We start from the raw sequence: 57671 nt of genomic DNA on the forward strand, positions 1-57671 counted from the left end.
CTAAAAAAGTTCATTGGTGGAAAGATCACTATATCGCGGTATTTCCGATTTTAGCTATTACCTTTTGCCTTTTGTTTCCGGTTAACGGAGCTTATGTCCCGGATGACTATCGAATGGATTTACGAAGAATTCCTTATATTTTAGGAACGTTATATGGAGGCTGGCCGCTAGGAAGCTTGCTTTTCGTCTTTATTTTACTGCTGCGCTTGCTAATTGGCGGGTACGATGTAGGGTTTTTATCAACATTAATTGCTCTTCCGATTTTATCCATTCCTTTATTTTTCATAACAAAATACTTTTTACATTTCTCATTAAAAAATAGAATTATCGTGAGCACCTGTCTTAGTGTAATTGGTTCTTTATTAGCTATGCTTGTATCTATTTTTGTTTTACACGTAACAAGCATTCCTATTAGCGTGTGGGTTCAGTTCGCTGTTTTAGATGTGGCAGGCATGTTTGTGATTACCATACTGTGGGAAGCGATACGGGCAAATTTATTAGTGCTGCAGCGCCTAATGAAAGCAGAAAAGCTAGAAATTGTCAGTCATTTAGCTGCCAGCATCTCTCATGAGGTGCGAAATCCTCTAACTGCAAGCAGAGGATTTATGCAAATGCTGCAAGAAGATGAAAAAGAACCTGCTAAAAAACGCTACATTTCGATTGCTATTAATGAACTAGACCGCGCAAAAGAAATCATTGATGATTACTTGCTATTTGCCAATTCCGCTCCAGAACGAAATGAAAAAATGAATATGTCAGAAGAAATTCATCACGTCACCCATATTATGACGCCTCTTGCCAATATGAACGGAGTCGCGATTGATTTTACATTCGATGAAGAAGTGAAGTTCTTCGTAATGGGAGAAAGAAGAAAGCTTCAGCAGTGTCTAATCAACTTATTTAAAAATAGTATTGAAGCCATGCAAAACGGAGGCACGTTAACTATTAAAGTAGGAAAAGAAGGCGGAGTTGTGATCGTTGATATTATGGATACAGGCTGCGGTATGACGCAAGAACAAATCAACCGGTTAGGTGAACCGTATTTTACAACAAAAGAAAAAGGTACGGGGCTTGGAACGATGGTATCTTTCAGTATTATCCATTATATGAAGGGAAAAGTAAGTGTGTCTAGCGTAAAAGGAAAAGAAACGTGCTTTTCACTTCAATTTCCTCTTTGTGAGTAAAGAGCAGCTTTAGGGCTGCTTTTTTTATATGCAAAAATTTTAAAAATAGATAAAAGTAAACTGATTATTAAAAAAGTATTGAATTTAAGAAATGAAAGCGTTACAATCTATTTAAAGTTATCCGAAACGTTTTGGAGGAATTTTGATTGACAACGATTAAAGATATAGCGCGAGTTGCCGGCGTATCTGTAACAACGGTGTCTCGGGCTTTAAATGGTTATTCAGATGTAAATGAAAAAACAAGGCAAAAGATTGCAGCCGTAGCAAGAGAGCTGGACTATAGCCCCAATACGTTAGCTCGAGGATTGGTTATGCAAAAGTCAAAGACAATTGGACTACTAGTTTCAGGCATCAGCAGAGAGAGCGTAAAAGATAATTTCACGTTTGAAGTATTGTGCGGTGTAAATGAGCGTGCATCTACTTTGGGGTATGACTTGATTTTATTTAATACAAACACGATGATGCAGCGAGAAAAAACGTATACTCAGCTTTGTCGAGAGCGAAGAGTGGACGGGGCAATTATTCAGGGCATCAAAAAAGAAGATCCTTATTTAAAAGAAGTAGTAGAAAGCGATATTCCTTGTGTTTTAGTTGATATTCCCGTCCATTCTAGTTCAGTAGGCTATGTCACCACCGATAATGCCTTGGGAGCTAAAAAAGCGGTTGAACATTTAGCGAGTCTTGGCCATCAGCATATTGGGATGATTAACGGACATGAAGACGCATTTGTCAGCCAAGAACGTCTCAACGGATACAGACAAGCCCTCAAAGAATGCGGTTTGTCGTTTCGGTCTGAATGGGTTGTAAGCGGAAAGTTTGAAGAAAAGAAAGCAGAGAAAGCTGCCAGTGAGCTTTTAAATAAGTATGAAGAGCTCACCGCTATTTTTTGTGCAAGTGATTTAATGGCACTGGGAGCATTAAAAGCATGCAAAGAACTTGGCCTTGATGTACCAAAAGACGTTTCGATTGTCGGATATGATAATATTGTTCTTGCTTCTTACTCGTCTCCAAATTTGACGACTGTAGGGCAGGAAGTATATCAGATTGGCTATGAAGCTGCAGATTTACTAATTGAGATGCTAGAAGGAAAAGAAACAAATATGAAGCGTTATCTTGATACACAGCTGATTATTCGAGAATCAACAGCTAAAAACCACGGCTAGTGGTTTTTATATAATGTAAAAACCGAAACGTTTCGGTTTTGTGTTTCGTTTTTCCAAAACGTTTCGGTGAAATTTAGGGGGATGGAAATGGATTACCGTGTGATTAAAGAAAATGACTTATTTTTACTAACAGATCAAGCAGGAAATATCACTGAAAACCATCAGTATGGTTTAGGGCTATATATGAAAGATACGCGTTTTTTGAGCAAATTTCATTTGAAAATTAACGGTACAGATCCTGTGTTATTGTCCTCAAGTGCCGACGAAAACCTGTTAGCCACAATTCTTCTTACTAATCCGCATATGGAAAAAGAAGGAGAACTATCGCTGTGGCGAGAGTCTGTAGAAATAGAAAGAAAGCGCTTTATATATGAGGGTATTTTCTATGAAAAAATAAAATTGAAAAGTTATTTTCCTAAAAAAATTGCTTTTACATTAAGTATCCAAGCAGATGTCGATTTTAACGATATGTTTATCGTAAGAGGTTTTCAAACTGGAAATGTCGGAAAACGAACAGGGCAAATAAAAGGGGAAAGCAGTTTAATATATACATACGAAGGATCAGATGATATCAAGCGTTCGACACGGATTTCTTGGGATAAAAAAGCCTCACACGTGTATGAACAAGGAGAGGTTATGTTTTCTTTCGAACTGAACCATCAGGAAGAAGAAGAAATTACATTAATGGTTCAGCCGCAAATGGGTGAAGACATCAATGAAAATATTTTATCAGCTGGTGAAGCATTTAGTTTACTAACGCAGTCATATAAAAAGTGGGAAAAATCTTCTACAAAAGTGACAACCGATCATCCGACAATGCAGCGCCTTATTACAAGAGGACTTAACGACCTGCGCGTACTGCTAACGGATGTAGGATTCGGTGCTTTTCCTGTAGCTGGATTGCCTTGGTTTGGTGTGCCATTTGGAAGGGATAGTCTAATTGCAGCGCTTCAAATGCTGGCTTTTAATCCGGAAGTAGCAAAAGGAACGCTACGTACTATGGCAGCATATCAAGGAACGGCAAATGATCCATGGCGTGATGAACAGCCGGGTAAAATTATGCATGAAATACGTTACGGAGAACTAGCCAACACAAATCAAATACCTTTTACTCCATATTACGGAACAGTTGACGCGACACCATTATTTTTAATTTTGTTAACGGAATATGTGAAGTGGACGGGAGACTTCGAGTTTGTAAAAGAAATGCAAATGACTGTCGATGGAGCTTTGACATGGATCAATGAATATGGAGATCGAGACGGTGATTTATTTCTTGAATACCATCAAGAATCAAGTAAAGGAATTGCTAACCAAGGATGGAAAGACTCAGGGGATTCTGTTGTCCATCGCAGCGGTGAATATGCAAAAACTCCTATTGCTTTAGTGGAAGTACAAGGCTACGTATATCAAGCGAAAATGGGTATTGCTTCTTTGTATGATCAGTTAAACAAAACAAATGAAGCAAATAGTTTACGTGAAGAAGCTGAGCTGCTGCGTAAAAAGTTCAATGAAGCTTTTTGGATGGAAGACGTGTCATTCTATGCCATTGCACTTGATGAACATAAACATCAAGTAGGAACGATTACGTCAAATCCAGGTCATGTACTTTTAGCCGAGATGATGGATGAGGAGAAGCTGAACAAAGTAGCGGAAAGGCTAGTATCAGAATCTATGTTTTCGGGATATGGAATTCGTACAATGGCAGAAGGAGAAGCGGGTTATAATCCAATGAGTTATCATGACGGGAGCATTTGGCCGCACGATAATAGTTTAATTGTTCTCGGTTTGAGTAAAGCGAACAAGCAAACAGAAGTCAATAAAGTGATAAAAGGGCTGGTTGATGCAGCTGAGCATTTTGAATACGACCGTCTTCCAGAGTTATTCTGCGGCTATTCAAGTAACCTTGGCAAGCCTGTCAAATATCCCGTTGCCTGCTCACCTCAAGCTTGGGCAGCCGGCACGCCTTTAGCTTTCGTACAGGCGATGTTGAGACTGTTTCCTGATAGTACAGCAGGTACTATACAGATAAATCCTTTGCTCATAGACGATATGAATGAAATCTCTGTAGAAAACCTTGGGATTGGCAGTGGGAAACTTTCATTAACGGTTAAAAAAGAAGAAAGCGAAACTATTATTTACGTGAAAGAAAATACGACAAAATACGAGCTTCTATCTCAATGTAAGGTAAGAAATTATGTAGGTTAATGTTACTTCGACCGCGGCTTATTAAGCGTCAATTAATAAGCCGCAGGTCAATGAAATGAAAGGAGACAGCTAATGAAGAAGTGGATACTCGCTTTAAGTTTGGTTCTGGCAGTGGCTGGAGCAGCTTTAACTGGATGTTCAAATGTACAAGAAGTTTCCGGGGAAAATGGTCAAGTCGAAATTGTATTAGCCGGCTGGGGAGGCAACCCAACAGAGACGAAGCTGCTTAATCAAACTATTCAAGACTTTGAAAAACTTCATCCATCAATTCATGTGAAGCATGAAGTAATCACTGATCAATACATGGATATTTTAAAAACGCGTTTAATAGGTGGAAATGGTCCAGATGTTTTTTATCTTGATGCACTTGAAGCGCCGGGTCTTATTAATACAGGGGTTTTAGAACCTTTAAATTCTTATGTAAAATCTGATTTTGATGTTCAGGATTTTGAGAAACCATTATTGAAAGCGTTTCAAAAAAATGGAGAGACTTATGGTTTTCCGAAAGATTACTCCACATTAGGCTTATTTTACAACAAAAAGCTATTTAAAGAAGCAGGAGTAGAAGTACCAAAAACATGGCATGAGTTTAAAGAAGTTTCAAAAGTATTTAAAAAGAAAGGGATTCAAGCGTTTGGTGTCACGCCGGAATTAGCGCGTATCTTCTACATGGCGCAGGCAAACGGAGGAGACGTTGTAAAGAACAATAAGGCAAACTTTGCTACGAAAGAAGTCGTGGATTCTCTTCAGCCGCTCATCGATCAGCATTTAAAAGATAAAACGTCTGTACAGCCCTCTGATGTAGGCGCAAATTCAGGTACGGACATGTTTGCACAACAAAAAGTAGCTATGGTGATTGAAGGGAATTGGATGATTCCATTTTTACAGGAGTCCTTCCCAAAACTTGATTACGGTACAGCGGAAGTTCCGACAATAAACGGTCACAAAAATACGATGGCATTTACGGTCGCGTATGTAATGAATGCTGACTCAAAAAAGAAAAAAGCATCTTGGGAGCTCATTCAGTACTTAACCGGGAAAGAAGGAATGGAAACTTGGACAAGCAAGGGTTATGCATTGCCAACAAGAAAATCCGTAGCGGATAAGCTTGGTTTTGCTGAAGACGAAAAACGAGGTCCATTAGTAAAAGGAGCTGCTTATGCAACTGTCTGGCAAGATGGTCCGTATTTGCCTATTATCATGAATAACTTTAATAACCAGTTTTTAAGCGCCTTTTTGGGACAAAGTGATTTAGAAACAGCTTTGAAAAAAGCACAAAAGCAGGCAAATCAAGAGATTAGTATTTATGAATAAGGCTTGGCGGGGGAGTGGAGGAAATGAAAGACGGAAAAATACGAACGTACAAACCTCGTGATGTAGGGCAAGGATATGCTTTTATGACACCTACACTGTTTGTACTATTGCTGTTTGTTATTGCACCTATTTTTTATGCCATCTTTTTGTCTTTACATAAAGTTCAATTGCTGGGAGGAACTGAGTTTCATTTTCGAGGGCTTGAGAACTACATGAAGGTTCTTGAAGATGACAAAGCTAAAATTGCTCTTTGGAATACGGTGAAGTATGTAGTAATTGTTGTACCGGTACAAACCGCATTGGCACTTATACTGGCGGCCACATTAAATGCAGGGCTAAAAGCAGAAAAAGTTTTTCGCATTATTTATTTTTTACCTACACTTACATCATCGGCTGTATTAACGCTTATTTTTATGTGGATGTACAATCAAAATGGAATTGTGAACGAGTTTTTAAAGTTTGTTGGTCTTCCAACTTACAATTGGCTTGGAGATCCTCAGGTCGCTTTGATTGCCATTATGATTATGAACATCTGGGCAACAGCTCCATTTTTTATGGTTATTTATTTGGCAGCTTTGCAAGACGTACCAAATTCGCTTTATGAAGCAGCTCAGTTAGATGGGGCTAATGTGTTTCAACGGTTTTGGCATATTACAGTTCCGAATCTGCGACCGGTTACATCATTCGTAGTGATCATGGGACTGATTGGTACGTTTCAGTTATTTGATCAATCGTTTATTTTCTCAGGAGGTTCAGGAGGTCCTAATAACTCGACTCTGACTGTTGTTCTGCTTATTTATCAATATGCATTTAAAAATTTAGGTACTATGGGGTATGCTGCAGCACTAGCCTTTATGCTGGCGCTCGTGATTTTGGTGGCAACGGTTATTCAGAGAAAGTTTTCAAAAGAAGAAAGTATGTACTAAGGGGGGGGAAGAAAAAGATGAAGAAAAAAACAGGAGTCCTCATTTTATATACGATTTTAAGCATATACGCGCTGATTACTCTGATTCCATTTATTTGGGCGCTGTCCGCTTCTTTTAAAACGCTAGAAGAAATTGTGTCAGGTACGGTGAACTTTATTCCGAAACACTTTACGCTAGACAATTATAAACAAATTTTTGTGGAACAAAAGCTGTTCCCTCGCTGGATGTTTAATAGCTTATTCATTGCCGTAGTAGGAACAGCTCTGAATTTGCTATTTAACTCAATGGCTGGTTATGCCCTTGCACGCCTCAGTTTCCCGGGAAAGAAAAGTTTATTTATTATTATTTTAGCGGTGCTTATGATTCCTGGACAAGTAACGATGATTCCTAATTTTTTAATTTTAAAAGAGTTAGGCTGGTTAAATACCTATCAGGGAATGATTGTACCGGGAATGGTAAATGCGACTTTTATATTTATGATGCGTCAATTTTTTATTAATTTCCCAAAAGAGCTTGAAGAAGCAGCGGAGTTGGATGGGTTATCGAAGTTTGGAACATTCTTCAAAATAGTCCTTCCACTTGCAAAACCTGCCTTAGCAGCACAAACGATTTTTGTATTTATGGGGTTTTGGAATGATTTTATGAAGCCTTTAATTGTGATGTCTGATGAAAATATGTTCACGTTGACTTTAGGCCTTAACACATTTAAAGGTCAGTATATCAGTTATTGGAACTATATTATGGCAGCTTCCATGGTTTTTACACTTCCAATTTTGCTCATTTATGCGTTTTTTAACAAATATTTCATTAAAGGAATTTCGTTTACTGGAGGAAAATAAAAAAGAGGCTGGGATAAAAGTATTTTAGTTGGAATGACAAACGAACGATTAATTAAAAATCATAATCGTTCGTTTTTTGTTGTTATGGTGAGCGTGAATTTCATATGTTTAGTTGCTTCTAGCTGTTGATTGAAGTTCACTCACATACTGATCAATCATCGTTTGCAGTTCCTCTAGGTTCGTTTTACGGTTGTTAACAGGCAGCTGCTTTAATGAATGAAGGGCACTATCCACAACAAACTTGCGTGGATTCGATTGTTTAAACATCTCTTCTTCAATAAAACTAATAAGCTCTGTGCATTTTTGACGTTCGAATTCATCCGTAAATTGTTTGTGAGCTTGCTTTTTTAAATCGATAAGTGCTGCGGAAATGTCCTGTTCTATTTGATTTTTAGTATTTGGGCAAGATGGAAGCCATTCTTTGATCGTTTGCGGATCGAGCAAAATGTCTCCTGAACTTGCTACTTCGTCTACAAGAGGAAGCAGACGCTTAACGCTGTAAGTTATAATCTCATGGGGATCAGTATTTGTACTGTTGACCATAAAATTATAGTGAAAGTTGCGGTGAAGCATGCCAAGAAACATAATTGCACAATCTAGCAGATAAGGTTTCTTTTCTTGTCCAAATAAATCAATAAACCGTTTGTAGAACCAGTTTACTTCAATGAACTGGGTTTTTTTTATGTATGCTTTTAAATCAGGATCATTAGAAACAAATACTTCTTCAAGTAACGTAAAAAATTTATGTTTGTGATGGTTTTTCATCTGCGCATCGATCTGTTTAATAAATACATCTACATCGGTCAGACTTTTACCAACCAGCAGCTGATTGCGCTCTTGTTCAATGGTCGTATGAAGCCATGTAAAAACAGCGATTAATAATTCATTTTTTGAAGAAAAATAGTTGTAGAATGTTCCTTTTGAAATGCCGCTATAATCAATGATGTCTTGAATAGAAGTAGCTTGAAATCCTTTTTCAACGAAGAGATGGTGTGCATTTTTTACAACTTGCTGTTTTCGATTATTCATTATTATCACCTAAATGTAAAATTAGACTCATGGTCCAACTTTATGATACATGATTTAAAGCGTTTACACAAATGTTCTTTTCAGAAAACTGAACGATATCACGACAATATATTGGTATAAAAGGATTATAGGACTAAAAAAGTTGAGAAAATAAAGAACGTGAACGTAAGATTTTTCACTTGCATAAATTGAACTCACAGTATAATATACTCTATGTAGAACACGTGTCTAAAAAAATGAACCTAAAGTATAAGGAGGTACAATAATGAGTCGATCGATAAATCAAATGGAAAAGCCGCCTTATGGCATAATTGCTATTTTGTTAATTGGCGCTTTTATCTCATTATTGAATGAAACGTTATTAAATGTGGCGCTGCCGTCTATTATGAAAGACTTAGATGTGACAACGTCAACTGTCCAGTGGCTTTCTACTGGTTATATGTTAGTGAATGGTATTATGATTCCAACTACCGCTTTTTTAATTCAGCGCTATTCTGTCAGAGGCTTATTTTTAACGGCGATGACTTTATTTACAGCAGGAACAATACTTGCAGGTGCTTCGCCAGTATTTTCTGTGTTGTTAACCGCTCGTATTATTCAAGCGTCAGGCGCAGCTATTATGATGCCGCTTTTAATGAACGTATTGCTCACAAGTTTTCCATTAGAAAAACGCGGAGCTGCGATGGGGATTTTCGGTTTAGTTATGATTTTTGCTCCGGCAATTGGTCCTACATTATCAGGATGGCTAATTGAACACTATGAGTGGAGAATGCTGTTCCACCTTGTTACGCCAATCGCAGCCATTGTATTAATAGGCGCCTTCTTCCTATTAAAAGACAAAAAAGAAAAAGTGGAAATCAATTTGGATTTTTTATCCCTTTTGCTATCTACAATTGGATTTGGCGGACTTCTATACGGGTTTAGCTCAGCAGGGGATAAAGGCTGGGATTCTGTGGAAGTATACGGTACCATTATCGTAGGAGCTGTGGCTCTGATTTTATTTATTACGCGTCAGTTCAAGCTTAAAACACCGATGCTTGAATTCCGCATTTTTAAATATCCAATGTTTGCTTTATCATCAACGATTTCGATGGTAATTACAATGGCATTATTCTCAGCCATGCTGCTAATGCCAATTTATGTTCAAACGGTACGAGGCATCTCTCCGCTTCATTCAGGATTACTAATGCTTCCAGGTGCGCTGCTAATGGGTGTGATGTCACCGATTACCGGAAAATTATTTGATAAATTCGGAGCGCGTGCATTGGCTGTAACGGGTCTAACGATTACAGCCGTTACGACGTATTTCTTCAGTAACTTAGAGCTTGATACGACCTATACAACGCTCATTACGCTTTACACGCTTCGTATGTTCGGAATGTCTATGGTGATGATGCCGGTTATGACAAACGGATTAAATCAGCTTCCGCAGCGTTTTAATCCGCATGGTACTGCGATGAACAATACGCTTCAACAAGTATCGGGAGCTATTGGTTCGGCTCTTTTAGTAACGGTGATGTCAAACCGTACAGCTACTCATGCAAAAGAGCTCGCTCAAGATGCAATGAGCGGAGCAGGAGCAGCTAATGCAACCGCAGCTGGGGCAGCTCAAATGAAAGAACAGATTGGGATGCAGGCAATGGTACAAGGGATTAACGATGCGTTTGCTGTCTCAGTAGTCCTAGTGGTGGTTGCCTTAATTCTTTCATTCTTCATGAAACGCGCAACGCCGGCAAGTGAAGATGAAGTGATAAAGGAAAAAGCAGCACGCGAGCAGTTTGCTAAATAAAAAAAATCCCCGCTGAGACAGCGGGGATTTTTTTAGCTTGTATATCTAAAGCTTAAGCCCATTTTCTTTAATAATTTCCGGTAACCGATGGACGTTTGATCAGCCATAATATGCGCTTCCATCTGCAGGTCTAAAGGCAAGTCTTCAGGTTTTTGGTTTTCCACCATTTCACGGTCTTCGTCAAAGACGCGAAGGTTAAAGTCATACACACCTTCAACGGGAGAATCTTTGTCAAAGTTTCGAGCGATTGGCGCGAATAAACGTGTTTCGCGGGCTGAAATAGGAGAGACTGCATTCATAATCCACAGCTCTGCGCCTTCTGGGAAGTATACTTTTAGCGTAGCTGTAAACGGGGGATAAACATCAAAGACGCGAAGCCATTTAAAATCAGGTGGATTTAAATGCTGCTGTTCTTTGGAATAATTGCTCACGGTGCTCGTATATTCTACATGAAGCCCATAGTCTGTATCGCTTACTTTATATTTAGGCACAAAGGCGTTGTTTCGATCACCAAATGTGTCTGTGTGAACCCAAGCAAAATGAGCTACGTCTAAAAAGCCTTCCATTTGACGACCGGCTGAACCCATGATATCAAAGCTCGGACAAACAATTTGCTGAAAATCAGGGTCCTCCCACGCATCGAAATAAGGCAGGTTATCTTGTTCTCCTGTCAGGGACGTCCACACTAATCCATATCGTTCAATAACTGGATAGACGGCCATACAGAGACGGGGAGAAATGTTGGCGTCAGGGTGAGCTGGAATTGACGTGCATGCGCCGTCCGTTGCGTAGCGGAAGCCGTGGTAAGGACAGACAATTTCATCATCTTCCACCCAGCCCATGCTAAGCGGGGTGCCTCGGTGAACGCATAAATCACGTGCCGCTACAACTTTGTGTGTGGTGCGGTATAAAACTAGATTTACATCTAGTAATTTTACGGACGTTGGTTTTTCTGTTACATCACTGCAGCGTGCGACGGGGTACCAATACTTGGCGAGCGTCGTCCAATCTTCCAGGCTGAACGTGCAGTCTCTTGGGTAGGGAGTTGCCGTTTTTGATTTTGTCATGGTTGGTTGTTGTTCCATCTATTTTCTTCCCTTCTTTTGTAAGCTCTTTTACTAAGGGTAATATAAAAAAAGAAAATTCACACAATTTATGTAAGAAGTTCTAACATGAAATATGGAACTTTGTAGAAAGTGCGAATTTCAGAAGACGCAAATTAGAGAATATACCAATAAAAAAATTTAAAAAAGCGCTTCCTAAATAAATTTAAACGTGATATAATTTTCCAAGACGCTGGTGTAGCTCAGTAGGTAGAGCACTTGCATGGTAAGCAAGAGGTCGCAGGTTCGATCCCTGTCGCTAGCATACTCAAAAACCTTCTTTCTTGTTGAAAGAAGGTTTTTTTATTTGAATTGGCTTTAAATTTATTCTCCGAATTATTCTTCCCCCGCCTTGTGAAAACTTTAACAGTTTGATAGCCTTATTAGGAGGCTGTTAGAAAACATGTGTATCTTTTCCACTATGTCTTATGAATCATATTTAGAAATATTCTTAAAAGAATGTTTATTGCCTCTAAGTATTGGGTACACGAAACTAGGGGTTAAATTTCAACAGGGAGTGTGAACGATAATTTGATTACGTTTAAGAATGTGTCAAAGCAATATCCAGACGGTACGACCGCCGTGAAAAATATTAATCTAGAAATAAAAGAAGGAGAGTTTTTCGTTTTAATTGGTCCGAGTGGATGTGGGAAAACAACCACCTTAAAAATGATTAACCGTCTTCATGATATTACCGAAGGAGAACTATACATAAAAGATAAGCTCGTATCGGACCACAACATACATGAGCTACGCTGGAACATTGGTTATGTGCTACAGCAGATTGCTCTTTTTCCTCATATGACCATTGCTGAGAATATAGCCATTGTACCGGAGATGAAGCATTGGAAGAAAAACAAAATCAAAACGCGTATTGATGAACTGCTTACCTTGGTAGGACTAGACCCAAAGCAATATCGAAACCGAAAGCCGTCTGAGCTCTCAGGTGGCCAGCAGCAACGTGTAGGTGTAGCACGTGCCCTCGCAGCTGATCCCCCCGTTATTTTAATGGACGAACCCTTTAGTGCCCTCGATCCGTTAAGCCGCGAACAGCTTCAACAAGATGTTATTAGCTTAAAAGAAAAAATCAAAAAAACATTTGTGTTTGTTACGCATGATATGAGCGAAGCCATGACGCTTGGAGATCGTATCTGCCTGATGAAAGATGGGGAAATTGTTCAAGTTGGCACCCCGGAGGAATTCATTCAAAAGCCTAAAAATGAGTTTGTGAAAACATTTATTGGAAATCAAGGAAATGCTTTATTTGAGACATTAGATATGTTTGTCAAAGAAAGTGAACAGCCAGACGTAGAACCTACTGAAGAGCTAGCTTCAACCGCCACTGTTCAGCAGGCAATGGACGCCCTTTACGACCATGAAGCAATAGCCGTGAAAAAAGGGAGCAAACGCATTGGCGTTGTAACGCGCAAAACTCTATTAGCGTTTCTTTCTGATAAAACGAAAGAAGGAGGAACGCTGTAATGAATGCACTAAGCACATTATTAAATCAACGAGGAGATGCACTGTTTCAAGCTCTTCTTGAACACATTCAAATTTCAGTACTGGCTCTTGTTATCGCCGTATTAATTTCAGTGCCGCTCGGACTCTACTTAACGAGGCATGACCGCATTGCTGAACCGATCATTGGCGTAACAGCCGTACTGCAAACCATTCCTTCACTCGCTTTATTAGGATTACTGATTCCTCTTGTCGGAATTGGAACCTTTCCCGCGGTTATTGCACTGTTTTTATATTCGCTTCTTCCTATTGTACGAAATACATATACCGGAATTAAAGAAGTCGACCCATCTTTAATTGAAGCATCCAAAGCCATGGGGATGAACTCGTGGAGACGATTAATCAAAGTAGAACTTCCTCTAGCGCTTCCTGTCATTATGGCCGGAATTCGCACAGCGATGGTACTCATTATTGGTACAGCGACAATCGTGGCTCTTATCGGAGCGGGCGGACTCGGAAGCTTAATTTTGCTTGGTATTGACCGAAGCGATAATAGTTTGATTTTATTAGGAGCTATTCCAGCAGCATTATTAGCGCTTATTTTTGATGGAATTCTGCGAACGATTGAACACTCAGCAAAAAAAGGGTCCAAAAAACGCTCGTTCATTATGATTATCGTATTAATACTCATTCTTGTTTCTCCGTTTGCAGCGATGAGCGCAACAAAACCAGACCTTGTTATCGGAGGGAAAATTGGCGCAGAACAAGATATTTTAATTAATATGTACAAAGAATTAATTGAAGATCAAACCGATATGAAAGTAAATCTTCGTTCGTCGCTTGGAAAAACGGTATTTGTATTTGAGGCTCTGCGTAACAAGGAAATTGATTTGTACCCTGAATATACGGGTACAGCCATTGTGACGCATCTAAAGGAACAGCCGGACAGCAAAGATGAAACACAGGTGTACAAGCAGGCAAAAGAAGGATTTCAAAAGAAATTCGGCCTTGTCTATTTAGATCCAATGAAGTTTAATAATACGTACACATTGACCGTTACAAAAGAATTTGCTAAAGAAAATAATCTAACGACCATTTCAGATTTGGCAAATGCAACAGATAAAGTAAAAGCAGGATTTACGCTTGAGTTTAAAGATCGTGAAGACGGCTACGTAGGCCTTCAAAAAGAATATGGCCTTACCTTCCCGAATATTAAGACGATGGAGCCGAAGCTTCGCTATCGCGCTGTAGAAAAAGGCGATATTAACATGCTTGATGCTTATGCAACGGATCCTGAAATCAAACAGTTTGGTTTAAAAGTCTTAAAAGACGACCAGCAGTTCTTCCCACCGTATCAAGGAGCGCCTGTGCTTCGTGAAGATACGCTAAAAGAGCACCCTGAACTGAAAAAAATCTTAAATCAACTGGGTGGTAAAATCAGTGACGACGAAATGCGTGAAATGAACTATCAAGTAAACGCAAAAGGAAAAACGGCTGAAGAAGTCGCTCATCAATTCTTAGTGAAAAAAGGATTAATTAAAAAATAAAAATGAAGACAAAAAGATCCGAACGATTTATCGTTCGGATCTTTTTTTAGGCGTGATTTCGTTATGTTTCAATCTCTTTTTAATGTGAGAGAAGCGTTAATGAAAATGAGGTCTTATGAACAAGCTAAAGGTACCAAATTTGTTTTCTGATGGAGAGGAGGCGCCGTTATGAATTCATTTTTTACGTGTCATCCTGTACAACATTCTTTTCAGCTTTTTTCAGTTGAACATCTTGTAACTTTAGCCATTATTGTGATCATAGGAGCATTTATTTTTTTATGTCGAAAGCAGCTGCGAAAAAAGAGGTTTGTGTTCGTTTTGCTTTCACTCGTTCTAATTGCTTCAGAAACGGCCTACCAGGCTTGGGAAATCGGATGTCATCAGTGGTCCGTTGAAACTTCTTTGCCTCTTCAGCTGAGTGATATAGTCGTGCTGCTGGCTGCTGTTATGCTGATAACCAAAAGCAGATTTCTTTTTTATTTTGTGTACTTCGCAGGAATCAGCAGCTCTGTTCAAGCGATGATTACCCCAGACCTTGGCGGCTATGCGTATGCCCAGTTTCGCTATGTGCAGTTCTATGTATCGCATGGCGGTGTGGTACTTGCTTGCTGTATGCTAATTGCTGCCTGCAGATATGAGCCGACGTTTCGTTCTTTATGGGTAAGCGTAGTATTTGTTAATCTGTACGGAGGTTTTATCTATGTCATGAATCGTTTACTGGGTGCGAATTATTTATACATGATGAAAAAGCCAGAGCACGCTTCCTTGCTGGATGTTCTTGGACCTCATCCTTGGTATTTAGTATGGATTGAAGGAATCATGATTCTTAGTTTTCTTGTCCTTTATCTTCCGTTTTGGGTACATAAAAAAATTAAAGGTGATAAAAGCAAAGTCAATTTTATTGAAGCAGAATGATAATACTGGTAATTTATAAGTGTAAACGAACTCGGATTTCCTGAAGGAAAAGGAAAGAATGAGTGAACAAGCCGTGAGAGGCAAGCGTAAAAAATAGAAAAGAAAAAAGCAAGCACAGACATCAGAAGGAGAGTATCAAAATGAAAACACTGGTTATTTTAGCGCATCCAAATCTAGCATCTTCTCGTATTAATAAAGCGTGGGCAGAGCGAGTAAAAAAAGAGGAGGATGTGTACGTTCATGATTTATACGCAAACTATCCCGATTTCAAAATTGATGTAGAAAAAGAGCAGGAGTTAGCTGTTCAATTCGATCGTATTGTTTTTCAATTTCCATTTTACTGGTACAGCTCACCAGCACTCTTAAAAGAGTGGCAAGATGTTGTTTTAACATACGGATGGGCTTATGGAAGCAAAGGTACTAAACTTCAGGGAAAAGAGTTTGTCGTAGCTACTTCGACAGGAGGCCCTGCAGAAGCTTATCAAGAAGGGGGATACAACCGTTACCCAATGAATCATCTGCTTCTTCCTTTTCAAGCTATGGCAAATTTAACAGGTATGAAGTTCCAAACTCCATTTTTATTTCAAGGAGCAGGCGGTGACCTGAGTGACAAAGTTATTCAAGATAGCGCAGAAAACTACGCTCAATTACTAAGATAATAAAAAAAGCCGCGTCAAAGCGGCTTTTTAATTTGCGTTTGTTCGTGAGAAAGAAGTAAGCAGCTTTTGAGGAGCAATATCTAATCCTTCAATCAGTAGTCCTGTCATAGCCGTTAGACTCCCGACTTCAAAAGATTCCCCAGCTCTCCAAAATGCTGATTCACCTTGTTTGATATAAATTTTCAGTCCGTTATCGCCAGCTACCCAGCCTTCCCCGTGAACGACTAAAAGAAGCTGTGGAATCGTAGCTTCTTGACGGGGGGTATAATCATTTTCTTGAAAAGATAAAAAGCTGATTTTGACATCTCCAGTATGAGAAAGTAATGGGTTTACTTTATAGGTAGAATGAAGAAAGGAACGCTCTTCTTCAGATTGAAAACCATATAATTTCATCATTTCATCTCCTTGACTAAAAAATATAAAAAAGAAGTCCTTCTCTTTTCATATACGCATACAGGAGAAAAAATAGAACTCCAAAGAAACAGCTGTTTTCTAGAAAACAACTCCATTTTATCTCCATTTTTTGTCGAAGCTGAAAATTTTTTGAAGGATAGGGAGGAAAAACAGAAGTTTTTTTGAATAGTATAAAAAAAGGTGTCCTCTAATGGACACCTTTTCCTAATTTAAAAATGACTGTAACGCTTGTTTGTTTTCTTCAAGGTCGATGCTTAAAACAGCACCAATACCGGATATTCGTTCATTTGAATAGGAACCTTCAACCGGTAAACGAAGAGATTTTAAATCTGGCTGATTTCCAACTAAAAAATCTTTTCCTATCACAATAAATGTTTTTGGCGGAATATTTGTATCCACATATGGATCAATGACACCCCATAGCTTAGGAGCTTTCGCCAGTGTCTTTACTTGAAGAGCTTCATCCATTAATTTACCAATCACTTCTTGTTGACGCTTCACGCGCCCGAAATCACTTTGGCTATCATGGCGGAATCGCACGTATCCTAGTAATTTATCTCCGTGAAGAGTTTGTTTTCCAGGTTTTAGCGTCATGCCAATTCCTGACGACATTTCGTGTGGCACGGTAACCGTAATTCCCTCAGGGGCAATCGTATCGGCAACTTTAGAAAAACCTTTAAAATCAACAACGGCATAATAGTTTACATCTACGCCGAAATTTTCTTTAATTGTCTTACGCATTAATTCGGGCCCGCCAAATGCATAGGCTGAATTTAATTTGTTTTTGCCATGTCCAGGAATATCCACATATGAATCACGCATCAAAGAAACAATTTTAGGCTGATTGCTGTCTTTGTCATAATGAGCAATCATGATTGTATCGGCACGCGAATGTTCTTCACCGCGAGAGTCAATTCCGAGAAGCAGCACATTCATGCTATCTAAATTGGCACTTGCACCATTAAAATCAAACTGTCCATCTTTCCCAAAAGCTCCGTCTGCTTCTGCTAATCCTTGTTGGTATTGATAATACACATATGCACCAGCGGCGATTACAAGAATGAGAAAGAAAAGAAGTAGCTTTCTAAAGCGTTTCTTTTTTCTTTGCTTTTTTCTTTTATGTTGTTTACGTTCTGTACGTTCTTCCAAATGTCTCACCATCGCATTCAAAAATATTAATACTTTTTTGTTTAAAACCAATTATGCAAAAAATTATAAAACGACATAATAAAATTAACACTAAGGAATTAGATTAGCAAGTACGTTCACTAGTAAATCTGCGAAGACAGCTAAAATAAGAGAAGTGTACAAATAGAAGAAAGAGGAAATAAAGGTTATTTTTTTCGAAGATATTTGTTATAATCTATCATAGTTAGGGAAAAAGTTCTGTCTTTTAAGAAGGGAATAAGAGAAAAGTCTCTATTTGTTGAGAATTAAATATAGGTCTAAGTGTAGAAAAAAGGAGTGAAGCGAATGAGTATATATGTGTCATCTTCGAACCTTGTGCTGATTCCAGAAGCGGCGTTAAGTCATTGGAAACCTTATGGCGCGGGGGAATTGACCGGAGCTATTATTTCAGGTAAGGATAGTGCTGAAATAATTAGAGAGCTTAATCAATCGTCTATTCTGCCTTTTACAAGTTTTTTCTATCGAAAGCATTTTGTTATTCTATTTGATAAAGAACAAGTGAAAAATCATTTTGAACAGCTGCTTTTATTATATAAATCTCAGGGCTATATTTTTTATTCTTCTACCTTATACGATGATCATTGGTCCCAGGTCCTTGAAGGAACCAAGCAGCTGCTAACGGTAAATGGACAGGTGGTACCGGTGCTTGAGCTTGAACAAAACGGTGAATTTGACGTTGTGCGTGATGAAGGTGGTCTTCACATTGTGATAGATGATGACGAAGACGAAGAGAAGCAGCTAGAAAAAAAAGTTCATGAGCTCCCGCTTGAAGAAGGTAACTATTTTATTGGCGATCCGGGATTTGTTGAAAACCGAGACATGCTGGTAAAAGAATATTTTCCTAAAGGTACGTACGAATTTATTTATAGATACGGAGAAAATGGCTGGCTGATGAAAGTAAGTATTCAGCGAAAAGCGATTAAAGAGCAGCTTACTACTCTTCACGCGGCTTTGTCTTAACCTCTATTCATTGTACAATATTGCTAAATAACTATGTTATAATAGTAATATTGCACAATGAAAGGGGTTTTTTTAATGGAAGCACGTTTGCAAAAAGTCGTATCATGGCTGAAGGAAAAGAATGTAGAAACGGCCTTTATTTCGTCAACTGAAAACGTATTTTATTTAACTGGATTTCACACGGATCCGCATGAGCGTCTGCTTGGTTTATTTTTATTTAATGAAGCGGAGCCGATGCTTGTTTGTCCATCAATGGAAGTGGGTCAAGCAAAAGAAGCCGGCTGGAAATTTGATGTGATCGGATATGAAGACCATCAAAATCCTTGGGAACTTATTAAAGAAGCTTTACATAAACGAAACGTAATGGATGTGAAAAAAGTTGCTGTAGAGAAAGAGCAGCTGCTGTATGCGAGAGCTGAAGAACTGCTTAATTTATATCCAAATGCTGAGCTAGTCGGAGCAGAAGAGAAATTAAATCAGCTGCGTTTAATTAAAGATGAGCGTGAAGTTGAGATTCTGCAAAAGGCAGCTGCATTAGCTGATTTTGGCGTGGAAGTAGGCGTAGCTGCCTTAAAAGAAGGCGTTACGGAAATGGATGTTCTGGCTAAAATTGAATACGAGCTAAAGCGAAAAGGAATTCGTGAGATGTCGTTTTCAACGATGGTGTTATTTGGTGAAAAAACGGGAGAAGCGCACGGGAACCCAGGTCTTCGCACGTTAAAGCCAGGAGATATGGTTCTCTTCGATTTAGGTGTAGTGCTAGATGGATACTGTTCAGATATTACGCGTACAGTCGCGTACAAGTCGATTAATGATAAGCAAAAAGAAATCTATGAAACGGTACAGCGCGCCGAGCAGGCAGCTCTTGAAGCTTCCAAGCCTGGCACTCGCATTGGCGACTTGGACATGGTAGCACGCAATATTATTACAGAAGCAGGGTATGGAGAGTATTTCTTGCATCGTCTTGGTCATGGCCTTGGTATCAGCGTGCATGAGTTTCCTTCAATGAGCCGCAACAATGATGATGTGCTTCAAGAAGGCATGGTGTATACGATTGAACCGGGTATCTATATTCCAGGACTCGGAGGCGTGCGTATTGAAGATGATGTAATCATCACAAAAGATGGATACGAAACGTTAACGAAGTACCCAAAAGAATTACAAATTATTTCATAATAATGTCATAAAAAATAGAGGCTGCCATGGTGCAGGCTCTATTTTTTTATGGGAAAAGAAAAAATTGGTTAAGGTTTCTTGTTTGCTTCTTGAGACAATTTCATAGTATGTTACGAAACGATAACATTTCTATCACATTTTCTAAAAACTATATCGTAAGCGAGTGCGGTAGTATATGCTGTACAGTAGGGGACTTTTTAAGGTCGCAAGCAAGGAGGTTTTTTATGAGTAATTTTACAAAAGATGAAGAATTAATTATACATAAAGCAATAGATGTATTTGGTCAAAAGGACCGAATTGAAGATTATTCAGATGAACGAAAAAAGCATGGTATTCACGTTGTGGCATGTGAAAATCATCCGCGTCAAGACGTAACCGCGTATGCAACGCTCGGTGGACATCAATGTCCGACAGGTTATACAGTTGGAGGGATCCCGCTTCGAATTGAAATTGTTGGGGCATGTCATGAGGAGTTCGGTATTTATTCTGCTATTTTAGCAAACTGTATTTTCCATATGATGAAATCTCATGTCTCCATTTTCCCAGGAGCTATTTATAAAGACGTTATTGCAGTCCTTGATGACAGCTTTCATATGCAGCACATTTTGCTGATTCCGCCGTTTTTATGGGATAATTTTTCAACGATTGAACTATCTGATAAAAAAGTAACGTTCCTGCAGGCCGTTCCGATTTCAGAAAATGAACGTGCTTTTGCACTTGAGTACGGAGTAGATTCGTTGCTAAGCCGCTTTGATGCTGAGCAGGTTAATGTCTTCAATTTAGAAAGAAGATCTGTTGTATAAACAAAAAGAGCGCCGACTGAGACGCTCTTTTTTGTTATTGATTAGTAGGTCAATTCTTTTTGAGGTATAGCTTTTTTATGACTCGTTTGGTAGCTGTGAAGCACCATGCCTGCTACGATAACTCCCATTCCAACCCAAGAAAGAATCGATGGCAAAGGACTTGATAGAAGGAAGACCTCTCCTAGCAGGGCAAATAAAACTTCCATCGATTGTGTAGCTTCAACTGCACCTAACTTGTGAGAATCTTTTTTCACAAGGTCAGTTGCCGCAAAAAATAAAATCGTTGCACACACTCCTGAAAGTAAAGCAACTAAACTGCTTTGATACATCTGAGTTGGTTTTGGTAGTCCATCGGTCAAGTAGGCATAGACAGAAAGAATAATCCAAAACGGCAGGCTTGAAAGCGTCATTCCAAGCACGCGCTGAAACGTATTAAGCGACGACAGCTCCATCATCTTACGGTTGCCAAGCGGATACGCAAAAGACGCAATTAAAATGGGAATCGTACAAAGCAAGGCAGTAGCCGCCGACAGTTCAGTCGCATGCTCAAGCTGCATGAGCACAACTCCTATTAAAATAATAAACGAAAAACCTAGCTGCTTGAAAGGAATGGCTCCTCGCTTTTTTCCTTCCTTGTAAAACAAAGGAGCTAGGAGAGACCCCGATAAAATCGTGATTTGCCAAGTTCCTGCAATAAGCCAGCCGGGACCGTAGGCGGAAGCAAAACAAAGAGGAGCGTAAAATAAGCCAAATCCGACCGTGCTCCATAGCAGCCATTTTTGCGGCTGGGCTTTTATTTCTGCCACCACAGGTTTGATGCCACCCCAAAAATAAACAAGCATAAGCAAAAGAGGTACCATAAAAAAATAGCGTAGAGATGCGCTCCACGCCCAGCTGCCTCCAGATAAATCCATCGCTCGATTTAAAACGAATGTAAAAGCAAAAAAGAATGATGCAGCAACGCCTAATAAAAGAGGCTTCACTTTGCTTCCTCCTCACTTGTCAGCGCTTCACCTAGTGTCAGCCAGTTTGTTTCGACAAGCTGTGATGTCAGTGCGGAATCTTTTTGACGGCAAGCATTTATGATTTCTTTGTGCTGATCAACGGAAGCAAGGCTAGCAAGAGAAGAAAAGCGAGCGATTTCCAGACGTTGAATTTTGGCGCTTGTTTGTTTTACAACACGTTCTAGCTCTAAATTATTCGCCCGGTTTAAAAAAACGGAATGAAATGCTTCATCCGCTTCGATCGCTTTCAGTACATTTCTTGTTTTGATTGCATGTTCTAGAGATTGATTATGTTTGATTAGTTCGCCCATATCTTCTTCTTGTAACGAAGTACAAGCCAGCTTAGCAGCAAGTGCATGAAGAGCTGCGACGACAATAAAGGATTGTTTTGCCTCCTCAAGGTTTAATGGAGCCACTTTTGTAGAAGAACCAGGTGTCGTTTGTACAAGGCCTTCATCTTCGAGCCTTTTTAATGCTTCTCGAACAGGAGTGCGGCTAACTCCAAATTGCTCAGCCAGTTCTTTATCCTGAAGCTTTTGTTCCGGCTGAAATTCAAGCATAACGATATTGTGTTTAAGTGTTTGATAGACTTCCTCCCGTAGGGAAAGTCGTTTGAGAGGTTGAATGTTATTTTTCATAAAACCAATATATCGCATATCACATTAAATAACAATGTGAAAATTAAAAAACTTCGTCTAAAAAGCAGACAGCTGCTTTTTAGATGAAGAGCTTAATTACTGCTGCGCAAAGATTTAGATAAGATGCGCGCAATTGCTTTGCTGTGCTCAACCTGCGTTTTTTTGGACTCTTTTCGTTCAAGAGCTACTTTTTGAAGGCTTTTTTCTTCTTCAGTTTGAGCAATAACTTGAGGAACGGGAGCAGGCTTCCCATTTTCTAATGCGACGAAGGTAAGAAAAGAAGTAGCAGCAATACGTTTAATGCCCGTTAACAAATTTTCGGCAATGACTTTAACAAAAATAATCATGGAACTTTTTCCTGTGACAACAACGAATGCCTCATATGAAATAAAATCTTCTTCTGTGACGGGCTCGATAAAGTCAACATGATCAATGGAAGCTGTAACACACGACTTTCTGGAATGTTTAGCTGCTGAAAGAGAAGCCGTCATGTCCATGTCAGCGACAATTTTGCCGCCAAAAAGGGTGTGGTGATTGTTTAGGTCATTTGGAAAAATATGCTGTGATTTGACTACTCGTGAGACGCTGCAAAGTACTGCTTTTTCACTCATTGAAAACACTCCTTCAAACTGTTTATATGGTTTAATGTATGTTGACTACTTGTTCTTATGTATACAAGTTATAGAAAGCCCTTTCGTAAAAAGCTCTTCAAAAGCTTCTATATGGTAAAATAGAACAAATATGAAAGAGAGGATGAGAGCATGAACTTAACGCAATTTTCTAGAAGAAAATATACGGATTCCCCTACACCTTTAGAAAAGCTATCGGTTTTATCGCAGCAGTTAAACGGACCTTCAATTTATATGAAGCGCGATGATATGCTTGGACTGACAGGGGGCGGAAATAAGACGCGTAAGCTTGAATATCTAGTAGCTGATGCAAAAGCACAAGGGGCAGACGTGCTTGTAACGTGCGGTGCGATACAATCCAATCACTGTCGTTTGACGCTTGCTGCTGCCGTAAAAGAGCAAATGAAATGCGTGCTCGTATTAGAAGAAGGGGAAAATAAAGCAAGTGATCAGCCGACGGGAAACTATTTTCTTTATCATTTATTAGGCGCTCATGACATGCGGTTTGTCGCTGAAGGTTCGGATTTGACAGCGGAAATGGAAAAAGTAGCGCGCGAGCTAAGTGAAAAAGGTCATAAGCCGTACCTAATCCCCGTAGGAGGTTCAAATGTTATCGGTGCAACAGGCTATGCTGCCTGCGCACAGGAGCTGCTTATGCAAAGCTATGAGCAACAAATAAAGCTTAGCCACGTAGTTTGCACAAGCGGAAGCGGAGGCATGCACGCAGGGCTAGTGGCAGGCTTTCAAGGCCTTCAAAGCGGGGTGTCTGTTATTGGAATGAATGTGAGTCGTGCTAAAGAAGAGCAAGAGATGAAAGTTGCCAAGCTGACGAGTGAACTTTATGATCATTTACATAGCAAAACGCCTTTTAAAAAAGAAGATATTGTTTGTATGGATGAATATGTCGGTCCAGGCTATGCTGTTCCAACAGAAGAGATGGTGGAAGCAGTCAAACTTGTGGCCGGTACGGAAGGAATTTTATTGGATCCTGTGTATACGGGAAAAGCGATGGCCGGCCTGATTGATTTAATTCGAAAAGGTTATTTTAAAAAAGATGAGAATGTGGTGTTCATTCACTCGGGGGGTTCACCAGCTCTTTATGCATATACATCGGTTTTTTCATAAAAAAGCAAGGGAGTCGACTCCCTTGCCTTTTTAGTTTATATAGGAATAGTAAGTGAAAACGTCACTCCGGCGTCTGTGTTTTCAGCCGTAATGGCTGCATCGTGCATCGTAACAATACGCTTTACGATACTTAGGCCAATACCGAATTCACCGTTTGCTCCTTTTTTAAACGGTTCAAACAAGTGTTGAAGCACGCTTTGATCAATCGGCGGACCATCGTTGCTGATGGTACATTGAACGTTCGTTTGGTGTTTAGCAAGTGAAAGTGAAACCTTCGTATCAGCATAGCGCAGCTGATTGTCGAGTACATTTTCAAGGACTTTTGTCCACAGCTCTTTGTCTCCTTTAATCGTTGCATTTACGTCGTCAAATTCCCACTGTATTTCAGGGCGCCTCCACCGCAAGCGATCCACTACTTCATGAAGAAGTGCAGTAAAATCAAAGTCGTCTTGTGCAAGCTGGTGAGTGGACATATAGTCAAGCTTGGTCAAGTAAAGCAAATCGCGGATTTTTTTCTCAAGATTTTTGGATTCATCTTCAATGACTTTTACCGTTTGGGATAAATCACCTTTTGGATAAATGCCGTCTTGAATCGACTGAGCGTAGCTTTGAATAACCATTACCGGTGTTTTTAAATCATGTGAAATATTTTGAAGCAGCGTTTGCTGTGCTTCATCTTTAGATACGAGCCTTTTGCGCATTTGCTCGATGGACGCGCCTAGCTTGCCGATTTCATCGGAACGGTTGACTGTAACAGGTTCATGCCAATTTTGTTCAGCGATTTTTTTTACATCTTTTTCAAGCGATACAAGCGGCTTGCTTAAGTATCTTGATAGCCAAATAGATGGAAGCCAGCTGAATAGAAATACAATTGAAATGACAAGAAGCAGCTGTTTAAAAAGAGTAGAAGTGAGCGCGTTGCGATACGTATCCCACGAAAATGAAAGTAAAAAAGCAGGCTGTCCGTTTACGCTTACTTTTCGAATCACATAAAAAAGCGTCCGGTTGCCGAGATCTTTTTCATAGCGAGCGACGATTTTCCGCTGACTGATTGCATCTTCCTGTGCTTTTCTCAAAAAGTCTTGAGGCAACACCCGTGATGAAAAATAAGAGATATCCGCATGTTCAGGCAATAAAATATGATCCACGGTTCGATTGCCAAGCGTTGGTTCACTGTCTTCATTGCTAAAGTAGTATTCACCTGAGCGGCTTGGCAGGCCGTATTCTTTTAAAATATGCTGTTCATTTTCAATAGTGGTATAAATTTCATTCGTGAAGAACTGCCTGAGCGTCGTTGGGAATAAAATAGCGAGCAAAATTGAAATGAGCAGTAAAATACCCGAGATGACGAGCCAAATTTGAAATGCAAGCGACTTGTTTTTCATGCTTTCATCATCCGGTATCCGTATCCGTAAATCGTTTCAATTCGTGCTTGCGGCATTTTTTTACGCACGCGCCTCACTAAATCATCCACCACTCGGTCTGTGCCGAAATAATCTTCTCCCCAAATGAGATTCAACAGCTGCTCCCTTGAAAAAGCCTGTCCAAGGTCTTTTGAGATAGTGACAAGAAAATCAAATTCTTTAGACGTCAAATCAATCGGCTTTCCATTTTCACTGACTGTACGCGTATGTAAATCGATTTCATAAGGAGTCAGCGTAATGGTATCGGTTTTCTTTTGATTGGAACCATATACGAGGTTTAGCAGTTTGTTTGCTCGAATAACTAGTTCACGAGGCAAAAAAGGCTTTGATAAATAGTCGTCGCTGCCCATTTCAAGTCCAAGAACCCGGTCAATATCGGCATCGCGTGCTGAAATGAAAATAACAGGCACATGTGGCGTTTGCTGCTTGATTTCGCGAATGAGCTGATACCCGTCAATATCAGGCAGCATAATATCTAAAATCCACAGGTGCGGAGGAGTTGCAATCATTTCTTTTGCGTCCGTGCCGTTAAAAAATGAGCGAACGTCCCAGCCTTCTTTTTGAAGGTAAAGGGTTAAAACTTCGTTTAAATTTTGTTCATCCTCTACTAAATATAGTGTAAAGCTCAAATTTGACACCTTCCTCTGAATATATGAAAATTAAGGTAAATAAAGCATATTGCGCCATCTATGCGCGTTTTTTTAAAGGTTTATGTACCCGCTATTATACTACGTGTTTGCTGTTATAAAGAAATTTTTCACAATTTCACACATTGTTTTGATACTTATCCCAAACTTTTATTTTATAGTATAGATAACATAAAATTTGCTACGTTAAAAGGAGTGTTTTTCATGGATCCACGTGATTATGAAAGAGAGCAAGAACGAAAAGAAGAATATGAAAACCGCCAGCAGCGCTACGATCAGTATCAGCCTGCGTCATCATCACAGCCTCCAAGAAGACGCTTATTTCCAGTGATCGCATCTTCCATCGCGGGAGCAGTGCTAGGGGGAGGAATTGTGCTATACGGCGCTCCGCAGCTAGGGTTAATGGATTCAGCGGATACGCAAACAGCGAATCAAACAACGCAGACTCAAACGGCAACAACAACGAGCACAACGCCTCGAACAGTAAGCACAACCGTGAATCAGTCAGATCTTGTTTCAGTTGTAAATAAAGTATCAGCTGCTGTTGTAGGCGTGAACAATATTCAACAGCAAACAAATCCATTTTCTGGAGATACCCAAACGCAAGAAGCAGGAACGGGTTCCGGTGTTATTTTCAAAAAAGAAAATGGAAAAGCCTACGTTGTGACTAATAACCACGTTATTGACGGCGCAAGCGAAGTAGAAGTGTCACTTTCAAACGGACAAAAAGAAAAAGCTAAAATTGTCGGAGCTGACGCGCTAACGGATTTAGCGGTGCTTGAAATGTCCGACAAAAATGTTGAACAAGTGGCGAAGTTCGGAAAATCATCAGATTTAGTGGCGGGTGAAACGGTTCTTGCAATCGGAAACCCTCTTGGTGAACAATTTTCTCGTACGGTCACACAAGGTATCGTGAGCGCAGCAAAACGCTCTGTCCCTATTTCAGAGAATTGGAACGTAGATGCAATTCAAACGGATGCGGCGATTAATCCAGGAAACAGCGGCGGTGCCTTGATCAATTCTTCCGGTGAAGTAGTTGGTATCAACAGTATGAAAATTTCAGAAGACAATGTAGAAGGAATCGGCTTTGCTCTTCCAAGTGATGAAGTGCAGCCAACAATTGAACAGCTGATGAAAAACGGAAAAATAACGCGTCCATATATGGGGGTAGGTCTTCAAGATGTAGGTCAGCTTTCAGCTGCAACAAAACAAGATCAGCTAGGCCTAACAAGCGATACGTCTGAAGGAGTTGTCGTAACGACGGTTGAACCATTCTCTTCTGCTTCTGATGCTGGTTTACAATCAAAAGACGTGATTGTTGCCATCGATGGAAATGAAGTCAAAACATCCAGTGATTTACGTCAATATCTATACACAAAACGCAAAGTAGGAGACACGGTAAAATTAGACGTGTACCGAAATGGAAAAAAACAAACTATTTCTCTGAAGCTTTCAGAGCAGCAGGATAACAATGGATGAGTTCAGCACCGTTAAAGCTGCTGCTAGCAGTATTAACAGCGTTCGGATTTTTAACAGGCTGCGGAGGGAAGCATTCAAACACGATGTTTCCTTCTGTAGAAATTAGTCAGCTATCTTCTGCTAAAGAAGTGGCAGCGTATGAAGGAGGAAAGGTGACAGGAGCTGAATTCAATCGTTTTTTAGCAGTTGAAGGGTTCTTAAATCCCGATGCTCCGCTAAATGATACAAGCTACCGCAAAGAGTTGTTGCGGCAGCTTGTCATGCAAAAAATCTTAATTTCGCATCTAAAGACAAGTGACACGGTACAGAAAAAAGTCGAGGATATGTGGAAACAAATCAAACGTTCATATGACGAAGATACAAGAAAACAAGGCTATGAAGTCTTGCACATTCGTTCTAGCGATGTAACTAAACAGCTAATAAATCAGTTTAAATTAGAAGAATATTTCCGTAAACAAATTGCGTCTGATGAACTAGACGCTTACTATACACGTATTGAGAATGATGTAACGCGCGTATCTTTTTCGCAGCTAACTTTTACAACTTTACATGATGCCGAGACCGTTGCGGCTGAGCTGCAAAAAGGAACATCGCTTCAAGACGTTCAAAAAAAATATGCTGATGTCCAGACCGTCAGCAAAATAGAGAATGATGATAATCTAAAGCTTTCGAATCTATCTCCCTCTTTTATAGATGTTTTAAAAAAACAGCACATCGGAGAGTGTAGTAAGCCCATTAAAATGGGTAAAGTCTATTATATTCTTATTTTAAAACAAAAAGATAAAAAAACGGAATCAGAAGTCAAAGAAGAAATGATGAAAGAACTTGTTTTGAATCATATCAACCGGTATATCCAGGATCAACTGCCAAGGTTTCACGTGACTTTCAACCTTAGGTAGTTCCCTTTTATATAGATTGATTGTTTTCAAAAAACAAGCAGGTAAAAGAGCTTTCTATTAATAGAGAGCTCTTTTACATTTTTAAGTAGACAGAAATGTCGGTACCTGATAGAATGAAGTTGTAAAACTTTCATTATTCGGAAAATTTATACCCTCCAGCTTTGGAGGGTTATTTTTTATGCTTTTGGACGAATAAAAGAGGCTAGGACAGAAGTAGTTTAGTGGAAAGAAGATCCGAACGATGAATCGTTCGGATCTTTTCGTTAGTACGGTGAACGTATGTTTCAATCACTTTTCATCTTTTAAATGACTCAATAATGCAGAAGACATCTCCACGTGAGAAAGGGCGATGTGTGAAATCGTTTTGGCATAAGGTGTAATTTCGTTAATAAATTGCTCGAGTACGTGCAGGTGAGGAAGCTGAAGCTTTGTAATGAAGCAAGCCTGTCCGGCGATGCGTTCACAGAATAAAGCATAGGGATACTGAGAAATAAATCGTTTAAAACGCTCGTGCTCTCCGTTTTTCATGGTTACTTCAATAAAACACGAGACGGGCAACTGCAGCTTTTCATAATCAATATCGATTGTATATCCTTTTATAATACCAAAGCTCTCTAGCTGTCTTACTCGCTCTGCCACTGAAGGAGGAGACAGGTTAATTTGTTTTCCTAGCTCTCTTAAGGAAAGACGGCTGTTTTGCTGCAGTGCCTGCAAAATCGATAAATCAATTTCATCAATTTTCAATTGGAAACCTTCTTTCATATTAATGTTTCATTTGATTAGTAATAGCAGATAATATGTTTTATTTGTTATCTGAAATCTCCATTTTTCTTACTATAATAATTAAAAAGGAGTGAGTAAAAAATGGCAAGAGTTTTGTTAACAAACGAAGAGGGAACAAATTTTGAAAAAGCACTGAATTTAATTCCAGATGTAAAAAGGTTGTATGATGAGCTATACGACAAGCTTTGGAACAGTGATATAGTAAAAAGAGAGACTAAGGAAAAAATCAGGCTTTATCTAGCAGGTGTTAACGGCTGTGAGACGTGTATGAGCATGTCATATGTAGGCGATAAGACGCTTAATCAAAAAGTGTTAAGAGAAAAAGAGCTGGAAGAAAAAGATCGACTGCTGTTTCGATTTATAGATGTATACCGAGTGCGTCCAAGGGATTTGACGGATGCTGATATGGATCAATTAAAGAAATTTTACAGTGATACGCAGCTATTAGAGCTTTTGGCCGTTATTAATTTGTTTGATCAATTTCACAAACTGATTGTCAGTTTAGATTTATATGATTTTTGCAGTTTGCAGCGCAAGTGATGTCTTCCCTAAAAATATCTTGACAGACAAAATCCACAGGAGTAAGATAGCTTTCGTGAAGTGAAACGTATCATGAATCGAATCGATTATTCTAAAAAATAGATCATAGACATTTGAATAAAAATCGCTTAATCCATTACGGAGCGGAGGACCCATTATTTACGCACATATTGTGCTCCGGGGTGAATCCTTAAAAAGGTAGGGTTACTCTTAAAACCCGAACCCGACAGCTAACTTCGCAAGCGTTTTGAGGGGGAAGAGTGTGAAAAAACACAGGAGCCTTCCTGTGTTTTTTTGCGCTTTTTTTAAGAAAAACATGTAATTTTTTAGAAAAAGTATAAGCTAAGAGAACACACAGCAGTTGAAGAAAGGAATAAATACATTATGAAAAAACAGTTTGCTGTATTGGGATTAGGTCGTTTTGGAGGCAGTTTGGTTGAAGAGTTTGCTAATTTGGATGTGGATGTGCTCGCTATTGACCGCAATCAGGAGGTAGTAAAGAAATATAGCAACTCAGCTACATATGTCGTGCAAGCGAACGCAATTGATGAAGCTAGCTTAAAAGGGCTAGGCATTCGTAACGTTGATCATGCTCTTATTTCGTTTGGAGACGATATTGAAGCAAGCGTGCTTGCAACGATGCTTTTAAAAGATATGGGCGTTAAGCAAGTATGGGTAAAAGCGGTGAATATGTATCATCAAAAAGTGCTGGAGAAAATAGGAGCGGACAAAGTCATTCATCCTGAGCGCGATATTGCGAAGCGGATTGCTCATCACGTGGTGTCAGAAAAAATTATTGACTATATTGAACTGTCTAAAGACTATAGTATTGTTGAAATTGTCGCTTCTAAGAAACTTCATAATAAAACGCTGTTTGATTTAAATATTCGTGCAAAGTACGGCTGTAATATCATCGGTTTTCAGCGAAAAGACGGGGAAATGGTGATTTCGCCTACGGCGCATGAAACAATTGAACAAGGAGATATGCTGATTGTTATCGGACATAATCGCGATTTAAACCGTTTTGAAGAAGAAGGAGTTTAACTTATGAAAAAAAAAATTGTTAGGCTTACGCCGCCGCAGCTGCTTGTCTCCATTTTTGGCGGAGGAATTATTATTGGTGCTCTTTTATTAATGATGCCTTTTTCTACTACTGAGCCAATCAGGTGGGTAGACGCCCTTTTTACATCTACTTCCGCTATGACAGTGACCGGCTTAGCCGTCGTAGATACAGGTACGCGTTTTACCGTCATCGGTCAAACGATTATTATGCTGTTAATTCAAATAGGCGGTCTTGGCATTATGTCATTTGCCGTGCTGATTTTTATGATGCTAGGTAAAAAAATTGGATTTAAAGAGCGTATGCTCGTTCAGCAGGCATTAAATCAAACGAGCGTCGGCGGAGTTGTCCTGCTAGTTAAAAGGCTGTTTATCTTTTCATTTTTAATTGAGTTTGTTGCACTTATCTTTTTAGCGATACGCTGGGTTCCGGAATTCGGATGGTCTAAGGGGCTATTCTTTAGCTTGTTTCATTCAATTTCAGCTTTTAATAACGCAGGGTTCGGACTATTATCTGACAGCTTAGTTCAGTATGTAGGAGATCCTATTATTAACATAACGATTTCCTTTTTGTTTATTATTGGTGGGTTAGGATTTACCGTTCTTGCTGATATGTGGGTAAAAAAATCGTATAAAAAACTAACGCTGCATTCAAAAATTATGATTATCAGCACGTTTGCCATTAACGTGATTGCCATGCTTTTTATTTTTTTCTTAGAGTACGGCAATTCACATACACTTGGAAGTTTGTCATTAGGAGACAAAGTGTGGGCGTCTTATTTTCAAGCGGTAACAACACGCACAGCAGGTTTTAATAGTATCGATATAGGAAGTCTACATGATTCCACTATATTTTTAATGGTTATGTTAATGTTCATAGGTGCAGGAAGTGCGTCAACAGGAGGAGGTATTAAACTAACAACGTTTGTGGTGATTGTCTTTTCTGTATGGGCATTTTTACGAAGCAGGGAAGATATTGTGCTGTTAAAGAGACGGCTTCTTCCTCTTCATGTGTTTAAGGCACTAGCCATTACGATGATTTCGATTATGTTTGTGTTTGGGGCCATTTTTCTATTAAATATCTCAGAAAACCTGCCGTTTATAAAAATTATGTTTGAAGTGGTTTCTGCGTTTGGAACAGTGGGGTTATCGATGGGAGCAACTCCTGAGCTTTCATACTTTGGACGCGTGATTATTATCTTTATCATGTTTTTAGGAAAAGTGGGGCCATTAACCCTTGCGTTTTCATTATCTAAGCAAAAGCGTGAAGCCGTTCGCTATCCAAACGAAGATATAATGCTAGGATAGAAAAATCGCCTTCGATGAGGCGATTTTTTTATATTATTTATACGTTCAAGACATATAAGAGGTTACGCACAAAACAGTTGCGATGAATAAAAAGAAGGCAAAAACAAGAACAATGGGCAATTTGGAATGTCGGCGCATTAAAGCCCCTCCTTTTTTATAGTAAAAAAATCTCTTACTATATATAACGAAAGAAACAAAAATATGATTCACTTTTTTTGGCGAAATTTGAAGGTTTTTCTCATTGGAAAAATCCGCACCCCTGTCCTAAACATTTTGCCAAGCTGTTGCATACACTAAAAGCAGATAACAGGAAGTGAGGGATGGTACGTGGGAAAACAAAATTTTGCGTTAATCGTTGTGTTATTTGTTTTACTTGTTATTGTAGGTGCGTCTGGCTTTCGCTTTTAAACGTTAACTTTATTTGCGCATAGCCCCCGTCAAAAAGGGCATACTAGGCGGAAGTAAAAACCAAAAATTTCTTCAATATTGCCGAACAATGAGTTCCTCTACTCATTCATCTAATCGGTATGTAGCCATGCGAAAGCATGGTTTTTTTTGAAATAGGAGAGGATGAATGATGTTCATCCTCTCTAGAAATTAGTAGTAGCAAGAACACCCTACGATTACTAATAGGATAAATAAAACAACGATAAATGAAAAACCAAAACCGCCTTTTGCGCCCATATGTGTAACCTCCTTTAATAAAAGTCTCTATATCCTATGTACTAATTGGGTTAAGTGATTGAGAAATTTGCCTATTTTTTAATGGTAACGTTTTTTGTGAAGAATGAAGAACACTTACTTTTTTCATTTGCGCAGAAATCCTTTATGATAAAGAGGAAAAGGAGGGCAAACAGGTGGGAATACATGCACAATACGTCATGAATCAGCTAGAAGAGGGAAAGTGGAAAGAGATCAAGCGCGAAATTCAACAAGAAATGAAGAAAAAACCTCAAGCATCTGATTTGTACTGTTACTTAGCCGTTTGTTTAGCAAAGCAAATTGAAGAATCAATTATCTTTGAAAAAATGGTATTGAACTTAGAAATGGACCGGGCTCTTCATCAGGCATTAACATTAAATCCATCTTCAAGTTTGGCGCACTTCGTTCGAGGAATAAAATATCGGGAAACTCCGCTCATGTTTGGAGGGAATTACGAAAAATCGCTGTTTTATTTGCAGAAGGCGCAAGATCTTGGTTTTGAAGGGATTATGCTGCCGCTCGAACTCGCCAAAACCTATATTCAATTAAAAGAAATGGAAAAAGCGAAAGAACAAATCGCCTATGCTCGGGAAATCAATCCTACGCACGCGGACATTAAAAAAGTCGAAAACATGCTCCAAACAGGACGATGAATCTAAAGTCCTGTTTTATTTTTGATTTTCAGAAAACGTATGCTGATTTTCATAAAGGATTGCTTTTTATATAACAATAAGAATATTTATAAAAAATTTAAGAAGTGCATGTAAGTCGAACGACTTCTTAACTGCTAGATTTTCTACATTATTAGAGCGTTCAGTCTACATAGTTCCAAAAATAGTAAGAAACTATCAGCCTATGGATAAATTGTTAGAAAATATAGATAATTGTAAATGAATAGAGAGAAAAGTTAAACATGCGATTAACTAAAAAAGCAAAGGTATGATTTACTTTGCTTTTTATTTATACGCATATGTAAAAAATATCATAATAAACCAATTTATTCTTTATGAAATCCATCGTCTCAGGCGATGTGAAATAATGTATTTGAAGGAGGAGACCCAGATGAAGGTTATGAAGATGTTGGCTATTACGTTATTTAGTTTATGTTTAATTGTCACACCAGCTGCTGCTGAAGTTCCGGGTGTCGACCATTCAATGAAACGGGGTGCTACACAAGGAATTGTAGCGGCATCTCACCCGCTGGCTGCTGAAGCGGGGAGGAAAGTGTTAGCTGAAGGCGGAAACGCTGTAGATGCGGCAGCGGCCATTCAACTATCTCTAAACGTTGTGGAACCGATGATGTCTGGTATCGGCGGAGGCGGTTTTATGATGATTTATGAAAAAAAGAAAGATAAAATTACGATGCTAGACAGCCGTGAAATGGCACCGGCTGATGTCACGCCTAAGCTGTTTTTAGATTCAAAAGGAAAAGTCATTCCTTTCAGTAAACGTCACATAACAGGAAAAGCAGTTGGAGTTCCTGGCACGTTAAAAGGAGTAGAAACAGCCCTTGAAGATTATGGAACCATGGACTTATCAGATGTTATTAAACCTGCTATTACTCAAGCGGAACAAGGAATTAAAGTGAATTGGTCGATGGCTCAGTATATCGATGAAAATGCGGACAAGCTTGAAAGATACCAAACGGCCGGTAATGTATTTGTACCGAATGGCAAGCCGTTAAAAGAAGGAGATAAGCTTGTTCAGCCTGATCTTGCGAAAACATTAAAGCTTATTCAAAAAGAAGGGTCAGACGCTCTTTATAAAGGAGAAATTGGAAAAGCGCTTGTTAAAGAAGTTCAAAAACGCGATGGAAGCATGACCATGGATGATTTAAAAAATTATGTTGTAAAAGAACGCGAGCCGGTCAAAACAACTTACCGAGGCTACGATGTGGTTAGTGCGGCTCCTCCTAGCTCCGGCGGATTAACCGTGCAGCAAATTTTAAAGCTAATGGAAGGTTATGATGTAGAAAAAATGGGTTCCAATACGCCACAGTATTTGCAGCATTTAACGGAAGCGATGCACTTAGCTTTTGCGGACCGAGCGGCGTATATGGCAGATGAAGACTTTTACGAAGTGCCGAAAAAAGGCCTGTTAGATGAAGATTATATTAAAGAACGTCGTAAATTAATTAATCCAAATAAAGCAACGCCTAATGTTAAAGAAGGAGACCCTTGGAAATATGAAGGAAAAGAAAATCCAAATAAAGCAACGATAACGGAAGAAAATCCAATCGGCCAAACGACTCATTTCTCTGTTGTAGACAAATGGGGAAACATGGTTTCTTACACGACTACCATTGAACAAGTTTTTGGTTCAGGAATTATGGTTCCTGACTACGGATTTATGCTCAACAATGAAATGACGGATTTTGATGCCACTCCGGGAGGCGTGAACCAGGTTGAGCCTAAAAAACGTCCTCGAAGCAGCATGTCTCCAACGATGCTGTTAAAAGACGGAAAGCCGTTCATGGCAATTGGTTCACCGGGAGGCCCAACCATTATTGCGTCTGTAGCAGAAACGATTATGAATGTTATTGACCATAAGATGCCGATTCAAAAAGCGATTTTAACGCCTCGTATTTATTCAGGCGGCTATCCAACCGTAAGATGGGAACCTGGTTTTAGCCAAGATACACTCCTTGAAATGATGGCTAAAGGACATGCGTTTGAAGAAAAGCCAGAGCATATTGGAAATGTCCAAGCGGTTATCTATGACTATGAAACGGGGAAAATGTACGGAGGTGCTGATAATACGCGCCAAGGCACGGTATTAGGAGTAGACGCAATTAAATATGTATCCAAACAGCCAAAACCAATTAAAGAAGAGAAAAAAGGAGAGTTTACGGTCGAAGTCAACCGTGCCGTGTATCCATTTACTGATAAGCAAGTAAAACTGATTGATGGAAAGCCTTACGTTCAGTCCGACCGCCTGCTGCTAGGATTAGGCGTCATTGATTCGAGTGATTTAAAGCTGTATAAGCCAAATCACCACTCCTATTTATCGGTTATCAAAGTAGCCAAATCACTTGGCTACAAAGTGAAATGGGATGAAGAAAAGAAAGTAGTCTCATTAGAAAAAGATCCTGGTGAAAACGATACCGGCGATGATGAAGACGGAGACGTTATTACAAATTAAATGGGATAAAAGTAGCTTAGTTGAAGGAAGATCCGAACGCGTTTGATTCTTGATAGAGAATCTAAAGCGTTCGGATTTTTTATTGCGATGGTAAACGTAGGTTTCATTTATATATTGGCTCACTCCTTTTTAAGAAAGCAAATAAAATTGGCGATTTTAAACCAAACGACAAAAAAATTTGCGTAGTTTGCCAAAAAGTTGTAGAAATCGACAGTTTTTTTGGCATGTGTAAGAAAAACTGTGATAAAAAGACTGATAGAATGCTACAAACAAAGTTGGCATCATTTTTGCATAAGAAATAGATGAGGGGCTGTATCAATGAAAAAATACATAGTTAAATAAACGCCTATGTTTACTTCACACAGACTAACATGCAACGGAGGTATAGAAAATGAAAAAAGAAATTTCAATTATCGGTGTACCAATGGATTACGGGCAAACAAGAAGGGGCGTAGACATGGGGCCGAGCGCAATCCGCTATGCGGGCATGAATACACGCTTAGAAGCTCTTGGCTATACCGTACATGATGAAGGCGATATTAAAGTAGAGATTAAAGAACGGGCAGACGTGGATAAAAATACGAATTTGAAAAACTTAGCGGCTGTAGCCAGCGGAAATGAACAGCTTGCTGCAAGAGTTGAAGAAGTGAAAGAGCAAGACCGCTTTCCGTTAATATTAGGCGGAGATCACAGTATTGCAATTGGAACGCTTGCAGGAGTCGCGAAAGGTTCAGAAAATTTAGGCGTTATTTGGTATGATGCTCATGGTGATTTAAACACCGCTGAAACATCTCCATCGGGCAACATTCACGGCATGCCGTTAGCGGTGAGCCTGGGTATAGGACATCCTGTACTTTTAAATATTGGAGGGTATACACCAAAAATTAAACCTGAAAATCTAGTTATTATCGGTGCACGCTCGTTGGATGATGGTGAAAAAGAGTTAATTAAAGAAAAAGGAATTAAAGTGTATACCATGCATGAAATTGATCGTTTAGGTATGACGCAAGTGATGAAAGAAACGATTGATTATTTAAGCGGTACAGACGGTGTGCACCTGTCGCTGGACTTGGACGGCTTAGATCCAGATGATGCACCAGGCGTAGGTACACCTGTAAAAGGCGGCATCAGCTACCGAGAAAGTCATTTAGCAATGGAAATGTTAGCGGAAGCAGACATGGTGACATCTGCTGAATTTGTAGAAGTGAACCCCATTTTAGATCAGCATAACAAAACTGCAGAAGTAGCGGTTGCGTTAATGAGTTCATTGTTTGGCGATAAGCTTTTATAAGAAAAAGCTACTTACAGGTATCGTGTGGAGAAAATCTTTTATGATCCAAGAAACGGTCATACAGGACTAAGCGGCTGCCATCCTCGCTACGGGGGTGGCGCCATTTGAAAATCATCCGGCATCAATTGACTTCAGTCAGGAAGAGCTGCGTAATAAGCGGCTATAAAAACAAAATAAACCTAAAAAAATGAAAGCGATTTCATTTTTGTGCAGCAAAGGGAGGAAATGGGATGAATATTCCACAGGGACAGCCAGGAGAATTAAAAAGAACGATGAAAACAAGGCATCTTTTTATGATATCACTAGGGGGATGTATTGGTACCGGTTTTTTCCTTGGGTCAGGTTATACCATCAATGAAGCAGGTCCGATGGGAGCAATGATTTCCTACTTAGTAGGAGGGATCATTATGTATCTAACGATGCTGTGTCTTGGAGAATTATCCGTTGCTATGCCAGTTGCAGGATCGTTTCAAACGTACTCCACTAAATTTATAGGCCCTGCAACCGGTTTTGCGATTGGATGGCTGTACTGGCTAGGATGGGCAGTAACGGTTGCACTTGAGTTTTTAGCTGCCGGACAGTTAATGCAAAGATGGTTCCCAGGCTCGCCTGTTTGGTTATGGTGCGCCATTTTTGGAGCGTTAATTTTTTCACTAAATGCACTTTCAGCTAAAGCATTTGGTGAAACAGAATTTTGGTTTTCAAGCGTTAAAATTTTCGCCATCATTATGTTTATTGTTGTAGGCGGAGCCGCAATGTTTGGATTCATTGATATGAAAAGCGGACAGGAAGCACCGCTTTTATCAAACTTCTTTGCCGAAGGGCTGTTTCCAAATGGAGTAACGGCTTTGCTGATTACAATGATTACGGTGAACTTTTCGTTTCAAGGAACAGAATTGATTGGAATTGCGGCGGGAGAAAGTGAAAATCCGGAAAAAACAATTCCAAAAGCGATCAAGCAAACGGTTTGGCGTACGCTTTTCTTTTTCGTCTTATCCGTGTTTGTCTTAGCAAGTATGATTCCTCGTGAAAAAGCAGGCGTTGTAGAAAGCCCGTTTGTTGTTGTGTTAGACAGTGTAGGTGTACCTTACGCGGCGGATATTATGAACTTTATCATTTTAACAGCTCTTCTTTCAGTCGCAAACTCTGGGTTTTACGCGGCTACACGTATGCTTTATTCTCTTTCAAGAGAAGGAATGGCAAGTCCTGCGCTTGGAAAAGTCAACAAAAGAGGTGTACCGTTTAATGCACTATTAATTACGCTTGTGATTTCATGTTTTTCGCTGCTTTCAAGCGTAGTGGCAGCTAAAACCGTTTTCGTATGGCTGATTTCACTCGCTGGACTTGGCGCTCAAATTGGCTGGATTGCGATTACAGCTTCACTGCTTGCGTTCCGTCGTGCTTACGTGGCTAAAGGTGGAAAAGTAGAAGATCTGAAATTTAGAACACCTCTTTATCCGGTTCTGCCTATCGTAGCGCTTATTACGAACTGTATTGTTATGATCAGTCTTGCGTTTGATCCTGAGCAGCGAATGGCGCTATACTGCGGAGGTATCTTCTTTATAGGCTGCTATGTTTATTATTATTTGAAAATTCGAAAACAAAATCAGTCAAAACAGGAGCAAGAAGTTCAGCTTGCGGAAAATAAACGAATGATTATTTAACATAAAAACCCGGAAAATCATGATTTTCCGGGTTTTTTATGTACTTGTCTTTAGCTATCTGGTGTTGTCTCTTCATTTTTACGGCGACGAAGTCTCCATAGCGTGATAAGGGCAAGCAGTGTAAGAACGATACCGCTGCCGAGCAGGATATGACTCACTGTTTTATCCTGCTTTTTTTGGCCTTGTTCAAAATATTTCTTGTACATCGCCACCGCAGCTTTATTTTGCTTGTATTTTTTCGGAACGCTCATTTCTTTTCCTAGTTTCCAGCCGTCTTTATAAGCTTTTTGCTGTAAAGATTTCACATCTTTATTCGAATAAAAACCTGCTTTGTACCATTTTTCTAGTTGAGGCTTGTCCTGAAGACTTTTAGGCGCTCTATAGGTCTGATAAGTGAAAGCTGAGTCGTATCCATCTGCTTTTACGTTTTTTTGTTTTTGTTTCTGTCCTTTTTCATATCCTTGTTCAAAGGCTGTTTGCAATTCGCCCTCTGCTTCTGCAGGTACTTCGAGTGGAAGGTCGTGATAGCCTTGTACGTAGCCTTGCTTTTCAAACTGCTTTTTTTGCTGATTCAGTACTTCGGCTTGAGCGGTTTCAAAGCCTTCTGTAAAAGCCTGACGTGTGACATCCTCATCATCATACATGCTGGGAACACTCATCGAATCATTTTCAAGACCTTGTTCATAGCCTTCTTTTTTTGCTTTAACAGATAGGTCCATTAAAGAAATAGCTTTTTTGTAGCCTTGAACATAACCTTTATTCCAGTCGGATGACTTAGAAGGGAAAGGGTCGATTTCCGATTGAATAGTAGCATGTTTGTAATCAAGGACGCCTTGCTGATAGCCTTCCTCTTCGCCGGCAGCCATTTCATTTTCTTGTTCAGTCTTGAGTTCTTCCTCTTTTTGCTGCTGTCCTTTTTTATATCCTACCGTATACCCCATCATAAACCACGTGAATTCTTCAGAAGATTTGTCCAGTCCTGTTGTTTGATCGAACTGCTCGAATTTTTTCTGTGCGTATCCATCTTCTTCTCCGAGCGAATAGCCTTCTTGATAGAGAGAGTCAAAAATAGCTTTTACATCTTCAGTTGTATCCACGTCCGTTGACTGGTCCAAAACATCGGAAGAGGAATCCGGGGAATCAGGAGTAGCATAAGAAGAGATGGGGTCACTTGCAAGAATAAGTAAGCAAGCTGTACTAATAACGGCTAATTTTTTTTTCATCATTTCTTCACCTTTTAGTTCAAAGTTAATATTTATTTTGTAGTTTAAGCGTACAGCTTTCCATGAAGAAAGGCGTGTAAAAGTTTCTCCAATTATGAAAATTATAACATTTAAATGGAAAGGAGAATAGGTGGTAAAAAGGAGAAATATGTGTTTTTTACGGAGTTTTATTTTTGCTGCTGTTTTGCTTTTTTTACTTTAAATGAGCGGTAAAATACTTCAACTACAAAACAGAACAAAAGGAAAAAAAGGACAAATAATTCAGCAAACTCCATAACACGAAACGGACTGTAGGCATTTTGCAAGGCCATGGAAAAACTAAATCCTTGCATCATATCCACACCGATAGAAAATCCCATTAAGCATCCTAACAGCAAAGCTGATATCCAAACGATTTTCATATGTCTCACTCTCCGTTTTTATTTTTTTCTTAAAAACATTCTACTGATAGTTTTTGTTATTTTTTTGGTCTTACGCTTTGATTGTTCTATTAAAAATTGCATACAAAGCATTTATTTGGAAAAAGCTAAAAAAAAGAAAAGAAAGGTGTTTTTAATCGTGCCTTCTTTATTTAAAAATAAAAAAAGCAAAGACAATAAAAAGGAAACAGAAGGTTCGCTACCAGAGGAACAAGAACTGCTGATGCAGTCGCTTGAAGGTAATATAGCTAACATAAAAAAGCGAACGGGGAACAGCTCGGATATGGTGATCCGCTATATAAAAATTGGGGAAAGGGCAGCCATTCAAGCCGCTGTTATCTATATAGACGGAATTGTAGACAATCAGTCTATCCAAGAGCTTTTAGTAGACACCATGATGAAAGATGGCGTGTTTTCTGAACCAATAACACCTCAAAATGCTTTTACGTTATTAAAAGAAGATGTAGTAGGAATTGGAGACATTGCGATTTTACATACGTGGAGTGAAGTGTTTCCCGCCTTGATGTCAGGAGACACGCTTATCTTGATAGATGGAAACAACCATGCGATGAGTGCAGGTACGAAAGGCGGGGAGTGGCGTTCCATTCAAGAACCGACTACACAGCTTGTCGTTCGGGGTTCTAAGGAAGGGTTCACGGAATCGATTGCTAAAAACATGCCCATGGTCAGGCGAATTATCAAATCGCCTGACTTATGGGTAGAAACGATGAAGATTGGGAAAGTAACGCAGACAGACGTTTCAATGATGTACATTAATGGGATTGCCAATGACAAAATCGTAAAAGAAGTAAAGAAGCGTCTTAACCAAATTAATATCGATAGCATTTTAGAATCAGGCTATGTAGAGCAGCTTATTGAAGACCAAACGTACACTACTTTTCCTACAATGTATCACACGGAGCGTCCCGATATTGTTGCAGGAAATCTCTTAGAAGGGCGTATTGCGATTTTTGTAGACGGAACGCCATTCGTGCTGATTGCACCTGCTGTCTTCATTCAGTTTTTTCAGTCTCCTGAAGATTATTATTCACGCTTTGATATTGCCACGTCGATTCGTTTTTTACGCATTCTTATTTTTTTTATTTCACTGATTGCACCGGCTACGTATGTAGCGATCACAACTTTTCATCAAGAAATGGTTCCGACGAAGCTGCTCATCGCCATTGCTGCACAGCGGGAAGATGTTCCGTTTCCTTCCTTGGTTGAAGCGCTCATTATGGAAGTCACATTTGAAATTTTGCGAGAAGCTGGTATTCGACTTCCAAGGGCGATCGGTTCTGCAGTTTCAATTGTAGGAGCGCTCGTGATTGGGCAAGCATCGGTTCAAGCAGGGATTGTATCTCCAGCGATGGTTATTGTTGTAGCGATGACGGCGATTGCAAGCTTTGCGACGCCTTCATTTGCCATTGCGATTTCTGCTCGGCTCATTCGCTTTGTTTTTATGATTGCAGCGGCTACTTTCGGGTTTTATGGCATTATCCTGTGCTTTTTAATGATGATTGTTCATCTCTGCAGTCTTCGTTCATTCGGTGTTCCATACATGACGCCTCTTGCTCCATTTATTCCGAGCAATTCAGGTGATACCATTGTTCGCATGCCGTGGTGGACGCTTAGACAAAGACCAAGGCTCATCAGTAGTGGAAATATGGTGAGAGAAGGAGACAACCAGCGCCCAATGCCTCCTAAAAGCCGGGGAATGGCAAACACTACGGTGAAAGAAGGCGATCAAAGTGATGCGTAAAGGGCTTTTATGTACAGTTATGGCATTTTCGATTTGCATCCTTTCAAGCTGCTGGAGCAGTAAGGAATTAACCGATTTAGCGATTGTCGCAGCGATGGGAATTGATAAAACAAAAGATGGTCAGTATCAAATCACGCTGCAAATTATTAATCCAGGTAACGTAGCCGGCGGTCTTCAAGGCGGCGGGGGTGGTACCCAAAGTCCGTCTGTTTCCGTATACGGAGCAAAAGGCGCAAACTTAGTGGAAGCAAGCAGAAGAGCATCGAGCACGGTATCAAGAAGACTGTACTACGCTCATACAAACTTAATTGTTATCGGAGAAAGCCTAGCGAGAACGGAGGGCATTGATGTCATTATTGATGGCATTGACCGAGATCCGGAATTTCGAATTACATCTGATATGGTCATTGCAAACGGCGTAAAAGCCTCCAGTTTTGTAAAATCTCTTACGCCAATTGATAAAATTCCAGCTAATAAAGTCCTTAAAACGCTGGAGCTCACCGAACAAAAGTGGGGAGAACATATGAAAGTATCGGCTCAAGAAGTTATGAAAAACCTTGAATCCCCGGGAAGTCAAGCGCTGATGTCAGGGTTTGGAATAAGAGGTAGCGCTCAAAAAGCCCAAACGCTGCAAAATCTTCAGCAAACTGCTCCTGAATCGACTCTTCGTGCAGAAGGACTCGGCATGTTTAAAGATGGGAAGCTGATTACATTTTTATATGGAAAAAAAGCGCGAGGCGTGATGTGGCTGCGGGATAAAGTGCAGGGAACAGATGTGAATATTTCATGGAAAGATAAAAAGAAAGCTATTGCTTATCAAGTCGTCCGTCAGCGAACAAACGTGAGTGCAAATATGGTAAACGGCAAACCAAAGATGATTGTACGAACTAGAGTAGAAGGAGATATTGGTGAAATGGAAGTACCTGTAGATATTAAAAATCCATTTGTGATTCTTGATATTGAAAAAAAAATAGAAGCAGCGATTGAAAACGAAATAAAAGAAGCGTTTGCTTTTGTTCAAAAAAAACAGACGGACGTTGTGGGATTTGGAGAAGTCGTGCACGAAAATTATCCGAGGCAGTGGAAAAGGCTTCAGCATGAGTGGAGCGATGTGTATTTTCCTGAAGTGGAGATGGATGTGAAAGTAGAAGCGTATGTAAGACGAGCAGGTTTGCGAAACAAGTCGTTTATGTCTGATGCGGTAAAACAACGCCAGTAAACAGGAGGGAGCAATGAGTGGAAAAAGTGAAAATTAGCTCTGTGCAGTTTTTTATTTTAATCGTCCTTTTTGAACATGGAAGCGCATTGCTCATTCCGCTTGCAATGGATGCAAAACAAGACGCCTGGCTTGCTATTTTACTCGGTATGTTTGGGAGCTTATTGCTTTACCTCATTTACTACCGGCTGTATAGGTACTATCCTAACATGCTGCCGACAGAATACATGCAAAAGCTGCTAGGGAAAGTCTTGGGATCTGCACTTGCTTTTTTATATTTGCTTCATTTTTCATATGCTGCCGCTCGCGTACTTCGTGATTTTGGAGAAATGCTGCTGACATTTGGCTACCCCGACAGTCCTTTGTTTGTCGTGAACGCGATGTTGATGCTGTTGATTATTTATACCGTGCACAAAGGACTTGAAGTAGTGGCTCGGGCAGGAGAGCTCATGTTTATTTTGATGTATATCTTGGCTGTAGCAGGATTTGTGCTTATTTTTGTTTCAGGATTAATTGATTTTACTTCTTTAAAACCAATACTTGGAGATGGGATTTGGCCGGTTTTAAAAACAGTCGCCACTCAGACTCTGTATATTCCGTATGGAGAAGCTGTTGTGTTTACGATGATTTTTCCATATGTAAAAGATCCTAAAAAAGTAAAGCTTGTAGGCCTTTGCGGTATTGTACTAAGCGGCATTAACTTAGCAATCACCATGGCGATTAACGTGAGTGTATTAGGGATAGGGTTGACTAACAGGTCGGTCTTTCCGCTTTTAAGTACGGTAGAGAGCATTAGAGTAGCTGATTTTTTAGAGCGGCTAGACGTGTTTTTTATGATTGCGTTAGTCATTGGAGGGTTTGTTAAAATCAGCGTCTTTTTTTACGCGGTAATTGTGGGGCTTTCCACGCTGTTTAAGGTAAAACGACCTTCTGCGCTGACATATCCTGTTGGCACGGTGATTTTATTTTTTTCTCTGACGATTGCAAGTAATTTTCAAGAGCATTTAAAAGAAGGCTTAACGATTATGCCGGTGCTACTTTTTATCCCTTTTCACGTAGTGATTCCGCTTACGCTGCTCTGTATAGCCTTTATTAAACATCGCATAAAAAAAACAAAAGCGCTGCAGCCATCCTAATGGCTGCAGCGCATTCGTCTGCGATCCTCTACTGCAAGTGCAGCTGTTCCCGCTCTTTTTTTACTTGTTCTAGCTGTGAAATCGTAACAAGCTGATATCCTTGTGCGTGAAGCTGCTTCATAATTTCAACTGCTGCTTCGGCACTTGTTTGGTAAATATCATGCATTAAAATAACTTTTCCGTCTCCCACTTGGCTCATAACTGCTTGAACGGAGTGAGGAACGTTTCGATATTTCCAGTCTTCAGGATCGATATCCCATAGAGTCACGCCAACATTTCCAACATAACGTCTTACATTTGCGTTCACAGCTCCATAAGGAGGACGTATATGCATTGGTTCATAGCCGCTCACTTGTTTAATAAGCGCTTGGGTATCGCCTATTTGGTGTTTGACCTGCGCTTCATTTAGACGTGTGAGCTGAGGGTGATCCCAAGAGTGATTTCCGACTTCGTTGCCTTCCTTCACCATACGTTCGATTGCTTCAGGATAATATTGAACGCGGCTTCCTAACACAAAAAAGGTAGCGTGTCCGTTCACTTCTTTTAATCCATCTAAAATCACATTGGTAGATGCAGGGTTAGGTCCATCATCAAAGGTCATCGCAACGACTTTTTTAGTTGGATCAATAGGCGCTCCTTGCTGCGGTATTTCGTTAACGATATGTTTTGGAGGCGTTTCTTTGACTTTATTTTTATTTGCTGCTTCGTCTTTGTAAGCATCACTCAGCATGTCTTTAAATAAATCTTTTTGGATAGCGATTGTTTTGGTTTTCGTTTGTTCAGCACCTAGCTGGTAAGGCTTAAAGTAGATCACAATACTGTTTTCAAGCAGCGCAAACTGACTGAAATTTTGATTGGCTGCCTGAGTTCCTTTTTGAAGGCCCGGGTCAAAATCAACTTTTTTCATTTGTTTTTTTAATTCAGCATATGAAATAGCCGAAAGGCGATCTAAATAGTTTGCATTCTCGTTAAATAAATCTTTTAACGTCATTTGTTTTTGAGCAGGCAGGTCAAATGTAAAGGTTTTGAGAGAAGACGTTCCTTTCTCTCCATTTATAGATTCATATTCATCAAAGACAACGCTTAGCGTTTGCTTGCTGTAATGGACGATTTTATATGTAATCGTTAATTCAGATTTTTTCTTTTTTGACTGCTTCTTCAGCTTTTTTTCATAGTGTGCCACTTGATCTGTTACGTAAGCTTGAATGGATTGATCAATTTCTTTTTTACCAAAGGAAGGGTAGCTAATGGCATAGCCTCCGTCGGTAAGGTCCTTAACTAGCGTTTGAATTTCAACGTCTGGATAGGTTTGATCTGTTTGAATACTTGCCGTTTTTTTCTCTGTACTGTTTGCTTTGACGATATACCCTGCTGTACCAAGAAACAAAATACAGCATCCAAGCAGTGTCAAAATACGTTTGTAGCCCATGGTTTTCATGTAGTAATATTCCCCTTTTTGTATATATCTACCTAATAGACGCATGAGACCATCATTTAGTTTTACTTTTTTTTAAAAAAACCAAACTATTTTTCTACTCATTCCGTCTACCTTATAGATGTACTTCAGCAAGAGAAAATAGAAGGGGTATGAAAGACAATGAAAAAACACGATGCACATCAGATGCTCGTAGCATGCATAACCGAGCATAAAGCAGATTTTTACCGGCTTGCCTTTAGCTATGTAAAAAATCAAGAAGATGCGCTTGATATTGTGCAAGAATCGATTAAAAAAGCACTCATTTCAATAGACAGTATCAAAGATATTCAATCGATTAAAAGCTGGCTTTATAAAATTGTTGTACGAACGGCAATCGATTTCCTGCGTAAGCATAAACGTTTAACGCTTATGGGCGATGAAGAGCTTGAGTATCTGAGCAGCGGACGTGAAGATCAGTATGAAGATATTGATTTAAAACAAGCAATGGATCAGCTGCCGGTTAAATATAAGACCATTATTATTCTGCGGTTTTTCGAAGATTTAAAAATGGACGAAATTGCGGAAATCATTGAGGAAAATGTAAATACAGTAAAGACAAGGCTATACAGAGCGTTGAACCTGTTGCGGATTACGATGACGGAGGAGGACTTAGAACAATGAATGAAAAAATAGAAAAGTTAAAGAAGCAGTATCATGACATTCCTATTCCAGACGAATTAGATGGTGTTGTTGCACAGGCACTTTCTTCACACCCTCGTAAAAAGAAATTCTATATTTGGCCGAGCTCGATTGCGGCAGCAGCGATGATTTTTATCACAACGGTGAATGTAAGTCCAGATGCGGCAAATGCAATGGCAAAAATTCCTGTACTGGGAAAAGTAGTAGAAGTAATTACATTTGAGGAACTGAAACAAGAAGAAAAGCATTCTCGTATTGACGTGAAAACACCATCGATTTCAGGCTTGGAAAACAAAGGTCTTCAAACAAGCTTAAATGAAAAGTATATAAAAGAAAATGAACAGCTGTATGAACAGTTTAAAAAAGAGATGAAAACATTACGAAAAGAAGAGAAAGGAAACGTGGCTGTCAGCAGCGGCTATGATATTATGACGGATACCGATGATTTGCTTGTGGTTCATCGATATGTGGAAGAATCGAGAGCTTCAACGTCGAGCGTTAATCAGTACGACACGATTGATAAAAAACACGAAGTGCTCATTACGCTTCCAAGTTTGTTCAAAGATAAAAGCTATATAAAGGTCATTAGTGAAAATATTAAACAGCAAATGAAAGATCAAATGAAGCATGAAGAAGGCAAAATCTACTGGCTGACTGAAGAAGATATGGATCCTTTTAAAGAGATTGCTGAAAATCAAAGCTTCTACATTACAAAAGATCACAAGCTTAGAATTGTATTTGATAAATACAAAGTCGCTCCAGGATATATGGGAAACATTGAGTTTGAAATTCCAACAGACGTTATTTCAAACCTTCTAGTTGGTAAACGGTATATTCATTAAAAACCAGGCGTGAACACTGAACGTTCACGTCTGGTTTTTTACATAAAGAAACGTTTAAATTTATTTTTATGCAAAATAAGTTGAAATATATAAGCAATCATGTATAATATTCTGTATATATTTTCATTTTTTTATTTATAAAGTCTTAGGGACAAATGATGTGAACGGTTGCATTTCTAGAGAGGAAGTGAAGAGGTGAAACGCACGTTAAATCAAGATACGATTAAAGATGCCATGCTGTTTAATCAGCTTGTGATGCAAGTAAGCAAAGCTCTTTGGAAGTCTACTGAAAAGGATTGGGAACAGTGGGTTAAGCCGTACGATCTGAGCATTAATGAGCATCACATTTTAGGGATTGCTTATCAGCTGGAAATTGCGTCGATGACCGACATTTCAAAGCTAGGCGTCATGCATTTATCCACAGCTTTTAACTTTGCAAAAAAATTGCACCTGCGGGGCTATCTTACCCTTTCTAAAAATGAGAAAGATAAGCGGAATACATACGTGCAGCTCACAGAAGAAGGAAAAAAGATGTTTTTAAAAACGATCGAGGATTATAACCCTCTTGAAAATCCTTTGTTTCAAGGAGCGATGCCGCTGCGAGATGTTTACGGAGAGCTGCCTGACTTTGTTGAGCTGACCGCTCTGATTCGAAGTATATACGGAGATGATTTTGTCCAGTTTATTGAACGTTCTTCTCAAGAGCCCGCTAGCTTGAAAAAATAAAAAAGCCTTCTTGTGCAAGCTGAGAAGGCTTTTTTGCATATCAACTTTTTTCAGTTAACCGTTCAAGTTCTTCTGAGGAATGGGCCATCTTCTCAATCCGCAGAGATAGCTGCTTCATTGCGTCAGCGATTTTATCAAGCTCTTTTTTTGTTAGAACGGTTTGCTGTTTGTTCTCGGTTGTTATGCTAAGGACGTTCGTAAAAAAAGAAGTAATGTTGTTCATGTTGTCAGCCGTATCTTTTGTTAATGTAGCGACTTCTCCACCTAACGCCGAAACGCTTTCGATTTGTTTTTGAATGTCTCCGATAAAAGTAGAAATATTAGAAATCGATTTCTTCGTTTCTTCTGCAAGCTTCCGTACTTCCTGTGCTACCACTGCAAATCCTTTTCCATGCTCACCTGCTCGAGCAGACTCAATCGAAGCGTTTAATGCCAATAAATTCGTTTGCTCCGCAATAGAAGTAACAATCGAAACGATTTGATGGATTTGCTGTGATGTATGTTCGAGCGTTTTCATTTTGTTTTGAATGAGCGACGTATTTTTTTGTATGCTTCCAAGCATGTTTTGTTCTTCTTTTAATTTTGCTTGACTCGTAACGGATTCTTTCTCAATGACTTCTGCCAATTGGGAGCTTTTGTTTGCATAAGAAACGACGTCAGAAGACTGATTGTGCATTTGATTCATAAATTTCTTCGTTTCTTCAGATAACGAAGAAAGGATAGATGATGTACGAGAGATTTCTAGCTGAATTTTCTCTTTTTGAGTCTGAAGTCCAGCGCGCTGCTCGTCATATTCAAGCTCATAGGCTTTTAACACAATTTGCTGTTCTAGACTAATAAGCTTTGTCATACTTGCGATAAAAGCTAGACATTCTTCTTTTGATTCCATCGTACGTTCACATACTGAAAGAAGCGACGTAAATAAATTTTGAAATGCGCACAAATACCAGTTTGGCTCAAGTCCAATTTTAACGTGCATCTTGGAAATTTTTTGACGTTTTACCACAAAAGCGTCGTCTATTTGTCCATCAAACATTTCTAAGATGTGCTGTTTTAACGTTTGTTTTAATGCATGGACGCTGCTGTGCTTTTCGATAATCGCAACCAAATGAGCCTGTTCGCCAATAGCTTTATAAAAATCATTCACGATTTCTTCGATGGCGTTCAGCGCGTGAACTTGAAATCTGGCAATGCGTTCGAGATCCTCTGCCGTTAAGGAAATCATGTTAATCTGCTTTTTTATCATCGGGTCCGATACATGAAGCTTTACAGTGATGGATTCGACAGCCGCGGCTTCGGGGTGCACGTTGTTTCGTTTAAACCAATTCATGTTTATCACCTTTATTTGCTAGAATAGTTGTTTTTCTCTTCTTCTTATATTTCGGCGTTTTACGTCCAAGAGTTGAGGCTGTTTAAAAAGATTGTTATCAAATTGTTATCTTCTATTAATTGAATTGTTATCCGCAGATGTTATGGTTGTACGGTGCTTAAAACATGATTCGGGGAGGAAACGAAATGAAAAAAATGCTATCGGCGCTTCTTGTAGGAGGAGCTTTATTTGCAAGTCCGGCAATGGGACATGCTGCGTTTGGCGACACGGTTTTAAAACAAGGGATGACAAATGATGATGTTGAACAAGTTAAAACGGTGTTAAAAGATAAAGGATTTTTAAAAGGCGAAGTATCGCGTTATTTTAATTATGAAACAAAAAAAGCGGTTATAGCTTTTCAAGAGAAACATAACCTAGAAGCAGATGGAATTGTTGGAGAGAATACATACAATGCATTAGGTAAAGGCGGCGTTGTAGAAGGCGAATCAGAAGTGAATACGGATAAAGTAATCAGCAAAGCAAAATCCTTAATGGGCACCCCGTATAAATGGGGCGGCACTACACCTTCGGGATTTGACTGCAGCGGATATCTTCAGTATGTATATAAAGAAAGCGTAGGCGTTGATATTCCAAGAACGGTCGAAGATATCTATAAAGCAGGTGAAAATGTAAGTGAACCGCAGGTAGGAGATCTTGTTTTCTTTGAAACGTACAAAGAAGGTCCTTCTCATGCAGGCATTTATCTTGGAGACGGGCAGTTTATTAACGCATCGTCTTCTAAAGGCGTTACAATTAGCGATAAAAATTCAAGCTATTGGAAAGAGCGTTATATAGGAGCAAAGCGTATTGCAGTCAACTGATTCTTCATTTAATAGATAAGAAAAGACAAAGCTTAGGAGCTTTGTCTTTTTTTTGTTTTCGTTTCAACAGGACTAGGTAACAAGGATCCTGTGTAAAATGGGCTAGTCATGTGCGTATTTGTATGAAAATACGACAAAAGTTCTGTCACCTTTACGACAGAGCTTGTATATATTGATAAAGTAATCTCTTAGGTTACGTCAATTGTTGTAGGTAATTTGAAGGGATAACAGTATAAAAAGGAGGAACAAACTTTATGTTTTTTTGTTGTTACCGTCGCTATGTAGAAAAGATAAAACACCTGTTGTTTTCAAATCGATTTGCTGAATTTATTCAGGAAAACACAAAGAAAGCAGTAGAAGAAGTCGTTTATTCTGACACGTTTAAAGAATACGTAATAAGTATTATTAAAGAATCACAAGAATCACCTTTTAAAAAAATTGCCGAGCAGTATATCGGGAAAGAAGTTGTGATTGAAACAACGGCTGGTCCACTAGAAGGTGTTGTGACATTTGTAGGAGATGATTATTTAGAATTAGTAGAGTCTCCAACATCAACGGTATTACTTCCATTTACAAGCATTGTTACTATTCAAGGTGCTTAAACGAAAGGAGAGAAAAGTATGTTTCAAGATACATTACGAGAAAATGTTGGCTCATTTGTGCAAATCATCACAGTTATTGACGTTATTAATGGAACACTGCTTGCTGTTACGGACGCAGCGGCTGTTGTGCGTACATCAAGCTCATATGGTGAGCCAACGGACGTAACCATTCCACTAGTAGCCATCACGTATGTTCGAATTTTCAGCGGAGTTGAGTGAGTTTGAAAGTATCAGTGATTATTCCAGCCTGTAACGAAGAAGATTCATTATTACCTGTGCTTAAAGAAGCTCAAAAAATAAAGCCGTTTGAGATTATTGTCGTAGTAAATGGATCTAGTGATGCCACTAAGGCCATAGCCGAGAATGCAGGCTGCCGCGTCATTTATTATGAGGAAGCTCTTGGCATTAATATTGGAAGAGCCATTGGGGCTAAAAAAGCAAAAGGAGACATTTTGCTTTTTTTGGACGGAGATATAGCGGTTCCTCATCAAGAGCTGATAAAATATACGCAAGCTATAGAAACCGGTCATGATATAGCGTTAAACGACCTTACGTGGATTATGAAACGAAAGGTGCGTCCCCATTCTGTTTCCATTGCGAAATACATGCTGAACTTATGCTTACAGCGTGAAGATTTATCTGTTCAAGCATTAACAGCCATTCCTCATGCTATCAAAAAAACATCAGCAGCTAAAATCGGATACGAGAACTTAGCTCATCCCCCGCTCGCTCAAACGATTGCTCTTTTAAAAGGAATGTCAATCGTTGCACCGTGTTCTTCAGACGTTATTTATACCAATAAGATTAGAACCACCCACAAAACAATTCCTACCAATTCACCTTTTCCTATTTCCACTAACTATATCATTGGAGATCACATTAAAGCATTAGCTCATCTTATTGAAGAAAAAGGAATAAGAGGCGGACTAACAGACGGCAATCGAAACCGAGAAGTTGTTTCCGCTTATACACCAAGCGTGAAGCGGAAAGCAGGCGTTAAGTACAGTGCCGTTATTCCAGTAGGTGAAGAAAAAGAAACGATTGCAAGCGTGATCCAAGAAGTGAAAAAAGCAGGAGTGGAAGAGATCATCGTGGTTGCCAACGGAGCCGATGAAGTGACGGTCAAGCGAGCGATTGAAGCGGGTGCTACTGTTCTTCATTACAAGCAGCGGCTTGGGCATAACGTCCCTCGAGCAATCGGTGCGATGTACAGTAGCGGTGAGATTTGCTTGTTCATAGATGGAGACATTGTGATTTCCGCGGAAGATTTACGACGGTATTTAGAAGCAGCTGACCAAGGCATTGATGTAGCGCTTAATAATTTAGAGTGTCTGCTTGACGAAGTGCATCCTATTCACTCGGTAAGTACTGCCAAATATTTTCTGAACCTTATCTGTAAACGTCCTGATTTAACAATTAATACAACGACGGCTATTCCCCATGCCATTAAACGAGATGTAATGGAGAAAGTAGGCTACGAATCTCTTATTATTCCGCCTTTATTTCAATTAAAAAGTATTATGTACGGCTTTAATGTCCAGCCTGTTCATTTTGTGGATGTGGCGCGAACAAACCGGATTCGAAAAGAGCATATGAAAGTCAAAGGTCTAGCAGAAGCAACTCAGCGAATTTTAGGAGATTATGTAGAGGCCATGGCGTATTATATTAGCCAAACTAGCGAAAGAGGCGAATTTCTTCCCGACATACGAAGACATGATCTGTTGTTTGAGGTGTTGAAGAATGAATAAAAAAGTTGCCGTTATTGGTCTAGGGTATGTGGGACTGCCGCTTGCTCTTTTATTTGCAAAGAAAAACTATAGCGTCGTTGGTCTTGATATTGACGCACGAAAAATTGAGGCGCTAAAACAAGGGAAAAGCTATATTCCAGATGTGCATAGTGATGTGATTCAAAGCGAGAAAAATTTTGAAGCATATGAGTTACAAAAAGGTATCTCTGCATTTCAAGCATGCGATTATGTAGTTGTGACCGTGCCAACTCCTATTACAGAAAATCATAACCCCGATCTAGGACCAGTCATTAGCGCATCTGCATTCTTAAAAGAACAGATGGTAAAAGGGCAAACCGTTATTTATGAAAGCTCTACTTACCCAGGCACGCTTGAAGAAGTCGTGTTGCCTATTTTAAAGGAGTCTGATTTGCAAGCGGGAGTTGATTTTTATTTAGCTTATTCTCCAGAGCGAGTCGATCCGGCAAACAAGTCGTACGACATTGAGTATATTCCAAAAGTGATTAGCGGCTACAGCAAAGACTGCCTTTATCACGTGCAGACGTTTTATGAAAGTATTTTTCAGCAAGTCGTACCTGTTTCTTCTCCAAAAGTAGCGGAAATGTGCAAGCTGTTTGAAAACATTCAGCGCCTTGTCAATATTTCGTTGGTGAATGAAACAAATGAATTGTGCGAGGAATTAGGGATTGATTTTCATGAGGTATTACAGGCGGCATCTACTAAGCCGTTTGGGTTCACACCGTATTATCCAGGACCCGGAATTGGAGGGCACTGCATACCCGTTGATCCGCTTTATTTTTTATGGAAACTAAAGCAAAATGGGTTAACGAGCGAACTTATTGAAGCTGCTCATCATATTAATGAAGAAATGCCAAATAAAGTAATTAGACGTGTTGAAAAGCAGCTCACAGCAAATGAGAAACGCGTGTTTGTTGTAGGCATCGCGTATAAAAAAGACGTAAATGATATGCGTGAATCGCCGGCGCTGACGGTATGTGAAGGTCTTTTAGCAAAAGGATATGAGCTGACGTATCATGACCCTTACATTGACTCCGCTATATTAAATAAGCAAACGTATTTCTCTGTCCCGCTGACAAAAGAAGAAGTTAAAAAAAGCGATGTTGTACTTGTGTTAACCGATCACAGTCAAATCGATTGGTCGATTGTAAAATACGCAAAAAAAGTTGTCGATACAAGAGGTATTTTAAACAAATGAAGCCGCTGAATTGTTCAGTGGTTCTTTTTTTAGGGGTGATATCAATGAAAACTCTTTCTGTCGTGCTGCCCGTTTACAATGAAGAAGAAACGCTAAAAAGCGTGCTTAAACAAATTAAAAAAGTGAACGTGCTTGAGATTATCATAGTTGCAAACGGCTGTACCGATGCTTCAGTTAAAATAGCGAAAGAAGAAGGGTGCACGGTAAAAGTAATAGAAAAGCGTATGTCTCCACATGAAGCGAGAATGGAAGGGGCAAAGGCTGCTAAAGGAGATGCCGTCTTATTTGTAGACGGAGACATTATCCTTTCGTCTTCTGAGATTGAGCGTTTTGTGCAGGCGCTGTTATTTGGGCATAGCGATGTGGTGCTAAACAAGTGGGAAAAAACAAAGATGAATACTTTTAACCGCAGCGAGCTTACGTGGAGTACGGTTTTGCATCATGCACTTGGAAAGCCTCATCGTGCCAACGCTTGTTTAAAAGCGCCTTACGGTGTGCTAGTAAGCGTATTAAAGAACCACTGGGAGTTGCCGCCTCTTTCTTTATTTGTGACGTTCTTAACACAGTATCGTGTAAGCTCGCATATTACGATTGAAACGCAGGGAAAGGGAAGCTTTCGTCCGTTTGATCGCCCGCTGCGTAGCAGAGAACGAATTCAATCCTACCAGCAGCTTCTTCAAGCATACTATACGCTTGCGTCAAATCGTAAAAGGCGAGTGGATATGCTCGCACAGCCTCTTCCAGTTGTGGAGCACGGCTGGGGGAAATTATCTTCTTTTTATGGAGGCAAACAGCTGTCTGTTATTGTTCCGGTTTGCAACGAAGAAGGAACAATCAAACAAGTGATTGCAGAAGCAAGAAAACTCGAGCCATTAGAAATTATTGTCGTGATTAATGGTTCTACTGATCAGTCCGAGGCGTATGCCAAAGAACAGGGTGTTAAAACCCTCGTCTACGATGAGCGGTTAGGGCATGATTGCGGAAGAGCTGCGGGGGCCCTTGCAGCAACGGGAGATATTCTTCTCTTTATAGACGGGGATTTTGTTCTTTCAGCTCAAGATTTGTATCCATTTGCTTCAGCGGTAGCGAGCGGTGTTGATGTAGCTTTAAACGTATGTGAAGATGAAGCTAAGCTCACGCATGTTGTGCAGGGGTGGAAGTACGTGTTAAATGAGACAGTAGGAAGAAAAGATTTATTAATGAGCTCGATGACAGCTGTTCCTCATGCCATAAGCAGAGAGTGCCTGCAAAAAATTGGAGCTGAATCTCTTGTGATGCCGCCTTTTGCTCAAGTAAAAGCAATAATAGAAAATTTTCATGTGCAGGCCGTTCATCATGTTGACGTAAATAAATTCAATCGGTTTCGATATTCTGAACACCTATCATTGAAGAACCATTCTCCTACGGCAGAACTCATTGTTCACGATCATATTTTTGCTTTTCTCTCTTATCTTCAGCGTGACTGAGCAGGGAGTAATGCCTTATTCTCAAAAAAAAACGTTTAAAATGAGATAAGAAAATTTGCTGATATCTTGTTTTTCTGTTCTAACCCCTTGAATTTGTTCACAGTTGTAACTAAAATTGTTACATGTGCAGACAAAAGTAAAAAAGGAGGAAAAGAAATGAAAAGCTATCAGCTTGGAACGTTTTTACTTCGTCTTATGTTAGGGCTAACGTTTTTTATTCATGGTCTTGGCAAATTCCAAAGCGGTATTGATAATACGGTCGGTTTTTTCCACAGCATGGGCATTCCTGCGTTTTTCGCTTATGCGGTTGCGGTTATTGAATTCGTAGGGGGAGCCGCTATGATTCTTGGGTTTCAAACGCGTTTAATAGGTGTTCTGTTTGCGATTGTGATGATTGGCGCTATTTTTACAGCGAAAAGCGGTGCTGGTTTTACAGGTGGCTATGAGCTTGAGGTTGCCCTTTTTGTCGTTTCGCTTCATATGATTCTAGCAGGAAGCGGCGCGTACGCGTTAGACAACCGATTACAAAAACCAGAAGAACATTATTCTTAAAAAGGTAGGCGCTATGCGCCTACCCTTTTTTGTAAAATATATCCTTCTATCGATTCATTTTTACTAAAATATACAGCTATCCTTTTTAAGAAAATTCGTATATATGGTACTATTTGGTCATAGATGACTATACAGTCATTCTATTTGAACGATACGGGGAGGTTTTAACATGAAAACCGAAAGAGAAAACGGAATCGTCCGTCAAGTGAATACGATTCAAACAAAAGAAGAGCGCTTTAATCCTTTTTCATGGTATGAAGAGATGAGAAACAGCGCGCCTGTGCAATGGGATGAAGAAAGGCAGGTATGGGATGTTTTTCACTATGATGGGGTCAAAGAAGTGCTGGAACAAAAAAATATTTTTTCTTCTGATCGAAGACCTCCACAAAACCAAAGACAAACTGCTCTAGGAACGAGCCTAATTAATATTGATCCGCCTAAGCATGCTGAAATGAGAGCGCTTGTTAATAAAGCTTTTACGCCTAAAGCAATGAAAGCATGGGAGCCTAAAATTGCGCGCATTACCGCTGAATTATTACAAGAAGTTGAGCATCTTGAAGATATTGATATAGTCGAGCATCTTTCCTATCCGCTTCCGGTTATGGTAATTGCCGATATTTTAGGCGTCCCGATAGAAGATCAGCGCCAGTTTAAAGACTGGTCGGATATTATCGTAGCGGGTCCATCGAATAATGAACGTGAAACTCTCGAAAAATTGCAGCAAGAGAAAATGAAAGCAAACGATGAGTTAGAAACTTACTTTTATCGAATCATTGAAGAAAAGCGCACGCAGCCAGGAGATGATATTATTTCCGTACTTCTTCAGGCAAAAGAAGAAGGGAAGCAGCTAACGGATGAAGAAATCGTCGGGTTTTCCATTTTGCTGCTGATTGCAGGAAACGAAACAACTACGAACTTAATTTCAAATACAATTTATTGTTTAATGGAAGATAAGGCTTCTTTTGAACACCTCAAACGTGAGAAAGAGCTTTTGCCTTCTGCGATCGAAGAAGTTCTTCGCTATCGTTCACCCGTTCAGGCTCTTCACCGAATCGTAAAAAAAGATGTGACTCTTGCAGGTCAAAAACTAAAAGCGGGCGAACACGTTATTCCATGGATGGGATCCGCGCACCGAGACGCGCAGTACTTTGAAGACCCGGATGTATTTAAAATCGACCGAAAGCCAAATATGCATATGGCATTTGGAAGAGGGATTCATTTTTGCTTAGGAGCACCGCTTGCTCGAATCGAAGCAAAGATTATGCTGGCTGAGCTGATTGACCGCTATCCGCATATGGACTGGAGCCCGGCATTTGAGTTAAAGCCGATTGAAAGCACGTTTGTGTACGGGTTAGAAGAATTATTGATTCGTAAACATGTATAAAAAAAGCACGCTTTGCGTGCTTTTTACTCTTTCTCTGCCTGAATTCTCGCTTCAGCAATTTTATC

55 protein-coding genes, 1 tRNA gene and 1 riboswitch (2 of these 57 only partly in view) are annotated in these 57671 nt (G+C 39.6%); of the genes, 40 read left to right on the plus strand and 16 right to left on the minus strand.

The genetic code is table 11. The annotated features are described in order from the left end of the window. From ACRPLQ_RS02940 to ACRPLQ_RS02965, 6 genes are all read left to right on the plus strand, one after another. Window positions 1-1184 carry the 3' portion of an ATP-binding protein gene (locus ACRPLQ_RS02940; protein WP_033579905.1) on the plus strand. 91 nt of this gene lie to the left of the window's left edge, so the window shows 1184 of its 1275 coding nt (coding positions 92-1275); its start codon lies off the left edge, out of view; its stop codon occupies window positions 1182-1184. A 146-nt stretch (window positions 1185-1330) separates the two neighbouring features. Then, a complete protein-coding gene (locus tag ACRPLQ_RS02945; RefSeq protein ID WP_028415038.1) occupies window positions 1331-2347 on the plus strand; it encodes a LacI family DNA-binding transcriptional regulator in 1017 nt (338 codons plus the stop codon). Window positions 2348-2434: 87 nt separating this feature from the next. Next, entirely contained in the window at window positions 2435-4555 is a 2121-nt protein-coding gene (locus tag ACRPLQ_RS02950; RefSeq protein WP_165636140.1) for an amylo-alpha-1,6-glucosidase, read from the plus strand. 72 nt (window positions 4556-4627) lie between these two features. After that, window positions 4628-5869, plus strand: a complete 1242-nt coding sequence (locus ACRPLQ_RS02955; protein WP_165636141.1) for an ABC transporter substrate-binding protein — start codon at window positions 4628-4630, stop codon at window positions 5867-5869. Window positions 5870-5892: 23 nt separating this feature from the next. Beyond that, window positions 5893-6795, plus strand: coding sequence for a carbohydrate ABC transporter permease (locus tag ACRPLQ_RS02960; RefSeq protein ID WP_028415035.1), 903 nt, complete (start codon window positions 5893-5895; stop codon window positions 6793-6795). A gap of 17 nt (window positions 6796-6812) precedes the next feature. Then, on the plus strand, window positions 6813-7634 hold the full coding sequence (locus tag ACRPLQ_RS02965; RefSeq protein WP_014458643.1) for a carbohydrate ABC transporter permease: 822 nt from the start codon (window positions 6813-6815) through the stop codon (window positions 7632-7634). Window positions 7635-7742: 108 nt separating this feature from the next. Here the strand turns inward: ACRPLQ_RS02965 and ACRPLQ_RS02970 are convergent, their stop codons facing one another. After that, on the minus strand, window positions 7743-8663 hold the full coding sequence (locus ACRPLQ_RS02970) for a TetR/AcrR family transcriptional regulator (protein ID WP_165636142.1): 921 nt from the start codon (window positions 8661-8663) through the stop codon (window positions 7743-7745). Window positions 8664-8928: 265 nt separating this feature from the next. Here ACRPLQ_RS02970 and ACRPLQ_RS02975 point away from each other — a divergent pair, with 265 nt between their 5' ends. Next, window positions 8929-10452 carry a DHA2 family efflux MFS transporter permease subunit gene (locus tag ACRPLQ_RS02975; RefSeq protein ID WP_028415033.1) on the plus strand — a complete coding sequence of 508 codons (1524 nt, stop codon included), beginning with the start codon at window positions 8929-8931 and terminating at the stop codon, window positions 10450-10452. A 32-nt stretch (window positions 10453-10484) separates the two neighbouring features. Here the strand turns inward: ACRPLQ_RS02975 and ACRPLQ_RS02980 are convergent, their stop codons facing one another. Then, complete coding sequence (locus ACRPLQ_RS02980) at window positions 10485-11537, minus strand: aromatic ring-hydroxylating oxygenase subunit alpha (protein WP_028415032.1); 1053 nt, start codon at window positions 11535-11537, stop codon at window positions 10485-10487. Between the two features lie 210 nt (window positions 11538-11747). On the opposite strand from ACRPLQ_RS02980, the gene ACRPLQ_RS02985 reads away from it, so the two are divergent. From ACRPLQ_RS02985 to ACRPLQ_RS03005, 5 genes are all read left to right on the plus strand, one after another. Further along, window positions 11748-11820: transfer RNA gene (locus ACRPLQ_RS02985), tRNA-Thr, on the plus strand. A gap of 266 nt (window positions 11821-12086) precedes the next feature. Beyond that, the gene (locus tag ACRPLQ_RS02990; protein ID WP_014458647.1) at window positions 12087-13037 is read left to right on the plus strand and encodes an ABC transporter ATP-binding protein; all 951 of its coding nucleotides are present in this window, start codon (window positions 12087-12089) and stop codon (window positions 13035-13037) included. Continuing rightward, on the plus strand, window positions 13037-14560 hold the full coding sequence (locus tag ACRPLQ_RS02995) for an ABC transporter permease/substrate-binding protein (RefSeq protein ID WP_071271486.1): 1524 nt from the start codon (window positions 13037-13039) through the stop codon (window positions 14558-14560). Before ACRPLQ_RS02990 ends, ACRPLQ_RS02995 begins: the two co-directional genes overlap by 1 nt. 168 nt (window positions 14561-14728) lie before the next feature. Continuing rightward, on the plus strand, window positions 14729-15475 hold the full coding sequence (locus ACRPLQ_RS03000) for a YwaF family protein (protein WP_098999626.1): 747 nt from the start codon (window positions 14729-14731) through the stop codon (window positions 15473-15475). A gap of 140 nt (window positions 15476-15615) precedes the next feature. Next, a complete protein-coding gene (locus tag ACRPLQ_RS03005; RefSeq protein WP_028415029.1) occupies window positions 15616-16134 on the plus strand; it encodes an NAD(P)H-dependent oxidoreductase in 519 nt (172 codons plus the stop codon). 27 nt (window positions 16135-16161) lie between these two features. On the opposite strand, the gene ACRPLQ_RS03010 is transcribed toward ACRPLQ_RS03005, so the two are convergent. Then, on the minus strand, window positions 16162-16527 hold the full coding sequence (locus tag ACRPLQ_RS03010; RefSeq protein WP_028415028.1) for a hypothetical protein: 366 nt from the start codon (window positions 16525-16527) through the stop codon (window positions 16162-16164). Between the two features lie 225 nt (window positions 16528-16752). Then, window positions 16753-17709, minus strand: coding sequence for an LCP family protein (locus ACRPLQ_RS03015; RefSeq protein ID WP_372454540.1), 957 nt, complete (start codon window positions 17707-17709; stop codon window positions 16753-16755). A gap of 312 nt (window positions 17710-18021) precedes the next feature. Here ACRPLQ_RS03015 and ACRPLQ_RS03020 point away from each other — a divergent pair, with 312 nt between their 5' ends. The 3 genes from ACRPLQ_RS03020 (at window position 18022) to ACRPLQ_RS03030 (ending at window position 20675) form a co-directional block, all read left to right on the plus strand. Then, window positions 18022-18696, plus strand: coding sequence for a hypothetical protein (locus ACRPLQ_RS03020; RefSeq protein ID WP_033579911.1), 675 nt, complete (start codon window positions 18022-18024; stop codon window positions 18694-18696). 75 nt (window positions 18697-18771) lie between these two features. Continuing rightward, window positions 18772-19872: a M24 family metallopeptidase gene (locus tag ACRPLQ_RS03025; RefSeq protein ID WP_033579912.1), complete on the plus strand. Its 1101-nt coding sequence runs from the start codon at window positions 18772-18774 to the stop codon at window positions 19870-19872. 224 nt (window positions 19873-20096) lie between these two features. Continuing rightward, window positions 20097-20675 carry a suppressor of fused domain protein gene (locus ACRPLQ_RS03030; protein ID WP_013084584.1) on the plus strand — a complete coding sequence of 193 codons (579 nt, stop codon included), beginning with the start codon at window positions 20097-20099 and terminating at the stop codon, window positions 20673-20675. 41 nt (window positions 20676-20716) lie between these two features. On the opposite strand, the gene ACRPLQ_RS03035 is transcribed toward ACRPLQ_RS03030, so the two are convergent. The 3 genes from ACRPLQ_RS03035 to ACRPLQ_RS03045 form a co-directional block, all read right to left on the minus strand. Beyond that, window positions 20717-21658, minus strand: a complete 942-nt coding sequence (locus ACRPLQ_RS03035) for a DMT family transporter (RefSeq protein ID WP_028415024.1) — start codon at window positions 21656-21658, stop codon at window positions 20717-20719. After that, window positions 21655-22335, minus strand: coding sequence for a GntR family transcriptional regulator (locus ACRPLQ_RS03040; RefSeq protein WP_028415023.1), 681 nt, complete (start codon window positions 22333-22335; stop codon window positions 21655-21657). The genes ACRPLQ_RS03035 and ACRPLQ_RS03040 overlap by 4 nt, the downstream gene beginning before the upstream one ends. A 74-nt stretch (window positions 22336-22409) precedes the next feature. Beyond that, entirely contained in the window at window positions 22410-22928 is a 519-nt protein-coding gene (locus ACRPLQ_RS03045) for an acyl-CoA thioesterase (protein WP_028415022.1), read from the minus strand. A gap of 150 nt (window positions 22929-23078) precedes the next feature. On the opposite strand from ACRPLQ_RS03045, the gene ACRPLQ_RS03050 reads away from it, so the two are divergent. Further along, window positions 23079-24071 (plus strand): D-cysteine desulfhydrase, encoded by a 993-nt coding sequence (locus ACRPLQ_RS03050; RefSeq protein WP_028415021.1) that lies wholly within the window; start codon window positions 23079-23081, stop codon window positions 24069-24071. Window positions 24072-24106: 35 nt separating this feature from the next. Here ACRPLQ_RS03050 and ACRPLQ_RS03055 read toward each other — a convergent pair whose 3' ends face one another. Continuing rightward, entirely contained in the window at window positions 24107-25456 is a 1350-nt protein-coding gene (locus tag ACRPLQ_RS03055) for a sensor histidine kinase (RefSeq protein ID WP_033579914.1), read from the minus strand. Continuing rightward, complete coding sequence (locus tag ACRPLQ_RS03060) at window positions 25453-26124, minus strand: response regulator transcription factor (RefSeq protein ID WP_028415019.1); 672 nt, start codon at window positions 26122-26124, stop codon at window positions 25453-25455. The genes ACRPLQ_RS03055 and ACRPLQ_RS03060 overlap by 4 nt, the downstream gene beginning before the upstream one ends. Window positions 26125-26346: 222 nt before the next feature. On the opposite strand from ACRPLQ_RS03060, the gene ACRPLQ_RS03065 reads away from it, so the two are divergent. Further along, window positions 26347-27621 carry a S1C family serine protease gene (locus ACRPLQ_RS03065; RefSeq protein WP_033579915.1) on the plus strand — a complete coding sequence of 425 codons (1275 nt, stop codon included), beginning with the start codon at window positions 26347-26349 and terminating at the stop codon, window positions 27619-27621. After that, on the plus strand, window positions 27618-28520 hold the full coding sequence (locus ACRPLQ_RS03070) for a peptidyl-prolyl cis-trans isomerase (protein WP_432235661.1): 903 nt from the start codon (window positions 27618-27620) through the stop codon (window positions 28518-28520). The genes ACRPLQ_RS03065 and ACRPLQ_RS03070 overlap by 4 nt, the downstream gene beginning before the upstream one ends. Before the next feature lie 288 nt (window positions 28521-28808). Here the strand turns inward: ACRPLQ_RS03070 and ACRPLQ_RS03075 are convergent, their stop codons facing one another. Next, complete coding sequence (locus ACRPLQ_RS03075; RefSeq protein WP_028415016.1) at window positions 28809-29264, minus strand: Lrp/AsnC family transcriptional regulator; 456 nt, start codon at window positions 29262-29264, stop codon at window positions 28809-28811. A 120-nt stretch (window positions 29265-29384) separates the two neighbouring features. Between ACRPLQ_RS03075 and ACRPLQ_RS03080 the strand changes: the two genes are divergently transcribed. The 4 genes from ACRPLQ_RS03080 to ACRPLQ_RS03095 all read left to right on the plus strand — a co-directional run bounded on the left by ACRPLQ_RS03080 (window position 29385) and on the right by ACRPLQ_RS03095 (window position 32618). Continuing rightward, window positions 29385-29843 (plus strand): carboxymuconolactone decarboxylase family protein, encoded by a 459-nt coding sequence (locus ACRPLQ_RS03080; RefSeq protein WP_028415015.1) that lies wholly within the window; start codon window positions 29385-29387, stop codon window positions 29841-29843. A gap of 115 nt (window positions 29844-29958) precedes the next feature. Further along, window positions 29959-30103, plus strand: a riboswitch (cyclic di-AMP (ydaO/yuaA leader). 124 nt (window positions 30104-30227) lie between these two features. Next, complete coding sequence (locus tag ACRPLQ_RS03085) at window positions 30228-30887, plus strand: potassium channel family protein (RefSeq protein WP_098999628.1); 660 nt, start codon at window positions 30228-30230, stop codon at window positions 30885-30887. A 3-nt stretch (window positions 30888-30890) separates the two neighbouring features. Continuing rightward, entirely contained in the window at window positions 30891-32210 is a 1320-nt protein-coding gene (locus ACRPLQ_RS03090) for a TrkH family potassium uptake protein (RefSeq protein ID WP_098999629.1), read from the plus strand. Between the two features lie 327 nt (window positions 32211-32537). Next, window positions 32538-32618 carry a YjcZ family sporulation protein gene (locus tag ACRPLQ_RS03095; protein WP_016765202.1) on the plus strand — a complete coding sequence of 27 codons (81 nt, stop codon included), beginning with the start codon at window positions 32538-32540 and terminating at the stop codon, window positions 32616-32618. A gap of 189 nt (window positions 32619-32807) precedes the next feature. Here the strand turns inward: ACRPLQ_RS03095 and ACRPLQ_RS03100 are convergent, their stop codons facing one another. Further along, window positions 32808-32894, minus strand: a complete 87-nt coding sequence (locus ACRPLQ_RS03100) for a YjcZ family sporulation protein (protein WP_016765201.1) — start codon at window positions 32892-32894, stop codon at window positions 32808-32810. Window positions 32895-33067: 173 nt separating this feature from the next. Here ACRPLQ_RS03100 and ACRPLQ_RS03105 point away from each other — a divergent pair, with 173 nt between their 5' ends. The 4 genes from ACRPLQ_RS03105 (at window position 33068) to ACRPLQ_RS03120 (ending at window position 39008) form a co-directional block, all read left to right on the plus strand. Next, complete coding sequence (locus ACRPLQ_RS03105) at window positions 33068-33565, plus strand: tetratricopeptide repeat protein (RefSeq protein WP_028415012.1); 498 nt, start codon at window positions 33068-33070, stop codon at window positions 33563-33565. Between the two features lie 409 nt (window positions 33566-33974). Further along, window positions 33975-36053, plus strand: coding sequence for a gamma-glutamyltransferase (ggt, locus tag ACRPLQ_RS03110; RefSeq protein WP_432235662.1), 2079 nt, complete (start codon window positions 33975-33977; stop codon window positions 36051-36053). A 391-nt stretch (window positions 36054-36444) separates the two neighbouring features. Beyond that, entirely contained in the window at window positions 36445-37344 is a 900-nt protein-coding gene (gene rocF / locus ACRPLQ_RS03115) for an arginase (protein WP_034270538.1), read from the plus strand. 230 nt (window positions 37345-37574) lie between these two features. Continuing rightward, window positions 37575-39008, plus strand: coding sequence for an amino acid permease (locus ACRPLQ_RS03120; RefSeq protein WP_165636147.1), 1434 nt, complete (start codon window positions 37575-37577; stop codon window positions 39006-39008). A 50-nt stretch (window positions 39009-39058) separates the two neighbouring features. Here the strand turns inward: ACRPLQ_RS03120 and ACRPLQ_RS03125 are convergent, their stop codons facing one another. Both ACRPLQ_RS03125 and ACRPLQ_RS03130 read right to left on the minus strand, forming a co-directional pair. Beyond that, on the minus strand, window positions 39059-40231 hold the full coding sequence (locus ACRPLQ_RS03125) for a hypothetical protein (protein WP_367076882.1): 1173 nt from the start codon (window positions 40229-40231) through the stop codon (window positions 39059-39061). 167 nt (window positions 40232-40398) lie between these two features. After that, window positions 40399-40632 (minus strand): hypothetical protein, encoded by a 234-nt coding sequence (locus tag ACRPLQ_RS03130; protein ID WP_028415008.1) that lies wholly within the window; start codon window positions 40630-40632, stop codon window positions 40399-40401. Between the two features lie 157 nt (window positions 40633-40789). Here ACRPLQ_RS03130 and ACRPLQ_RS03135 point away from each other — a divergent pair, with 157 nt between their 5' ends. From ACRPLQ_RS03135 to ACRPLQ_RS03145, 3 genes are read left to right on the plus strand one after another with little or no spacing between them, the layout of a single operon-like run. Continuing rightward, window positions 40790-42412, plus strand: coding sequence for a spore germination protein (locus ACRPLQ_RS03135; RefSeq protein WP_432235663.1), 1623 nt, complete (start codon window positions 40790-40792; stop codon window positions 42410-42412). After that, window positions 42402-43631 carry a Ger(x)C family spore germination protein gene (locus ACRPLQ_RS03140; RefSeq protein ID WP_034270528.1) on the plus strand — a complete coding sequence of 410 codons (1230 nt, stop codon included), beginning with the start codon at window positions 42402-42404 and terminating at the stop codon, window positions 43629-43631. Before ACRPLQ_RS03135 ends, ACRPLQ_RS03140 begins: the two co-directional genes overlap by 11 nt. Window positions 43632-43648: 17 nt before the next feature. Continuing rightward, window positions 43649-44764 carry a GerAB/ArcD/ProY family transporter gene (locus ACRPLQ_RS03145; protein WP_028415005.1) on the plus strand — a complete coding sequence of 372 codons (1116 nt, stop codon included), beginning with the start codon at window positions 43649-43651 and terminating at the stop codon, window positions 44762-44764. Between the two features lie 28 nt (window positions 44765-44792). Here ACRPLQ_RS03145 and ACRPLQ_RS03150 read toward each other — a convergent pair whose 3' ends face one another. Next, window positions 44793-46202: a polysaccharide deacetylase family protein gene (locus tag ACRPLQ_RS03150; RefSeq protein ID WP_432235664.1), complete on the minus strand. Its 1410-nt coding sequence runs from the start codon at window positions 46200-46202 to the stop codon at window positions 44793-44795. 159 nt (window positions 46203-46361) lie between these two features. On the opposite strand from ACRPLQ_RS03150, the gene ACRPLQ_RS03155 reads away from it, so the two are divergent. The 3 genes from ACRPLQ_RS03155 (at window position 46362) to ACRPLQ_RS03165 (ending at window position 48448) form a co-directional block, all read left to right on the plus strand. Beyond that, on the plus strand, window positions 46362-46862 hold the full coding sequence (locus tag ACRPLQ_RS03155) for an RNA polymerase sigma factor (RefSeq protein WP_047749995.1): 501 nt from the start codon (window positions 46362-46364) through the stop codon (window positions 46860-46862). Continuing rightward, window positions 46859-47722, plus strand: a complete 864-nt coding sequence (locus tag ACRPLQ_RS03160) for an RsiV family protein (RefSeq protein WP_047749996.1) — start codon at window positions 46859-46861, stop codon at window positions 47720-47722. The genes ACRPLQ_RS03155 and ACRPLQ_RS03160 overlap by 4 nt, the downstream gene beginning before the upstream one ends. A 195-nt stretch (window positions 47723-47917) precedes the next feature. Continuing rightward, window positions 47918-48448 carry an HTH-type transcriptional regulator Hpr gene (locus ACRPLQ_RS03165; RefSeq protein ID WP_028415001.1) on the plus strand — a complete coding sequence of 177 codons (531 nt, stop codon included), beginning with the start codon at window positions 47918-47920 and terminating at the stop codon, window positions 48446-48448. 40 nt (window positions 48449-48488) lie between these two features. On the opposite strand, the gene ACRPLQ_RS03170 is transcribed toward ACRPLQ_RS03165, so the two are convergent. Next, the gene (locus ACRPLQ_RS03170; RefSeq protein WP_168761200.1) at window positions 48489-49778 is read right to left on the minus strand and encodes a globin-coupled sensor protein; all 1290 of its coding nucleotides are present in this window, start codon (window positions 49776-49778) and stop codon (window positions 48489-48491) included. A 185-nt stretch (window positions 49779-49963) separates the two neighbouring features. Between ACRPLQ_RS03170 and ACRPLQ_RS03175 the strand changes: the two genes are divergently transcribed. From ACRPLQ_RS03175 to ACRPLQ_RS03210, 8 genes are all read left to right on the plus strand, one after another. Beyond that, window positions 49964-50638, plus strand: a complete 675-nt coding sequence (locus ACRPLQ_RS03175) for an NlpC/P60 family protein (RefSeq protein WP_328140773.1) — start codon at window positions 49964-49966, stop codon at window positions 50636-50638. Window positions 50639-50892: 254 nt separating this feature from the next. Continuing rightward, window positions 50893-51240 carry a DUF2642 domain-containing protein gene (locus tag ACRPLQ_RS03180; RefSeq protein ID WP_034270507.1) on the plus strand — a complete coding sequence of 116 codons (348 nt, stop codon included), beginning with the start codon at window positions 50893-50895 and terminating at the stop codon, window positions 51238-51240. Window positions 51241-51258: 18 nt separating this feature from the next. Beyond that, the gene (locus ACRPLQ_RS03185; RefSeq protein WP_182029203.1) at window positions 51259-51459 is read left to right on the plus strand and encodes a hypothetical protein; all 201 of its coding nucleotides are present in this window, start codon (window positions 51259-51261) and stop codon (window positions 51457-51459) included. Window positions 51460-51461: 2 nt separating this feature from the next. Then, on the plus strand, window positions 51462-52988 hold the full coding sequence (locus tag ACRPLQ_RS03190; RefSeq protein ID WP_165636150.1) for a glycosyltransferase family 2 protein: 1527 nt from the start codon (window positions 51462-51464) through the stop codon (window positions 52986-52988). Beyond that, window positions 52981-54204 carry a nucleotide sugar dehydrogenase gene (locus ACRPLQ_RS03195; RefSeq protein ID WP_337050547.1) on the plus strand — a complete coding sequence of 408 codons (1224 nt, stop codon included), beginning with the start codon at window positions 52981-52983 and terminating at the stop codon, window positions 54202-54204. Before ACRPLQ_RS03190 ends, ACRPLQ_RS03195 begins: the two co-directional genes overlap by 8 nt. A gap of 44 nt (window positions 54205-54248) precedes the next feature. After that, window positions 54249-55670: a glycosyltransferase gene (locus ACRPLQ_RS03200; protein WP_165636152.1), complete on the plus strand. Its 1422-nt coding sequence runs from the start codon at window positions 54249-54251 to the stop codon at window positions 55668-55670. Window positions 55671-55826: 156 nt separating this feature from the next. After that, on the plus strand, window positions 55827-56222 hold the full coding sequence (locus ACRPLQ_RS03205; protein ID WP_013058570.1) for a DoxX family protein: 396 nt from the start codon (window positions 55827-55829) through the stop codon (window positions 56220-56222). A 169-nt stretch (window positions 56223-56391) separates the two neighbouring features. After that, on the plus strand, window positions 56392-57606 hold the full coding sequence (locus ACRPLQ_RS03210) for a cytochrome P450 (protein WP_165636153.1): 1215 nt from the start codon (window positions 56392-56394) through the stop codon (window positions 57604-57606). A gap of 23 nt (window positions 57607-57629) precedes the next feature. Here ACRPLQ_RS03210 and ACRPLQ_RS03215 read toward each other — a convergent pair whose 3' ends face one another. After that, on the minus strand, window positions 57630-57671 hold the end of the coding sequence (locus tag ACRPLQ_RS03215; protein ID WP_013084552.1) for a winged helix-turn-helix transcriptional regulator. Its footprint extends 327 nt past the window's final position; the window shows 42 of its 369 coding nt (coding positions 328-369); its start codon lies off the right edge, out of view; it ends in the stop codon at window positions 57630-57632.

Source organism: Priestia sp. TRN 1309, assembly GCF_050846875.1.
Taxonomy (GTDB): Bacteria; Bacillota; Bacilli; order Bacillales; family Bacillaceae_H; genus Priestia; species Priestia zanthoxyli.

What these genes read in the sequence shown, in the direction of transcription:
- ACRPLQ_RS03180 (WP_034270507.1), top strand. Translation starts at nt 50,893, where the DNA reads ATGTTTTTTTGTTGTTACCGTCGCTATGTAGAAAAGATAAAACACCTG.
- ACRPLQ_RS03125 (WP_367076882.1), bottom strand. Translation starts at nt 40,231, where the DNA reads ATGAAAAAAAAATTAGCCGTTATTAGTACAGCTTGCTTACTTATTCTT.
- ACRPLQ_RS03025 (WP_033579912.1), top strand. Translation starts at nt 18,772, where the DNA reads ATGGAAGCACGTTTGCAAAAAGTCGTATCATGGCTGAAGGAAAAGAAT.
- ACRPLQ_RS03195 (WP_337050547.1), top strand. Translation starts at nt 52,981, where the DNA reads ATGAATAAAAAAGTTGCCGTTATTGGTCTAGGGTATGTGGGACTGCCG.
- ACRPLQ_RS03085 (WP_098999628.1), top strand. Translation starts at nt 30,228, where the DNA reads ATGAAAAAACAGTTTGCTGTATTGGGATTAGGTCGTTTTGGAGGCAGT.
- ACRPLQ_RS03175 (WP_328140773.1), top strand. Translation starts at nt 49,964, where the DNA reads ATGAAAAAAATGCTATCGGCGCTTCTTGTAGGAGGAGCTTTATTTGCA.
- ACRPLQ_RS03005 (WP_028415029.1), top strand. Translation starts at nt 15,616, where the DNA reads ATGAAAACACTGGTTATTTTAGCGCATCCAAATCTAGCATCTTCTCGT.
- ACRPLQ_RS03040 (WP_028415023.1), bottom strand. Translation starts at nt 22,335, where the DNA reads ATGCGATATATTGGTTTTATGAAAAATAACATTCAACCTCTCAAACGA.
- ACRPLQ_RS03045 (WP_028415022.1), bottom strand. Translation starts at nt 22,928, where the DNA reads ATGAGTGAAAAAGCAGTACTTTGCAGCGTCTCACGAGTAGTCAAATCA.
- ACRPLQ_RS03170 (WP_168761200.1), bottom strand. Translation starts at nt 49,778, where the DNA reads ATGAATTGGTTTAAACGAAACAACGTGCACCCCGAAGCCGCGGCTGTC.
- ACRPLQ_RS02980 (WP_028415032.1), bottom strand. Translation starts at nt 11,537, where the DNA reads ATGGAACAACAACCAACCATGACAAAATCAAAAACGGCAACTCCCTAC.
- ACRPLQ_RS03065 (WP_033579915.1), top strand. Translation starts at nt 26,347, where the DNA reads ATGGATCCACGTGATTATGAAAGAGAGCAAGAACGAAAAGAAGAATAT.
- ACRPLQ_RS03000 (WP_098999626.1), top strand. Translation starts at nt 14,729, where the DNA reads ATGAATTCATTTTTTACGTGTCATCCTGTACAACATTCTTTTCAGCTT.
- ACRPLQ_RS03160 (WP_047749996.1), top strand. Translation starts at nt 46,859, where the DNA reads ATGAATGAAAAAATAGAAAAGTTAAAGAAGCAGTATCATGACATTCCT.
- ACRPLQ_RS03130 (WP_028415008.1), bottom strand. Translation starts at nt 40,632, where the DNA reads ATGAAAATCGTTTGGATATCAGCTTTGCTGTTAGGATGCTTAATGGGA.
- ACRPLQ_RS03090 (WP_098999629.1), top strand. Translation starts at nt 30,891, where the DNA reads ATGAAAAAAAAAATTGTTAGGCTTACGCCGCCGCAGCTGCTTGTCTCC.
- ACRPLQ_RS03210 (WP_165636153.1), top strand. Translation starts at nt 56,392, where the DNA reads ATGAAAACCGAAAGAGAAAACGGAATCGTCCGTCAAGTGAATACGATT.
- ACRPLQ_RS02970 (WP_165636142.1), bottom strand. Translation starts at nt 8,663, where the DNA reads ATGAATAATCGAAAACAGCAAGTTGTAAAAAATGCACACCATCTCTTC.
- ACRPLQ_RS02960 (WP_028415035.1), top strand. Translation starts at nt 5,893, where the DNA reads ATGAAAGACGGAAAAATACGAACGTACAAACCTCGTGATGTAGGGCAA.
- ACRPLQ_RS03010 (WP_028415028.1), bottom strand. Translation starts at nt 16,527, where the DNA reads ATGAAATTATATGGTTTTCAATCTGAAGAAGAGCGTTCCTTTCTTCAT.
- ACRPLQ_RS03120 (WP_165636147.1), top strand. Translation starts at nt 37,575, where the DNA reads ATGAATATTCCACAGGGACAGCCAGGAGAATTAAAAAGAACGATGAAA.
- ACRPLQ_RS03030 (WP_013084584.1), top strand. Translation starts at nt 20,097, where the DNA reads ATGAGTAATTTTACAAAAGATGAAGAATTAATTATACATAAAGCAATA.
- ACRPLQ_RS02975 (WP_028415033.1), top strand. Translation starts at nt 8,929, where the DNA reads ATGAGTCGATCGATAAATCAAATGGAAAAGCCGCCTTATGGCATAATT.
- ACRPLQ_RS02995 (WP_071271486.1), top strand. Translation starts at nt 13,037, where the DNA reads ATGAATGCACTAAGCACATTATTAAATCAACGAGGAGATGCACTGTTT.
- ACRPLQ_RS03070 (WP_432235661.1), top strand. Translation starts at nt 27,618, where the DNA reads ATGAGTTCAGCACCGTTAAAGCTGCTGCTAGCAGTATTAACAGCGTTC.
- ACRPLQ_RS02955 (WP_165636141.1), top strand. Translation starts at nt 4,628, where the DNA reads ATGAAGAAGTGGATACTCGCTTTAAGTTTGGTTCTGGCAGTGGCTGGA.
- ACRPLQ_RS03050 (WP_028415021.1), top strand. Translation starts at nt 23,079, where the DNA reads ATGAACTTAACGCAATTTTCTAGAAGAAAATATACGGATTCCCCTACA.
- ACRPLQ_RS03185 (WP_182029203.1), top strand. Translation starts at nt 51,259, where the DNA reads ATGTTTCAAGATACATTACGAGAAAATGTTGGCTCATTTGTGCAAATC.
- ACRPLQ_RS03015 (WP_372454540.1), bottom strand. Translation starts at nt 17,709, where the DNA reads ATGGTGAGACATTTGGAAGAACGTACAGAACGTAAACAACATAAAAGA.
- ACRPLQ_RS02965 (WP_014458643.1), top strand. Translation starts at nt 6,813, where the DNA reads ATGAAGAAAAAAACAGGAGTCCTCATTTTATATACGATTTTAAGCATA.
- ACRPLQ_RS03205 (WP_013058570.1), top strand. Translation starts at nt 55,827, where the DNA reads ATGAAAAGCTATCAGCTTGGAACGTTTTTACTTCGTCTTATGTTAGGG.
- ACRPLQ_RS03020 (WP_033579911.1), top strand. Translation starts at nt 18,022, where the DNA reads ATGAGTATATATGTGTCATCTTCGAACCTTGTGCTGATTCCAGAAGCG.
- ACRPLQ_RS03150 (WP_432235664.1), bottom strand. Translation starts at nt 46,202, where the DNA reads ATGAAAACCATGGGCTACAAACGTATTTTGACACTGCTTGGATGCTGT.
- ACRPLQ_RS03055 (WP_033579914.1), bottom strand. Translation starts at nt 25,456, where the DNA reads ATGAAAAACAAGTCGCTTGCATTTCAAATTTGGCTCGTCATCTCGGGT.
- ggt (WP_432235662.1), top strand. Translation starts at nt 33,975, where the DNA reads ATGAAGGTTATGAAGATGTTGGCTATTACGTTATTTAGTTTATGTTTA.
- ACRPLQ_RS03100 (WP_016765201.1), bottom strand. Translation starts at nt 32,894, where the DNA reads ATGGGCGCAAAAGGCGGTTTTGGTTTTTCATTTATCGTTGTTTTATTT.
- ACRPLQ_RS03080 (WP_028415015.1), top strand. Translation starts at nt 29,385, where the DNA reads ATGGCAAGAGTTTTGTTAACAAACGAAGAGGGAACAAATTTTGAAAAA.
- rocF (WP_034270538.1), top strand. Translation starts at nt 36,445, where the DNA reads ATGAAAAAAGAAATTTCAATTATCGGTGTACCAATGGATTACGGGCAA.
- ACRPLQ_RS03155 (WP_047749995.1), top strand. Translation starts at nt 46,362, where the DNA reads ATGAAAAAACACGATGCACATCAGATGCTCGTAGCATGCATAACCGAG.
- ACRPLQ_RS03200 (WP_165636152.1), top strand. Translation starts at nt 54,249, where the DNA reads ATGAAAACTCTTTCTGTCGTGCTGCCCGTTTACAATGAAGAAGAAACG.
- ACRPLQ_RS02950 (WP_165636140.1), top strand. Translation starts at nt 2,435, where the DNA reads ATGGATTACCGTGTGATTAAAGAAAATGACTTATTTTTACTAACAGAT.